This is a genomic window from Rhodococcus sp. PvP016, assembly GCF_017832185.1.
Lineage (GTDB): Bacteria > Actinomycetota > Actinomycetes > Mycobacteriales > Mycobacteriaceae > Rhodococcoides.
Genome location: NZ_JAFIBH010000001.1, coordinates 910,001 through 967,671, shown reverse-complemented (window position 1 = coordinate 967,671; position 57,671 = coordinate 910,001). Strand labels below are relative to the sequence as shown.

At 67.7% G+C, this 57,671-nt stretch carries 36 protein-coding genes and 2 rRNA genes (1 of these 38 cut by a window edge); 18 read left to right on the top strand and 20 right to left on the bottom strand.

What is annotated here, in order from left to right; translation table 11 throughout:
* Positions 1–1,512, bottom strand: the 5' portion of a protein-coding gene (locus tag JOE30_RS04360) for a glycosyltransferase (protein ID WP_204869534.1). Its footprint begins 357 nt before the window's first position; only the first 1,512 of its 1,869 coding nucleotides appear in the window; its start codon is at positions 1,510–1,512; the stop codon falls past the left edge of the window.
* A 153-nt stretch (positions 1,513–1,665) separates the two neighbouring features.
* On the opposite strand from JOE30_RS04360, the gene JOE30_RS04355 reads away from it, so the two are divergent.
* Genes JOE30_RS04355 through JOE30_RS04335 form a run of 5 tightly spaced genes read left to right on the top strand, consistent with a single transcriptional unit; the run spans position 1,666 to position 7,295 of the window.
* On the top strand, positions 1,666–3,909 hold the full coding sequence (locus tag JOE30_RS04355; protein ID WP_204869533.1) for a hypothetical protein: 2,244 nt from the start codon (positions 1,666–1,668) through the stop codon (positions 3,907–3,909).
* Between the two features lie 38 nt (positions 3,910–3,947).
* Positions 3,948–4,973 carry a glycosyltransferase gene (locus JOE30_RS04350; protein WP_204870767.1) on the top strand — a complete coding sequence of 342 codons (1,026 nt, stop codon included), beginning with the start codon at positions 3,948–3,950 and terminating at the stop codon, positions 4,971–4,973.
* Complete coding sequence (locus JOE30_RS04345) at positions 4,970–5,911, top strand: NAD(P)-dependent oxidoreductase (RefSeq protein WP_204869532.1); 942 nt, start codon at positions 4,970–4,972, stop codon at positions 5,909–5,911. The genes JOE30_RS04350 and JOE30_RS04345 overlap by 4 nt, the downstream gene beginning before the upstream one ends.
* A gap of 60 nt (positions 5,912–5,971) precedes the next feature.
* Positions 5,972–6,445, top strand: a complete 474-nt coding sequence (locus JOE30_RS04340; RefSeq protein ID WP_231476428.1) for a GtrA family protein — start codon at positions 5,972–5,974, stop codon at positions 6,443–6,445.
* Between the two features lies 1 nt (position 6,446).
* Complete coding sequence (locus JOE30_RS04335; protein ID WP_027506551.1) at positions 6,447–7,295, top strand: glycosyltransferase; 849 nt, start codon at positions 6,447–6,449, stop codon at positions 7,293–7,295.
* On the opposite strand, the gene rfbB is transcribed toward JOE30_RS04335, so the two are convergent.
* Complete coding sequence (gene rfbB / locus JOE30_RS04330) at positions 7,296–8,300, bottom strand: dTDP-glucose 4,6-dehydratase (protein ID WP_204869531.1); 1,005 nt, start codon at positions 8,298–8,300, stop codon at positions 7,296–7,298.
* Between the two features lie 57 nt (positions 8,301–8,357).
* Here rfbB and rfbA point away from each other — a divergent pair, with 57 nt between their 5' ends.
* Entirely contained in the window at positions 8,358–9,233 is an 876-nt protein-coding gene (gene rfbA / locus JOE30_RS04325; RefSeq protein WP_204869530.1) for a glucose-1-phosphate thymidylyltransferase RfbA, read from the top strand.
* Positions 9,230–9,787, top strand: a complete 558-nt coding sequence (locus JOE30_RS04320; RefSeq protein WP_204869529.1) for a dTDP-4-dehydrorhamnose 3,5-epimerase family protein — start codon at positions 9,230–9,232, stop codon at positions 9,785–9,787. Before rfbA ends, JOE30_RS04320 begins: the two co-directional genes overlap by 4 nt.
* Before the next feature lie 52 nt (positions 9,788–9,839).
* Here JOE30_RS04320 and JOE30_RS04315 read toward each other — a convergent pair whose 3' ends face one another.
* On the bottom strand, positions 9,840–10,319 hold the full coding sequence (locus JOE30_RS04315; protein WP_307806059.1) for a GtrA family protein: 480 nt from the start codon (positions 10,317–10,319) through the stop codon (positions 9,840–9,842).
* A gap of 136 nt (positions 10,320–10,455) precedes the next feature.
* Between JOE30_RS04315 and JOE30_RS04310 the strand changes: the two genes are divergently transcribed.
* From JOE30_RS04310 to JOE30_RS04280, 7 genes are read left to right on the top strand one after another with little or no spacing between them, the layout of a single operon-like run.
* On the top strand, positions 10,456–11,613 hold the full coding sequence (locus tag JOE30_RS04310) for a hypothetical protein (protein WP_204869528.1): 1,158 nt from the start codon (positions 10,456–10,458) through the stop codon (positions 11,611–11,613).
* Positions 11,614–11,660: 47 nt separating this feature from the next.
* Positions 11,661–13,067, top strand: a complete 1,407-nt coding sequence (locus JOE30_RS04305; protein WP_204869527.1) for an FAD-binding oxidoreductase — start codon at positions 11,661–11,663, stop codon at positions 13,065–13,067.
* Entirely contained in the window at positions 13,064–13,828 is a 765-nt protein-coding gene (locus JOE30_RS04300; RefSeq protein WP_204869526.1) for a decaprenylphospho-beta-D-erythro-pentofuranosid-2-ulose 2-reductase, read from the top strand. The genes JOE30_RS04305 and JOE30_RS04300 overlap by 4 nt, the downstream gene beginning before the upstream one ends.
* 8 nt (positions 13,829–13,836) lie before the next feature.
* Positions 13,837–15,726, top strand: coding sequence for a galactan 5-O-arabinofuranosyltransferase (locus JOE30_RS04295; protein WP_239532480.1), 1,890 nt, complete (start codon positions 13,837–13,839; stop codon positions 15,724–15,726).
* The gene (locus JOE30_RS04290; RefSeq protein ID WP_204869525.1) at positions 15,723–17,438 is read left to right on the top strand and encodes a 6-pyruvoyl-tetrahydropterin synthase-related protein; all 1,716 of its coding nucleotides are present in this window, start codon (positions 15,723–15,725) and stop codon (positions 17,436–17,438) included. Before JOE30_RS04295 ends, JOE30_RS04290 begins: the two co-directional genes overlap by 4 nt.
* 47 nt (positions 17,439–17,485) lie before the next feature.
* Entirely contained in the window at positions 17,486–20,725 is a 3,240-nt protein-coding gene (locus tag JOE30_RS04285; protein ID WP_204869524.1) for an arabinosyltransferase domain-containing protein, read from the top strand.
* A 50-nt stretch (positions 20,726–20,775) separates the two neighbouring features.
* Positions 20,776–24,087, top strand: a complete 3,312-nt coding sequence (locus JOE30_RS04280) for an arabinosyltransferase domain-containing protein (RefSeq protein ID WP_204869523.1) — start codon at positions 20,776–20,778, stop codon at positions 24,085–24,087.
* A 10-nt stretch (positions 24,088–24,097) separates the two neighbouring features.
* Here JOE30_RS04280 and JOE30_RS04275 read toward each other — a convergent pair whose 3' ends face one another.
* The 14 genes from JOE30_RS04275 to glf form a co-directional block, all read right to left on the bottom strand.
* Positions 24,098–25,357 (bottom strand): lipase family protein, encoded by a 1,260-nt coding sequence (locus tag JOE30_RS04275; protein WP_204869522.1) that lies wholly within the window; start codon positions 25,355–25,357, stop codon positions 24,098–24,100.
* 24 nt (positions 25,358–25,381) lie between these two features.
* On the bottom strand, positions 25,382–26,923 hold the full coding sequence (locus JOE30_RS04270) for an acyl-CoA carboxylase subunit beta (RefSeq protein ID WP_204869521.1): 1,542 nt from the start codon (positions 26,921–26,923) through the stop codon (positions 25,382–25,384).
* Positions 26,920–32,031 carry a polyketide synthase Pks13 gene (gene pks13, locus JOE30_RS04265; RefSeq protein ID WP_204869520.1) on the bottom strand — a complete coding sequence of 1,704 codons (5,112 nt, stop codon included), beginning with the start codon at positions 32,029–32,031 and terminating at the stop codon, positions 26,920–26,922. The genes JOE30_RS04270 and pks13 overlap by 4 nt, the downstream gene beginning before the upstream one ends.
* Before the next feature lie 101 nt (positions 32,032–32,132).
* The gene (gene fadD32 / locus JOE30_RS04260; protein WP_204869519.1) at positions 32,133–34,028 is read right to left on the bottom strand and encodes a long-chain-fatty-acid--AMP ligase FadD32; all 1,896 of its coding nucleotides are present in this window, start codon (positions 34,026–34,028) and stop codon (positions 32,133–32,135) included.
* 196 nt (positions 34,029–34,224) lie between these two features.
* On the bottom strand, positions 34,225–35,229 hold the full coding sequence (locus tag JOE30_RS04255) for an LLM class F420-dependent oxidoreductase (RefSeq protein WP_027507278.1): 1,005 nt from the start codon (positions 35,227–35,229) through the stop codon (positions 34,225–34,227).
* A gap of 113 nt (positions 35,230–35,342) precedes the next feature.
* Complete coding sequence (locus JOE30_RS04250) at positions 35,343–36,332, bottom strand: cutinase family protein (protein ID WP_204869518.1); 990 nt, start codon at positions 36,330–36,332, stop codon at positions 35,343–35,345.
* A 10-nt stretch (positions 36,333–36,342) separates the two neighbouring features.
* Positions 36,343–36,888, bottom strand: a complete 546-nt coding sequence (locus JOE30_RS04245; RefSeq protein ID WP_371831704.1) for a DUF732 domain-containing protein — start codon at positions 36,886–36,888, stop codon at positions 36,343–36,345.
* A gap of 199 nt (positions 36,889–37,087) precedes the next feature.
* Positions 37,088–38,947, bottom strand: a complete 1,860-nt coding sequence (locus JOE30_RS04240) for an alpha/beta hydrolase-fold protein (RefSeq protein WP_204869517.1) — start codon at positions 38,945–38,947, stop codon at positions 37,088–37,090.
* A gap of 231 nt (positions 38,948–39,178) precedes the next feature.
* Positions 39,179–40,135, bottom strand: a complete 957-nt coding sequence (locus JOE30_RS04235; protein WP_239532479.1) for an alpha/beta hydrolase family protein — start codon at positions 40,133–40,135, stop codon at positions 39,179–39,181.
* Positions 40,136–40,533: 398 nt separating this feature from the next.
* Entirely contained in the window at positions 40,534–42,354 is a 1,821-nt protein-coding gene (gene zomB, locus JOE30_RS04230; protein ID WP_307806282.1) for a flagellar motor control protein ZomB, read from the bottom strand.
* Between the two features lie 49 nt (positions 42,355–42,403).
* On the bottom strand, positions 42,404–43,309 hold the full coding sequence (locus JOE30_RS04225) for a decaprenyl-phosphate phosphoribosyltransferase (RefSeq protein WP_204869515.1): 906 nt from the start codon (positions 43,307–43,309) through the stop codon (positions 42,404–42,406).
* Positions 43,306–43,851: a phosphatase PAP2 family protein gene (locus tag JOE30_RS04220; protein ID WP_307806281.1), complete on the bottom strand. Its 546-nt coding sequence runs from the start codon at positions 43,849–43,851 to the stop codon at positions 43,306–43,308. The genes JOE30_RS04225 and JOE30_RS04220 overlap by 4 nt, the downstream gene beginning before the upstream one ends.
* A 19-nt stretch (positions 43,852–43,870) precedes the next feature.
* Positions 43,871–45,763, bottom strand: coding sequence for a glycosyltransferase (locus JOE30_RS04215; protein ID WP_204869514.1), 1,893 nt, complete (start codon positions 45,761–45,763; stop codon positions 43,871–43,873).
* On the bottom strand, positions 45,760–46,959 hold the full coding sequence (gene glf / locus JOE30_RS04210) for a UDP-galactopyranose mutase (protein ID WP_307806058.1): 1,200 nt from the start codon (positions 46,957–46,959) through the stop codon (positions 45,760–45,762). The genes JOE30_RS04215 and glf overlap by 4 nt, the downstream gene beginning before the upstream one ends.
* Before the next feature lie 224 nt (positions 46,960–47,183).
* Here glf and JOE30_RS04205 point away from each other — a divergent pair, with 224 nt between their 5' ends.
* Entirely contained in the window at positions 47,184–49,268 is a 2,085-nt protein-coding gene (locus tag JOE30_RS04205) for an N-acetylmuramoyl-L-alanine amidase (protein ID WP_239532478.1), read from the top strand.
* Positions 49,269–49,278: 10 nt separating this feature from the next.
* On the opposite strand, the gene JOE30_RS04200 is transcribed toward JOE30_RS04205, so the two are convergent.
* A complete protein-coding gene (locus JOE30_RS04200) occupies positions 49,279–50,130 on the bottom strand; it encodes an HAD family hydrolase (protein ID WP_204869512.1) in 852 nt (283 codons plus the stop codon).
* 94 nt (positions 50,131–50,224) lie between these two features.
* Here JOE30_RS04200 and JOE30_RS04195 point away from each other — a divergent pair, with 94 nt between their 5' ends.
* The 3 genes from JOE30_RS04195 (at position 50,225) to JOE30_RS04185 (ending at position 53,927) form a co-directional block, all read left to right on the top strand.
* Positions 50,225–51,907 (top strand): ABC-F family ATP-binding cassette domain-containing protein, encoded by a 1,683-nt coding sequence (locus JOE30_RS04195; RefSeq protein ID WP_204869511.1) that lies wholly within the window; start codon positions 50,225–50,227, stop codon positions 51,905–51,907.
* Between the two features lie 111 nt (positions 51,908–52,018).
* Entirely contained in the window at positions 52,019–53,401 is a 1,383-nt protein-coding gene (locus JOE30_RS04190) for a GntP family permease (protein WP_204869510.1), read from the top strand.
* A 1-nt stretch (position 53,402) separates the two neighbouring features.
* Positions 53,403–53,927: a gluconokinase gene (locus JOE30_RS04185; RefSeq protein WP_371831703.1), complete on the top strand. Its 525-nt coding sequence runs from the start codon at positions 53,403–53,405 to the stop codon at positions 53,925–53,927.
* A 110-nt stretch (positions 53,928–54,037) separates the two neighbouring features.
* Here JOE30_RS04185 and rrf read toward each other — a convergent pair.
* Positions 54,038–54,154, bottom strand: a 5S ribosomal RNA gene (gene rrf / locus JOE30_RS04180).
* A 144-nt stretch (positions 54,155–54,298) separates the two neighbouring features.
* Positions 54,299–57,435, bottom strand: a 23S ribosomal RNA gene (locus JOE30_RS04175).
* Between the last annotated feature and the right edge of the window lie 236 nt (positions 57,436–57,671).

Below are 57,671 nucleotides of genomic sequence, written 5' to 3'. Positions count from 1 at the left end.
GCCCGCTCGCGAGACCCGCACGTCCGCGGAGGGCACCGGCGCGGTGGCCGCCGGGTGCATGATCGTCTCCGGGTACTCCTTGCGGTCGGCTCGGATACGAGCCATCGCCGCCATGCCGCCGTCGGACAGATGGTCCGGCCCCGACAGCCAGTCCTCGATACCCTTCAAGGTGGTATGGGCGAGGCCGTACTGCATTCCGACGACGTACTCGGCGATGTGGCGCAGGAACATTCGCGACAACACCGTCGTGTTCAGGTCGCTGTGCAGAGACCCGACGATCAGCGAGTTACGCGTGCTGAAGTACCGCGCCCAGTCGTCGAAGTCCTTCCAGTAGAAGTCGGCGTGCCACACCGCCGCGTTGGGCAGCGTGACGGTCGGGAAGCCCGCACGGCCGGCGCGCACGCCGTACTCCACGTCGTCCCACTGGAAGAACATGGGAAGCGGGAGACCGATCTCCTCGACGACTTCGGACGGGATCAGGCACGTCCACCAGGCGTTGTAGCCGGCGTCGACCCGGCGCTCCTGGTTCTTCTTGATCATGCTCTTGTTGGACAACGCCTTTCCGACGGTGCGGCCGTGCTGCAGGTGCAGGAAGTCCACCTCCTCCGCGCCGACGTTGAGGTAGTCGGGATTGAGCAGGAACAGCATCTGCGCGCCGACCAGCGTCGGCTGGGCCGTGACGTTGGCGAAGGCGCTCAGACGCAGCACCGTCTCCGGCTCACACAGGATGTCGTCGTCCATGAGGATGACGTCGACACCGCTCCGAGACGCGGTCACCTCGTACAGTCCGCGCGTGAAACCGCCTGCACCACCGAGATTGGGCTGCCGGAGGTACACCAGGGTGTCGCCCATCCGCGCCTGCGCATCGGCGAACTCCGGCTGGTCCTGCACGAGGTCGGTGCCCTGATCCACGACGTGCACGGTGTCGATCAGCGACAACACCACGTCGTCGGACGCCAGTGCGGCCACCGTGTGCGCACAGTCGATGGCGCGGTTGAACGTGCAGATGGCAATGGCCACCGGACGTCTCGGCACCGTGGTGGCGTGGGTCCACTCGAGGCCGTCGACGACGGCGGACTCGCCGAACGTCTCGAACTCCAGCCAGAGGGCACCGCCGTCGACGAACTTGTCGAGCGGAGCCTCGAATGTCAGCACGGCGTCGCTCCGCGTCTCCTGCACCGACACTATGCGGCGGTGACCGGCGATGTCCGAGGCCAGCAGTCGCACTCGGACACGGCCGCTCGTCGCGATGCGCAGAGACGCCGTGACCGCGCCGACCGTGGTCCACCGCTGCCAGTAGGACGCCGCGAAGCGCCCGAAGTACGTGTTGGTGTGAGCGAAGGAGTTCTTCGCGAGCGTCATGTCGTGGCGCCTGCGATCCCCGCTGCCCTTCTCGATCTGCACGTACAGGTCGGGATTCACTCTGGTGGAGGGGCCGAGGAAGACGCCTCGCTGGAGGACCAACCTGTCGTGGCCGCTGTGCGGAATCGTCGCGGGCGCGGTCGACTGCATCGGTTGTCCAACTCCTGACAGTAGAGACAGGCGTGCTCGTCGCACCCCGTAACAAATGAGACCGGTCTGTGACCTACGATAACAACCGGGAGGGTTCCGTCGCGTCCATGACACTTGCGGGGAACGACGTGTCGGTCAGGAAGCGAGGACGGTGTGACGCACACGCCTGTCGTGACCTCGGTCGAGACGTCCCGTCGAGAGCGCTGGTCCTGGGGTCTCGGCTCCGGTGTGGTGGTGGTGCTGGGGTTCGTCGCGATCCTCGTGAGCGATCATCGCTTCTTCTACCTCGACGACACCGAGTCCGGCGCGGTGGGCAACTGGCTCGCTCTGGGCCGCCTGCTGCGTGAAGGGCAGTTCCTCCCCCTCGTCACCACCCAGTGGATGGCCGGCAACTACCCGGTCGAGGGCCAGGGTGGGCTCTGGAATCCCGTACAGATGATCGTCAACCTGATCTCACCGTCGGTGGACGACCTGGCACTGCTCGCTGCCGTCGTCAAGATCTTCTTCGCCGTGGTGCTGGCGATCGGCGTCTACCGCGTGGCTCTGGAGTACGGATCCAGGCCCTCCTGGGCGGCGGTCGCTGCGACAGCCACGCCGTTCGCGGGATTCACCCTCTTCTTCGAGCAGCCGTCCTGGGTGACGTCGCTGATCGGCATGGCCTGGGTGATCAATGCCTGGGCGAGTGCCGTGCGTTATGCCCGCGGCACCTCCGGTCCGCTACCCGTCTTCGCGTTTCTCTACCTCGCCATCAGCGTGGGATACGTTCACGCGGCCCTCATGGCCGGAGTCGCCGCGGGAGCGGTGATGATCGGCGAGTACCTGCGTGCGCGCGCCCTGATGCCGGTGCTCCGACTCGGCGCCGTGTCGATCGCCGCCGCCCTGTGCGGCGCCGTCACCTTCCTCCCCGGCGTGCTCACCTCGGGCGTCACGTGGCGGTCGGGCGCCGAGGGCACCCTCAACGACAACTTCCTCGTGGTCCCCTGGTCGGAGACCTTCAGCGCGAGTCTGCCGTCGGCGGTGACCAGCATGCAGTCGTGGAGCGGCGAGACGACCACGGCGCCGGTCACCTACGTCGCCTGGTTCCTCGTCCCCGCGATGGCGTTCGTCGACTGGCGCCGTGTGCCGACGGTCGTGCGCGAACTGTCCGGTCCCCTCATCGTTCTCGGCGCCCTTCTGCTCTACACGGCGGGGCCTTCCGACATCGGACCGATTCGCTGGCCCGGACGGCTGTTGCCCTTCGTCGCCGTCGCTCTACTCATCATCGCCGCGGTTCTCCTGAGCCGCTTCGGAACGCTGCGCGGTCTGCGCGGCCGACTGACGGCGGCCGGGGTCATCACCGGCGTACTGCTTGTTCGGGCACTGTCGTCCGGACCGCAACTGGCCGGACGTCACCTGCTGTCGGTCGTCTTCGTCGTGGTTCTCGGCGGTGTCGTCGTCGCCGTGTTCCGCGCGCGCAGAACGACCGCCGCCACCGCACTGCTCATGGTCTCGGTCATCCCCGTCGCGCTGTACCAGGTACACAACTACCGACCCGTTCTGAGCGAGTGGGATTTCCCCTCTTCCCAGCAGCAGGCCCGTGCCGAGTTCCCGGACTGGACCGGGACCACGCTGCAATTGGGCGACCGAGCTCTGTCCGACAGATCACCCGAAGAGGCGACCGATCGCTGGCGGGCGCAGGTCTACGGCAACTACGCCAAGGTGCTCGATCTCGACTACGTCAGCGCCTACACGCCCGTCGGCCATGAAGCGTTCGCCGAACTTCTGTGTGTCGCCTACGAGGGCACGACCTGTACCGATGCCTATCGCAACGTGTTCCGCCCCGACGTCTACACCGGGCGGACCACTGCCGATCTGATGCTGCTCGACCGCGTCGTCGTCCAGAAGGCGCAATACCCGATGTGGCGGCAGATGCCGGTTCCGCGCGGGTGGCGCTGGGTCGATGTTCCGCGACCGCAGTCCGACCAGGTCGCCGTCCTCGAACGTGTCGACGGACCGGTGTCGACGCAGGAGGGCACCGTGTCCGCCACTGTGAACGCCGACGTCGAGCCGGTGCGCTCGAGCGACGTCGACGAGACCCTGCGCGTGAGCTCCGCCGCCGGCGGCAGCGTGATCTTCGCCAGGCTCGCCTGGCCCGGATACACGGCCACGCTGAACGGACAGCCGTTGCAGACCAAGGGGCTGGGCGACACCTTCCTCTACGTCGACCTGCCCCCGGGCACCACCGACGCCGATCTCGAGCTGACCTTCCGCCCGCCCGGCTTCCGGCTCGGACTGGCTGCCATGGGCGCTGGAATCGTCGTTCTGCTCGGCCTGGTCGTGCTCGACGTCCGACGACGGTTCTCTGCGCGACCGCAGTCGGCGGCTCGCTCGTCGGCAACCGGCCCCTCTGCGTTATAGGGTCGGCTCTCGTGACTGACGATCAGCTTCCGCACCGGATCTCGGTCATCGTGCCCGTCTACCAGGGCGAGAGGACCCTCGGCCCGTTGACCGACGAGCTCGAGACCCTCACCCGGCCCTTTCTGACCCCCGGTCGTCGCCTCGCGGTGGTCGAGGAGGTTCTGCTGGTGTTCGACCACGGCCCGGACGGATCCGCGGCCGTCATCCGAGACCTGGCGGACCGTCACTCCTTCGTCCGAGGAATCTGGCTGAGCCGGAACTTCGGGCAGCACCCTGCCACCCTTGCGGGGATGGCTTCGAGCGGCGGCGAGTGGATCGTCACGATGGACGAGGACGGGCAGCACGATCCCGCCGACATCGGCGGACTTCTCGATACCGCACTCGACGAGCAGGCCTCGGTCGTCTACGCCCGCGGCACCAACGCCGCCCCGCACGGACTGTGGCGCAACGCGACGAGCAAGGGCTCGAAGTGGCTCATCGCCAAGGCGTTGGCCGGTGAGAACACCGTGCAGTACAGCAGCTTCCGCATGGTCGTGGGCGAGGTCGGACGGTCGGTGGCCGCGTACGCCGGATCCGAGGCGTACCTCGACGTCGCACTCGGGTGGATCGCCGGCAGTGTGACCACCAGCCCGGTGACGCTGCGCGAGGAACAGGGACGGCGTTCCGGCTACAACCTGCGGACCCTGCTGTCCCACTTCTGGCGCATGGTTCTCTCCAGCGGCACCAAGGGGTTGCGACTGGTCAGCGTGCTGGGGGTGGTGTTCGCCGTTCTCGGTCTGGTCCTGGTCGCCTATCTCCTCGTCGTGTACACGTTCTTCGACCCGGACACCGAGGTCCGCGGCTGGGCATCCACCATGGTCGTCCTGCTGTTCGGGTTCGGGGCCACCCTGTTCTCTCTCGGCGTCGTCGCGGAGTACGTCGGCGTCAACGTGAAGACCGCGATGGGAAAGCCTCCCTATCTGATCGTGGGCGATCCGGCTGCCGGGCCTCTGGGCCGTGCCGGCCGGGTGCCTCCGAAAGTCGGCGCCGAGAACCGGGACGCCGAGAACCCCGACCTCTCGTGACGACGTTGTCCTGGGTCGTCGGGAGTGGTGGACTTCTCGGCTCGGCCGTCTCCGCCGAACTCGTCCGCCGTGGGCACCGGGTGGTGACCGAGACGATCCCGTGGCTCGACGAGGACGCGGCTCGCACCGTGATCACCTCTCGCGCGCGAGCGGTGGCCACCTCCGACGCACGTCGGGTCAATGTCGTGTGGTGTGCGGGCGCAGGCGTCAACGGCACGCCGCGCGAGGCCTTCGACCGGGAGAACGACCTGTTCGCACACGCGCTGGCACAGCTCGAGTCGTATGCGGTCCCGAGGCCGGAGCCTGTCACCGTCTTCCACGCGTCGTCCGCCGGTGGGGTCTACGCGGGCACGCCCGACGCACCGCACGACGAGTCGAGTGCGGTCGCGCCGCTGGGCGAGTACGGCCACGCGAAGCTACGCGCCGAGCAGAGAGCGGTGGACTTCGGTCGACGCACCGACGCGTCGGTGGTCGTCGGCCGTTTCGCCAACCTGTACGGACCAGGACAGAACTTGTCGAAGCCGCAGGGCCTCATCTCGCACCTGTGCCGCGGGTACCTGTTGGCATCACCCATCTCGATCTACGTGCCCATCGACACCCTGCGCGACTACCTCTACATCTCCGATGCGGCAGAGATGGTGGCGGACGCCCTGGACGTCGCCGCGCGGGAGCGCACGGACCCCGTCACCAAGATCTTCGCCTCGGGCAATGCCGTCACCATCGGGGCCATTCTCGGCGCGTGCAGGTCGGTCTTCCGTCGCCGACCGCTCGTCGTCCAGGCCGCCTCCCCGTTGTCCTCGCTCCAGGGCCGTGACCTGCGCCTCCGGTCCACCGTCTGGCCCGAGATCGATCGCAGGACTCACCGCACGCTCCCCGCCGGCATCGCCTCGACGCTGGAGTCCATCCGGTCCTCGCTTCTCGCCGGTCACCGCGGGTGACGAGCCCGGAGCGGCTCCGCGAGTTTGTGCCACGGTGAACGCTGCTGCGACACTGCCGTGGTGACCGCCGATCAACCTGCCGACGACGACCGTGTCGTCGTGGACGCGCAGCCGGTCGGCCCGCTCCTCCGCCTGATGGGCAACCAGGGCCTCGTCTTTCTCCTGGTGGGCGGCTTCAACACGGTGCTCGGCACCGTCTGGTTCATCGTCTGGCAGCTCGCGATCGGTGACACGCTCGGCTATCACGCCGCCATCGTGCTCGGCTACCTGTGCAACGTGCTGACTGCCTTCTGCACGAATCGCTACCTGGTCTTCCGGGTGCGGGGACACGTGCTTCGCGACTTCTGGCGGTTCGTCGTGGTCAACTCCGGGGCCTTCGCGGTGAACCTCGCCGCGATGACCGTCGCCGTCTCGGTACTCGGATTCGCACCCATCCCGTCCCAGCTGGTCATCACCTTGCTCACCGCCTGCATCAGCTTCTTCGGTTACCGCGACTTCTCGTTCAAGCGCTCGTCCTCGGTGAAAGGTTCCTGACATGGCACCCCGCGTGTCGATCGTGGTCCCGGCGTACAACAACGCCGACTTCATCGGCGAGACCATCGAGTCGATCCTGAGTCAGACCTACCGAGACTTCGAGCTGGTGATCGCCGATCACGCGTCGACCGACTCCACCCTCGACGTCATCGCCCGCTACGACGACGATCGCATCCGCGTCGAGCACACGGAGGCCGGCGGTGGAGCGAAACGCAACTGGGACAGAGTGAGTCGACTGGCCACGGGCGAGCTGATCAAACTCGTGTGCGGCGACGACACGATCACCGAGACGTCGATCGCCGACCAGGTCGCCGCGTTCGACGCGCACCCGTCGGCCGTCCTGGTGGCGTCGCAACGCACGCTCGTGGACGCCGCCGGCAAGACCATCATCGCCACGCGTGGCTTGGGAAAGTTGTCCGGCCTCGTCGACGGACGCACAGCCGCACGCACCGCGGTGCTCGCCGGCTCCAACATCTTCGGAGAGCCGGGATGCGTCCTGATGCGACGAGACGCCCTCGCCGACATCGGCTGGTGGGACAACGACCACCCGTTCCTCATCGATCAAGCGACCTTCACGGAGGTCGCACTCAAGGGTGACGTGGTGGCCATCCGGTCGTCGCTCGCGGCGTTCCGCATCAATGCCGGGCAGTGGAGCGTGCGCCTGGCGCGGGAACAGGCGGGGCAGGCCGCGGGATTCCATCGGAAACTGCGCGCGGCCTACCCGGACCTGCTGTCCGAGAACGACGTTCGTATCGGTAATGCTCGTGCGCTCGTGACGTCGTTCCTGCGCCGCGCGGTGTACGTGCTGCTGCGGCGCCGCATCACACACCAGCCGCCGGAACCCGTCTGATCAGAGCGTCCGTTCGCCGGCCGATGCGTAGGCCGCTTCGGTCGCGGCTTTCTGCGGCGCCCACCAGGATTCGTTGTCGCGGTACCAGTCGATGGTGGCGGCGAGTCCGCTGCGGAAGTCGGAGTAGCGGGGTGTCCAGCCGAGTTCGGTGCGTAGGCGGGTGCTGTCGATGGCGTAGCGCAGGTCGTGGCCGGGGCGGTCGGTGACGAAGTCGAAGTCGCTCTTGTCGTGGCCGCAGAGTTCGAGGATGGTCTCGACGACGGTGCGGTTGTCGACCTCGCCGTCGGCGCCGATGAGGTAGGTCTGGCCGAGGGCGCCCTTGTCGATGATGGTCCAGACGGCGGTGTTGTGGTCCTCGACGTGGATCCAGTCGCGGACGTTGAGTCCGGCTCCGTAGAGCTTGGGGCGGACGCCGGTGAGGACGCCGGTGATCTGGCGGGGGATGAACTTCTCGACGTGCTGGTAGGGGCCGTAGTTGTTGGAGCAGTTGGAGATGGTGGCGCGGACGCCGAAGGAGCGGGTCCAGGCGCGCACCAGCAGGTCGCTGGAGGCCTTGGTGGAGGAGTACGGCGAGGAGGGGTTGTAGGGGGTGTTCTCGGTGAACCGGGCGGGGTCGTCGAGTTCGAGATCGCCGTAGACCTCGTCGGTGCTGATGTGGTGGTAGCGGACGTCGTGGGTGCGGACGGCTTGGAGGAGGGTGGTGGTGCCGACGATGTTGGTGTGCACGAACGGCCAGGGGTCGCCGAGGGAGTTGTCGTTGTGGGATTCGGCGGCGAAGTGGACGACGAGGTCGGTGTCGGCGACGAGGCGGTCGACGAGGGCGGTGTCGGTGATGTCGCCGTGCACGAAGGTGATGCGGTCTGCGACAGGCTCGAGGGAGGCGCGGTTGCCAGCGTAGGTGAGGGCGTCGAGGACGGTGATCTCGATGTCGGGGCGGGTGCGGGCGGTCAGGTGCACGAAGTTCGCGCCGATGAACCCGGCGCCGCCGGTCACGAGCATTCTCATGGGCGGCACTTTACGTGGGAGAGCGGCGCGAAGCGCAGTCTGAAAGACTCGACCATCATGCGAGGAATCATTCTGGCCGGTGGCACGGGGTCGCGGCTGCATCCGATCACTCAGGGCGTGAGCAAGCAGTTGGTGCCCGTCTACGACAAGCCGATGATCTACTACCCGCTGACCACGCTGATGCTCGCCGGGATCCGCGACATCCTGATCATCACCACCGTGCAGGACGCCGAGCAGTTCCAGCGGCTTCTCGGCGACGGCTCCCAGTTCGGCATCTCGCTGACCTACAAGGTGCAACACGAACCCAACGGCCTCGCGCAGGCGTTCGTGCTGGGCGCCGACCACATCGGCACCGAGGGCGCCGCACTGGTGCTGGGGGACAACATCTTCTACGGCCCCGGCCTGGGAACGCAGCTGAGCCGGTTCGGGGACATCGACGGCGGCGCGGTGTTCGCCTACGAGGTCTCCGACCCCACCGCCTACGGGGTCATCGAATTCGACGAGAGCGGCACCGCCCTGTCCTTGGAGGAGAAGCCGGCGCACCCGCGGTCGAACTACGCGGTACCGGGGCTGTACTTCTACGACAACGACGTCATCGCCATCGCCCGCGACCTCGCCCCCTCCGCCCGCGGGGAGTACGAGATCACCGACGTCAACCGCCACTACCTCGAGGCGGGCACCCTGCAGGTGCAGGTGCTGCCGCGTGGGACCGCCTGGCTCGACACCGGCACCTTCGAATCACTCCTCGACGCCTCCAACTACGTGCGCACCATCGAACAACGCCAGGGCCTCAAGATCGGCGCCCCCGAGGAGGTGGCGTGGCGCCGCGGGTTCATCACCGACGACGACCTGCGCGCCCGCGCGCAGACACTGCTCAAGTCCGGATACGGGGCGTACCTGCTGGACCTGCTCGAGAGAGGACACCGACCGTGAGCTTCCGCGAACTGCGCGTCCCCGGGGCGTTCGAGTTCACTCCCCGCCAGTTCGGCGACGACCGCGGGGTGTTCTTCGAGTGGCACAAGGACTCCGCCTTCACCGCCGCCGTCGGGCACCCCCTGGAACTGCTGCAGGCCAACTGCTCGGTCTCCGCCGCCGGTGTGCTGCGCGGCATCCACGTCACCGTCGACCCACCCGGGCAGGCGAAGTACGTCACCTGCACCCGCGGCGCGTTCCTCGACGTCGTGGTCGACCTCCGCAAGGACTCACCGACGTACGGCACCTGGGACTCGGTGCTCATCGACGACGTCGACCGCCGCGCGGTGTACCTGCCCGTCGGGCTGGGTCACGCGATCCTCTCCCTCGAGGACCACTCCACGGTGATGTACCTGTGCAGCCTCGAGTACACCCCCGGAGCGGACCGCGACATCCACCCGCTCGACCCCGACCTCGCCATCGACTGGCCCACCCACGGCCGCGACGGCACACCCCTGACCTACCAACTCTCCGACAAGGACGCCGCAGCACCCGCCTTCGAGGACTGGGCATAGCCCCCGTGCGCCTTTTGCGTATCCCTGGGTGCGCAAAAGGCGCACGGGCGCGTCAGCGCAACTTGAAGATCACCGCTCGCTGGACCACGAAGTTGATCACCGTCGCGGTGCCCTGCGCGATGACGAACGCCGCGGCGCTGTAGAGGATCGTCTCCGGCCACAGGTGCCCGAACAGCGTGTACAGCACGTTCTGGACACCGAACGTCGCCGCGTAGAGGACGACGACGGCCACGAACCGCGCCCGCGACGGCGGTGCCGCGAACGTCCAGCGCCGGTTGATCAGGTACGCGACGGTGGTGCCCACGACGAATCCCGCGGCCTTGGCCAGCGAGAGCTGCACGTCCAGGCCGTACTGCAGCGCGATGGTGATGGAGAAGTCGACGACGGCAGACAGCACCCCGGTGACGAGGAACCGGACGATCTGGGTCCTCAGATCCAGCGCGTCGTCGGCGGTGTTCTCCGTGACGGGGATCTCGACGGGCAGAGGAAGGCGCTGGCCCGGATCGGACGGCTCGGCGGGATCAAAGGACACGGTCGATCACTGTAGCCCTGGCCGCGAAAACGGAACGTAGGGTCTTCGCGTGGACACCTCGACGCTCACAGCCTCGCCTCGCCGGACTCGCCCGGCAACCCTCAGGGCCCAGTGGACCATCGCGGGTGCCGTGGCTATGGCCGGTGCTGTCTTGTTCGTCGTGCGTGGGCTCCCTCGATTCCGCAGTCCGGGACTGTTCGCGGAGGACGGCGAGATATTCCTCGCGGGCGCTCACAACGACGGGCTCCGGGCACTGGTCGATCCCTATGCGGGGTATCTGCACGCCATTCCTCGCCTGATCGCGGCGCTGTTCGTTCAGGTTCCGATCACCGCGGTTCCACTGGCGTACCTCGTCGCCACCATGGTGGTGCACCTGGTGATGATGGGTCCCGCGCTGTCTCGACGATTGGAACCGCTGCTCCCGTCGCCCGTTCTGCGAGCGGGTCTCTTCGCCTCGCTGTGCCTCTTGCCGGCGTTGTGGGAGGTCTACGGCAACATCGCAAATCTGATCTTCGCTGCCGGCACGGCGATGACTCTGCTGGTCCTCAGCACGGACCCCGCGACGCGGGTGGGTCGAGGATGCGAGCTGATCGCCCTGGCGCTCATGGGCCTGTCCGGACCACTCGTCGTGATATTTCTGCCGTTCTTCGCGTGGCGGTGGCTACGCGTGAGTCGGACACGCCACTCGCTCGCCGTTCTCGGTGTGGTGGTCACGACGTCCGTGGTCCAACTCGCGGTCTACCTGACGTCGGACCGAGAGACGCTCAGCGCGGCGACTCCACAGTTGCTGGCACGGACCGCAGCGGAGCGGGTCGGCGGTGGATTCCTGTCCGGTGACCGCAACATCTACGCGGGCACGCCGAACCTGACCATGACCGTGCTCGCAACCGTATGGATCACCGGCGTCGTGCTCGTCACCTGCTGGGCGATCCCGCGCGTCGCCGTGGGACTGTGGATTCTGTTCGCAGTGTTGCTGTTCGCTGCGGTGAACGCGTACGGGCCTGCCATGGTCACCTGGAGTTTCTCGCTGCAACGGCACGTCACCACGCCGATGGCCATCGCCGTGATCCTGCTGTGGCTCACCATCGGGTCTGCGAAGCGCGCGTGGCCACGGATTCTGGCCGCGGCACTACTCCTCGCCGGTGCTTCAGGTGTCGTTCACGACTTCTCACCCGCTCCGTATCCGGATCGGCCCGATCTCGGAGCGCTCGAGCGGTGCGTCGACGCGGAGCAAGAAGTGTGCCGTCAGCCGATCTTCGGACCCGGGTGGGAGGTCGTCATCGACCCGCGCTGACTGCGGTCGGCGAGGGGTGCGCCACCGGGCGGGTAACATTCGATCCGATGTCCATCACCGAATTGCCACCCACCAGTGCGCGCACCCTCACCGGGTGGGCACGTACCTCGCCCACCACGGCGCAGGTGCTGACCACGTCCGATCCCGAGATCGTGGCCGCCGCCGTCGTCCGCGTCGCGGAGCAGAACGAGAGCAAGCCGTCCCATCTGAGGCGGGGCGTCATCGCCCGCGGACTCGGCCGTTCGTACGGCGACAATGCGCAGAACGGCGGCGGGCTCGTCGTCGACATGAGCGCACTGAACCGCATCCACTCGATGAACGCGGAGACGCACATCGTCGATGTGGACGGTGGAGTGAGCCTCGACCAGCTGATGCGTGCGGCACTGCCGTTGGGTCTGTGGGTCCCCGTGCTCCCCGGCACTCGTCAGGTGACCATCGGCGGCGCCATCGGATGCGACATCCACGGGAAGAACCATCACAGCGCCGGCAGCTTCGGCAATCACGTGCGCTCGATGGAGCTGCTGCTCGCGGACGGCAGCGTCCGCCACATCACGCCCGACGGCGACGACGCGGCACTGTTCTGGGCCACGGTGGGCGGTAACGGCCTCACCGGCATCATCCTGCGCGCCACCATCGAGATGACGCCGACCGAGACCGCGTACTTCATCGCCGACGGCGACGTGACGGCGAGCCTCGACGAGACCATCGCGATCCACAGCGACGGCAGCGAGAGCCGGTACGACTACTCGAGCGCCTGGTTCGACGCCATCTCGGGACCGCCGAAGCTGGGACGTGCGGCGCTGTCGCGCGGATCGCTCGCGACCCTGGACCAGCTGCCGGCGAAGCTGCAGAAGGATCCGCTGCGCTTCAGCGCGAAGCCGCTGCTGACCTTCCCCGACGTGTTCCCCAACGGCCTCGCGAACAAGTACACGTTCGGACCCATCGGCGAACTCTGGTACCGCAAGTCGGGTACCTACCGCGGCAAGGTGCAGAACCTGACGCAGTTCTATCACCCGCTCGACATGTTCGGGGAGTGGAACAGGGCCTACGGCCCGGCCGGATTCCTGCAGTACCAGTTCGTGGTGCCGCCGCAGGCCGTCGGGGAGTTCAAGAATATCATCCACGACATCCAGCGCTCGGGGCACTACTCGTTCCTCAACGTCTTCAAGCTCTTCGGGCCGGGAAACCAAGCGCCACTGAGCTTCCCGATCGAGGGCTGGAACGTCTGCGTCGACTTCCCGATCAAGGAGGGTCTCGGCGCGTTCGTCGCGGACCTCGACCGGCGGGTGCTCGAGTTCGGCGGACGGCTCTACACCGCCAAGGACTCCCGAACGTCCGCGGACACGTTCCACGCGATGTACCCGCGCATCGACGAGTGGATCGCCGTTCGGCGATCCGTCGACCCCACAGGCGTCTTCGCCTCGGATATGGCCAGAAGGTTGGAACTGCTGTGACGATCGATGCTGTGGGCGACCCGCAGACCATTCTCGTACTGGGTGGCACGAGCGAGATCGGTCTCGCGATCACCGAGGAGTACCTCTCGACGTCGTCGGCTCGCGTGATTCTCGCGGCGCTGCCCAACGATCCTCTGCGTGACGCGGCCGTCGCTCAGCTGACGGCCAAGGGCGCCAAGTCCGTCGAGGTCATCGACTTCGACGCGCTCGACACCGCGTCACACCCCGCGGTCATCGACGAGGCCTGGTCCAAGGGCGACGTCGACGTCGCGATCGTGGCCTTCGCAGTGGACTTCGACCCGGAACTGCTGTGGCAGGACCAGAACAAGGCCGTGCTCACGGCCAACATCAACTACACCGCGTCGGTGTCGGTGGGCGTGCTCCTCGGCGAGAAGATGAAGGCGCAGGCCTTCGGCCGCATCATCGTCATGTCCTCCGTCGCGGGCGAGCGCGTGCGCCGCTCCAACTTCGTCTACGGCTCCACCAAGGCCGGACTCGACGGGTTCTACCTCGGCCTCGGGGAAGCCCTGCGCGAGTTCGGACCTCGCGTCACCGTCATCCGTCCGGGCATGGTGCGCACCAAGTTCAGCGCGCACGTCAAGGAAGCACCGCTGACGGTGGACAAGGAGGACATCGCCAAGCTGGCCGTGTCCGCGTCCCGCAAGGGCAAGGATCTGGTGTGGGCTCCGGGGCCCTTCCGCTTCGTCATGATGGCGCTGCGGCACGTCCCGCGTCCGATCTTCCGCAAACTCCCCATCTGAGCAGGGCCATGCCGAACAGAGTCATGCGGACGGCTCTGAGTACCAGCGCAGAGGCCGTCGTCGCGGCAGTCGTCGCGGCCGCGGTGGCGGCGGTCGGTCTGTACGCCTTCTCACTGGTGCAGTGGCCGGCATTCAACTCCTCCAACGTGACTCGCGCCGTCGCGACGGTCGGGCAGGTAGCTGCTCTCGCCGTGCTGGCCGCGTCGGTGGTGATGCTCCGGCTGCGCCGCTCCCCCCGTGTCGCGACCCTGCTGTCGTGGATCGGCCTCTCCGGATTCGTCACCGTCACGCTCGGTATGCCGCTGGCCGCCACGAAGCTGTACCTGTTCGGCATCTCGGTGGATCAGGAGTTCCGCACCGAGTACCTCACTCGCCTCACCGACTCGCCGGCACTGGCCGACATGACGTACGCCGACCTCCCGCCGTACTACCCCGCAGGGTGGTTCTGGGTCGGCGGCCGGGTCGCGGACGCGCTCGGCATGGCCGGGTGGGAGGCCTACAAGCCCTACGCCATCGCCTCCCTCGCCGTCGCCGCCGTGGTCTCGCTCGTACTGTGGCGCAGTCTCGTTCGAGCGGACCTGGCGGTACTGGCCGCGCTCGGCGTGACGGCACTGATGCTGGCCTACGCCTCCCCCGAGGCGTACGGGGCGACGATCGCGGTCATGATCCCACCTGTCCTCCTCCTCGCCTGGGGCGCGCTCCACCGGCCTTCCCGCAGCAGCGGCGCAGGGTGGGGAGCCGTCATCGGCACCGGCCTGTTCCTCGGCGTCGCCGCGACGGTCTACACCCTCTATCTCGGCATCGCGGCCTTCACCGTCGTGCTCATGGCGGTGGTCGCGGCGGTACTGCGGTATCGGGAGAACCGTTCCCTCGCAGCGCTGCTCGACCCGGCACTTCGCCTCGTCGTCATCGCAGGCATCTCCGGTCTGCTCGCGCTCATCGTCTGGGCGCCGTACCTGCTCGCGTCGCTGACGGGCAGCACCGCGGAGAGCGGAACCGCTCTGCACTACCTGCCGGAGTCCGGCTCCGAACTGCCCTTCCCGATGGCGCAGTTCACCCTCACGGGCGCCCTGTGCCTCGTCGGCACTCTGTGGATCGTGGTGCGCGTCCGTGATTCTCGCCGAGCACAGGCCCTGGGTCTCGGCGTCGTCGCCGTCTACGGGTGGTGCCTGCTGTCGATGCTCGCCACCGTCGCGGGTACCACCCTGCTCGGCTTCCGACTCGAGGCGGTTCTGGTCCTGATCCTCGGCGCCGCGGGCGTGTTCGGCTTCATGGAAGGCGCTCGGGCGCTGTACCTGGTGGCGAGCGAGTCGCCCCGGGTCCGGACCGTGTCCGTCGCGGTCGGGGTCGTCGGCGCCGTCGCCTTCGCCCAGGACATCCCCCACGTCCTGCAGAACGAGATCACGGTGGCGTACACGGACACCGACGGCAACGGAGTCCGTGCCGATCAGCGACCACCGAGCGCCGTGTCGTACTACGGCGAGGTCGACGCGGCGCTCCAGGAGGCGCGGCCCGGTCCGCGGACCGACACGGTGTTGCTCACCTCGGACACGACCTTCCTCGCGTACCACCCGTACTTCGGGTTCCAGGGGCTGACGTCGCACTACGCGAACCCGCTCGCCGAGTTCGCCGCCCGCGCAGACGCCATCGAGTCGTGGAGCGATCTGCGCAGCAGCGACGAGCTGATCGCCGCTCTCGACGCCCTGCCGTGGCGCGCACCCGACGCGTTCCTCTTCCGCCGCGGCGCCGACGGCTACACGTTGCGTCTCGCGGAGGACGTGTACCCCAACGACCCGAACGTGCGCCGCTACACCGTCTCCTACCCCGAGTCGCTGTTCGACGACCCTCGGTTCGAGATCCGCGAGATCGGTCCGTTCGTCCTCGTCGTGCGCACATGACCGCCCGCCGGGCGGACCTGCTCGCTGCCACCGTCTACACGCTGCTGTCCGTGCTGGTGCTCCACAACCAGTGGCAGCACCTGCAGTCGCAGTACCTCCGTTTCAGCGGCCAGGACCAGACCATGTGGGAATGGTTCTTCGCCGTGACCGCCCGCTCGGTCACCCACCTCGACAACCCGTTCTTCTCCGACCTGCAGAACGCGCCCGACGGCGTGAACATGATGGCCAACACCGCGATGCTCGGCCTGTCGGTGCCGCTGACACCGATCACGCTGGCCTTCGGACCGGCGGCCACGTTCACACTCGCCCTCACGCTCGGGCTGGCGACCACCGCCTACGGGTGGTATTTCCTGTTCTCCCGCACCGTGATCCGGTCACGTGCGGCCGCAGGTCTCGGCGGGCTTCTCTGCGGGTTCGCGCCGGGCATGATCTCGCACGCCAACGCCCATCCCAACTTCGTCGTGCTCGGGGTCCTGCCGTTCATCCTGTATCTGCTCCTCCGCATCGCCGACGCGGAGAACACGCGCCGTCGCCGTCACGCCGTCGTACTGGGTCTCCTGGTGGCATGGCAGGTGATGCTCGGCGAGGAGCCGCTCCTCGTCTTCGCTGTCGCGGTCGCCCTGATCACGGTGCTGTACTGGGTGTTCCGGCCGCGCGAGATCGTCCCCATGGTCCGGCGCGCAGCCCTGCCCGTGCTGGGCGCCGCACTGCTGACGGCGGTCCTCGTCGCGGTACCGCTGTGGTGGCAGTTCCGAGGACGGCAGCACTACAGCTATCTCGACCACAACCTGCCCGGAAACGATCTGGTCTCCCTCGTCCGCTTCCCGCCCCAGTCGCTCTGGGGTGCAGCGTTTCCGATGGACGACGTGGCCCTGAACCCCACCGAGCAGAACGCGTACTTCGGCATCCCGCTGCTGCTTCTCGTCGTGGTCTCCGCCGTGGTGCTGCGCCGCCGTCCGATCGCCGTCGCCGCCTTCGTGTCGATCCTGATCCTCGGCCTCGCCTCGCTGGGCGTCGCACTCGTGGTGAACGGGACGGAGACGGGCATCACCCTGCCCGGCGAGTACCTCGACCGGATCCCGCTCCTGCAGTCCGTCCTCGAGACCCGGTTCGTGCTGGCCGCCGTGCCTGCCATGGCGCTGCTGATCGCGATGGTCACCGATCGCGTCCTGACCGCACCCGCGTCGCGCCGCGGCGCCGTGGTGTGGACGGGCGCTCTCGCCGTCGCACTCGTCCCTCTCGCACCGACACCGCTGCCGACGGCCGACCGGGGCGAGACCCCGTCGTTCCTGGCGGACGACACCTGGCGCGAGTACGTCGACACCGACGACCCGGGATCGATCGTCACCGTGCCGGTCCCGAACCCCGGCACCGCCGCGGCCCTGCGCTGGCAGGTGGACACCGGGCTCGAGTACCGCATCGCCGGTGGCTACTTCGTCGGACCGAGCGGACAACCCGACGGCGAAGCGAAGTACGGCGCGATCGACCGACCCACCGCGAAGCTCCTCGGCACCGCGGGCCGCACCGGCATCGTCCCGACGCTGTCCGACGACCAGCGACGTACAGCGCGTGCCGACCTGGAGTTCTGGGACGCCGACGTGGTGATGCTGCCCCCGACCGAGAATCAGGACGCACTGCGCGACACCGTCGACGATCTGCTGGGTCGCACCGCCACGGAGATCGACGGCACGTACGTGTGGGACGTCCGCTGACGGTCGCGGATTCTGGCGGGGCGGGTCTCGTCACCTAGCATCGTGGAGTGCCGACAACCGCCGAGACGACCACCGAACCACCGGCCCCGGCGTCGACACCGAGTCCTTCCTCCTTCGCCACCGCGCGCATCGTCGCGATCGTCACGGGTCTGCTCGGCACTCTTCTGGCGATCCTCACCCCGCTCCTGCCCGTCGAGCAGGACGCCGCGTCCGTCACCTGGCCGCAGGACGGCTCGTTCACCAGCGTCGAGACGCCCCTCGTCTCGTACAACCCGCTCTCGCTGTCGGCCACCGTCCCGTGTTCCGTTCTCGCCGACGCCGCGCCGGGCAGCCTGGTGCTGTCCACCGTCGCGCCGCAGTCACCGGACGCCCGGCGCGTGGGCCTCGTGGTCACGCGGACCGACGCCGGCGACGTCACCGTCGTGTTGCGCGACCAACTGCTGCTCTCCGTGCCCGCGGACACCGTGGCCGGATGCGATGCGCTCACTCTCACCTCGACGCCGGAGAGCACCACCGCGGCGGTCGGCGATCTCACCGGCACGGCCCCGGGTGACGTGCGCCCCCAGACCGTCGGGGTGTTCAGCGACCTGACCGGATCCGCACCCGCCGACATGTCGGTCCGCGTCGACGTGGACTCCCGGTTCTCCTCGTCACCGTCGACGCTGAAACTGCTCGCGATCGCGCTCGGGTCGCTCCTGGTCATCGCGTCGCTGGTCGCGCTGCATCGGCTCGACGACGCCGACGGCCGGCGCGCGCGGCGGTTCTTCCCCCGGCACTGGCTCCGGGTGACAGGCGTGGATGCCGTGGTCGTGGGGACGCTGTTGCTGTGGCACGTCATCGGCGCCAACACCTCCGACGACGGCTATCTGCTGAACATGGCGCGGGTCTCCGAGCACTCGGGCTACATGGCCAACTACTACCGCTGGTTCGGCGTGCCCGAGGCACCCTTCGGCATGCCGTACTACGACATGTTGGCCGCACTGGCCAAGGTGTCGACCGCCAGCCCGTGGATGCGCCTGCCGGCGCTGATCGCGGCCGTCCTGTGCTGGCTCGTCATCTCCCGCGAGGTCATCCCGCGCCTCGGTCGCGCGGTGCGCACCCGTCCGGTGGCCGTGTGGACGGCCGGCCTGGTCTTCCTGGCCTTCTGGCTCCCGTACGACAACGGTCTGCGTCCCGAGCCGATCATCGCGCTCGGCGCTCTGCTCACCTGGTGCTCCATCGAGCGCGCTGTCTCCACCGGGCGTCTGCTGCCTGCGGCCGTCGCGGTGGTGATCGCCGCCTTCTCCCTCGCTGCCGGACCCACCGGCCTCATCGCGATCGCCGCGCTGCTGGCCGGCGCACGCCCGGTCATCCAGATCGTCGTTCGCCGACGCCACACCGTCGGGCTGCCCGCACTGCTGGCCCCGATCCTCGCGGCGGGCACCGTGGTGTTGTTCGCCGTGTTCGCCGACCAGACCGTCGCTTCCGTCCTCGAGGCCACCCGTGTCCGGTCCGCGGTCGGACCCAACGTGAAGTGGTTCGACGAGCGGTACCGCTGGGACGCACTGCTCAACATCTCGCCCGACGGATCGCTCGCTCGCCGCTTCGCCGTCTTCGCGATGCTGCTCTGCCTGGTGACGTGCCTCGTCGTGATGCTGCGCCGCGGCGGCCGAATCCCGGGAACGTCGACGGGTCCGTCCCGCCGCATCCTCGGCATCGTCGCCGGCGCCCTTGCTCTCATGATGTTCACGCCGACCAAGTGGACACACCACTTCGGCGTCTATGCCGGGCTGGCAGGGTCGCTCGCCGCGCTTGCCGCGATCGCCGTGATGTCGGCGACGGAGCGTTCACCGCGTAACCGGACCCTGTTCACGGCCGCCGTCCTGTTCCTCACCGCGCTGGCGTTCACCGGGTCCAACGGGTGGTGGTACGTCTCGAGCTACGGCGTGCCGTGGTTCGACAAGCCCCCGTCGATCGCCGGCAAGGGCTTCGCGACGCTGCTGCTCGGACTCACCGTGCTGACGCTCGCGTACGCCGCATGGCAACACTTCCGCGCGCCCTACGTCGGCGCTCGACCGGCGCGGACCAGGCGCTTCAGCGGGGCCTCGCTCACCGTCGTGGCCGGCCTCGTGGTGCTGTTCGAGGTGCTGTCCCTGCTCAAGGGTGCGGTGTCGCAGTACCCCGCGTACTCGGTGGCCCGATCCAACGTGAACTCGATCCTCGGTCAGTCGTGCGGCCTGGCACGCGACGTCCTGGTGGAGACCGATCCGAACGCCTCGATGCTGCAGCCGCTGAACCCCGAACCGGGCGCCGACCCGCTCGCCGGAACCGACAGCGTCGGCTTCACCCCGAACGGCGTCGCCGGCGACCTGAGCGCCGATCGCGAGAATTCGGGTGCGACCGGCGGAGCCAACTCGGTCGACCCCTCGGACACCGATCAGCAGGCCACCGCGAACAGCGCGGGCACCGGGGGCGGCACCACTGCGGGCACCGGCGTCAACGGTTCGCAGATCGCGCTGCCGTTCGGTCTCGACCCCGCGACCACGCCGGTGCTCGGTAGCTTCGGCTCCGGTGACGCCGCGCCCGCGAGCCTCACGTCCGGCTGGTACGCGCTCCCCGACGCCGCGCAGCGAGACTTCCTGTCCGTCACCGCGGCGGGTCGGATCCGCTCGGTCGACGCCGACGGCATCGTCACGCCGGGGCAGAGCCTCGAGGTGGAGTACGGCACGGTCGGCGCGGACGGTGCCGAGGAGATCCTCGGACGCGTCGCGCCCATCGACATCGGCCCGCAACCGTCGTGGCGCAACCTGCGGGTCCCGCTCGACCAGGTCCCGCCGACCGCGAATGCGGTGCGACTCGTCGCGTCCGACGAGGATCTGGCGGGCGACCAGTGGCTCGCCGTCACCCCGCCGCGCGCCCCGCAGACCACCGTTCTCAACGACGTCGTCGGGTCCACCGATCCGGTGCTGCTGGACTGGTCCGTCGGTCTCGCGTTCCCGTGCCAGCGGCCGTTCGACCACCGCTACGGCGTCGCCGAACTGCCGGAGTGGCGCATCCTGCCCGACCGCAACGGTGCCGAGTCGACCAACGCCTGGCAGGACTCCGTCGGCGGCGGACCACTGGGCTGGACCGGACTGGTTCTGCGCGCGGAGACGGTACCGACCTACCTGGCGGACGACCTCCGCCGCGACTGGGGTTCGCTCGAGCGCTACTTGCCCCTCGACCCGGACGCGGTGGCCGTCGAACCCGACGTGACCACGTCGTCGCGTTCGGGTATCTGGTCGCCCGGACACATCAAGTACCAGTAAGTAACCAGCGAGTGCAGCAGCCGGATCACGGTCGCATAACATCGGGAGCCGTGCCCGACGCCCTCACCTCTTCGCCGACCGCGCCGACACCTGCCGGCCCGGATCGCTCGGTGGACGTCCGACAGCAGTACCGCACCACCCGCCTCGTGGCGATGGTGGCGGGGGTTCTCGGTGTTCTCTTCGCGATTCTGACCCCGTTCCTGCCGGTCACCCAGGACGACGCCGTCGTCCAGTGGCCGCAGAACGGCACCGTCGACAGTGTCGATGCACCCCTGATGTCCCAGGTGCCGGTCTCGGTGTCGGTCTCCATCCCCTGCAGCGCCGTCGCGGACGTGCCGGCCGCGGGCGGCATCCTCCTCTCCACCGCACCGCCGCAGGGCGAGGGCGCCGCGCTGAACGCGATGTTCGTCCGCGTCGGCGAGAACACGGTCGACGTCCTCGACCGCAACGTCGTGATCGTCTCCGCCCCGCGCTCCGAGGTGCAGTCGGCCGCGTGCGGGGCGATCACCTTCACGTCCACCATCGACGCCACGTCCGCGTCGTTCGACGGGCTCGTCGACGCACAGGGCAACCCCCGTGCGGGGGAACTCGGCGGCGACCTGCGGCCCCAGGTGGTCGGCGTCTACTCCGACCTCGCCGGCAGCGCCGCGCAGTACCCGGGCCTCGACGTGTCGATCGCCGTCGACTCCCGTTTCTCGTCGTCGCCCACCGTGCTCAAGCTGCTCGCCATGGCCGCCGCCATCGCCTGCACGGCGCTCGCACTGAGCGCGCTGGCCAGGCTCGACGGTGTCGACGGCCGCACCCACCGCCGCTTCTTCCCCGCGCACTGGTGGAAGGTCACCGGTATCGACGCGGTGGTGGTCGGCGCGCTCGCCGGCTGGCACTTCTTCGGCGCCAACACCGCGGACGACGGGTACCTGCTCACCATGGCCCGCGTCTCCGACAACGCCGGCTACATGGCCAACTACTTCCGCTGGTTCGGCGTCCCCGAGGCACCTTTCGGCTGGTACTACGACGTCCTGGCCGCGTTCGCCAAGATCTCGACGGCGAGCCCCTGGATGCGCTTGCCCGCACTGATCGCCGGCATCCTGTGCTGGCTGGTCATCAGCCGCGAGGTGGTCCCTCGCCTCGGACGCGCGGTGCGCGTCAACTCGGTCGCCGTCTGGACCGGCGGACTGGTCTTCCTCGCCTTCTGGCTGCCGTACAACAACGGGTTGCGTCCCGAGCCCATCGTGGCTCTCGGCGCCCTCCTCACCTGGTGCTCCGTCGAGCGTGCCATCGCGACCGGACGGCTGCTCCCCGCCGCCATGGCAGCGCTGATCGGCGCCTTCACCCTCGCCGCCGCACCCACCGGGCTCATGTGTGTCGCCGCGATCCTGACGGGCATCCGCCCGCTGGTGCGCATCGTCGTCAAACGGCACCGCATGGTCGGGACGCTGCCGTTGCTGGCACCCATCGCCAGTGCCGGCGTGCTGGTCCTCATCGTCGTCTACGGCGACCAGACCTTCGCGGCGGTCCAGGAGTCGACGCGTGTCCGCACGCTCATCGGCCCGAACCTCCCCTGGTACAACGACTTCCTGCGGTACTACTACCTCTTCGTCCAGACGGTCGACGGATCGGTCGCACGCCGCTTCGCCTTCCTCACGATGCTGCTGTGCCTGTTCACCACCGTGTTCGTCCTGCTGCGGCGCAAGCGGATCCCGGGCGTGCCGTCCGGTCCGGCATGGCGTCTCATCGGTGTCGTCTTCGGCACCATCTTCTTCATGATGTTCAACCCGACGAAGTGGACCCACCACTTCGGGGTCTACGCCGGCATCGCCGGATCGCTCGCGGCGCTCACCGCCGTCGCGGTCTCGGCCAGTGCACTGCGGTCGCGTCGCAACCGCACCGTCTTCGTCGTCGGTCTCGCCTTCGTTCTCGCACTGTCGTTCTCGGGCATCAACGGATACTGGTACGTCTCGAGTTACGGCGTGCCGTGGTTCGACAAGGTGGTCTCGGTCAAGGGGATCCAGTCCAACACCGTGTTGCTGATCCTGTTCTTCGTCGCCGTCGGACTCGCGGCATGGCACTATCTCCGCGAGGGATTCGCTGCGCCGCAACCGAAGCCGGGAACCGAACGCGGACGGCGTATCCGTAAGTTCGCGGCCGCGCCGCTCACCGTGGTGGCCGGCCTGCTCGTCCTGTTCGAGATCCTCTCGCTCCTCAAGGGTGCCGTCTCGCAGTACCCCGCCTACTCGCTCGGTCGCTCCAACGTGCAGGCCTTGGCCGGCAACGGCTGCGGACTGGCCGGGGACGTCCTCGTCGAGTCCGATCCGAACGCCGGTGTGTTGTCTCCACTTCCGGGACCGGTCGACTCCGCCACGGGCCCACTGGGCGGCGCCGAGCCCGTCGGCTTCACGCCCAACGGCATCCCCACCGACCTCAGCGCCGACGCCGTGGAGGTCAAGCCCGGACAGGGCAACACCGACCAGCAGTCGGTGGGCGCGTCCTTCGAGGAGGGCCAGTCCTCCGGTACCGCGGGTGGTGTCGGCGCCGCCGGCGTCAACGGCTCCACCGCACGCCTGCCCTTCGGGCTCGACCCCGCCACGACACCCGTCCTCGGCTCGTATCAGACCGGGGTCCAGACACCGGCCTACGCGACCTCGAGCTGGTACGGCCTGCCCGCACGCAGTGACGACGCGCCCCTGGTGGTGGTCAGCGCGGCCGGCCGCATCTGGTCCGAGAACCAGGAGACCGGCGAGAACACGTACGGTCAGTCGCTCCGCGTCGAGTACGGCATCCGGCAGCCGGACGGCTCGGTGCAGGTCCAGGGCGACTACCTCCCCAAGGACATCGGCCCGGCACCGTCGTGGCGCAACCTGCGCATCCCGCTCGACGAGCTCTCCCCCGATGCGGATGCCGTACGTGTGGTCGCCAACGACCCCAACCTCACCGGTGACCAGTGGCTGGCCTTCACGCCGCCCCGCGTACCCGTGGTGGTCCCGCTGCAGGAGGAGATCGGGACGACGCAGCCCGTCCTGCTGGACTGGGCCGTGGGGCTGCAGTTCCCGTGCCAGCGTCCGTTCGACCACCTCGACGGCGTCGCCGAGGTGCCGAATTTCCGCATCCTGCCCGATCGCGGGTTGGCGGTCTCGTCCACCGACACGTGGCAGGCCGCGGAGAACGGTGGTCCGCTGGGCTTCACCGAGATGCTGGCGACACCCACCACCGTGCCGACGTACCTGAACCACGACTGGGGACGCGACTGGGGTTCGCTCGAGCGCTACGACAAGTTCGATCCCAGCGCGTCCGCAGCGACCGTCGAGGTCACCGAGCAGACCCGGAGCGGGCTGTGGTCACCGGGGACGCTGCGGGTCTACTAGACGCCGTTCGTCACCCGGTGGGATCCGCCGGCGCGATCGGCAACGGGTGTGAGCACGAGTTCGCCGCGGGGATGCCGTCGAAGCGGTCCTGCAACCAGTCGATCGCCGGCAGGCCGCCGACCTTCGCCGTGTCCTGATGTGCCACCTGGCCGATCCAGGTGACCTCGGACTCGGGAGCCGTTGCGGCGCAGGCCGTCCGGGCCAGCAGCGCCGTCGTGTTCGGGAGGACGACCGTGTCGGCCAGGCTCTGGACGACGAAGAGGGGTACGTCGACGCGCGAGAGGTCGATGGCCTGATCCGCTGCTGCGGCAGCCCAGTACGGGTTCTGCATGGGGTCGGAGTCGAAGAACTGCTCCCCCTCGGCGCGTTCGAGCAACAGCTCGGGCAGTTCGTCCGTGATGCACCCGTCGGCCAGCGACCGGTAGCGCGACATCGCCGCGTCGCCGAGCACCCCCTCGAGCGGCAGGTCGGGATACACGACCGGCCACGAGACCGCGACGCTGGGCCCGATCCCCCACGCCACGAACGTGTTCCACTGTTCGGAGAACAGCGGACCCAGCAGCGCCGCGGGTGCTGCTGCCGCCGCGCCCACCGACCGGAGCTCGGGCGCGTAGTCGGCGAACATCGCCGTGCCGATCGACGCGTGACCGCCCTGCGAGTGCCCGAAGGTGGCGTACACCGAGCTCGCCTGCGCCGGAGCATGATCGCGGGCCGCACGCACCGAGTTGAGCACGTCCTGCGCCTCGCTGCGGGCGATCAGATAGTAGGTGTCCCCGGCGGTGCCGAGGCCCGTGTAGTCGGTCGCCGCGACGACCCACCCGCGCTCCATCACGGACGGCAACCAGTTCGTGAAGTCCAGGGTGTCCATCGTCGGGCGGTACCGCCGCGACGGGGTGCACTCGTCCCCGAAGCCGAGGGTGCCGTGAGACCACGCCAGAACCGGACGACCACCGGGCGGCGCCGGTGCCGTCGGCACGATGAGCATCCCGGACGAGACGGCGGGCGACCCGTCGGGACGCTGGGTGCCGTAGAGCATCCGGTATGCCGTGCCGCCGGGCACGTCCAGATCGTCGATCGGCTCGATGCGGATCAGCTCACCCGGCGCGGCAGTCGTGTCCGGGGACTCGTAGAACGACGCGATCGACTCCTGGAACCGAGCATCGTCGCGAGATGTCGTGGACGACCGCGTGATCACCACCGCCACCACCGCGGCCACCACCAGCACCACGACCGCTCCGACGCAGGCCAGGACGACCACGGTCCGTCTCATGGCAGCACGATAGCCCCGGCGGAACTAGATCGGGAACAGATGCTGCTTTCTCGGTCGCGGTTCCTTGGCCTTGTCGCGCAGGATGTGCAGGGCCTTGCGGATCTCGAGACGCGTGGTGGACGGCTCGATCACGGCGTCGATGTAACCGCGCTCGGCGGCCACCCACGGCGTCGCCACGTGCTCGTTGTAGAAGTCGATGAATCCCTGACGGATCGCCGGAGCGTTGTCACCCGCCTCGGCCAGCTGCTTGCGCGCCATGATCGACACCGCACCCTCCGCGCCCATCACCGCGATACGTGCGGTGGGCCAGGCGAAGTTGATGTCGGCGCCGAGCTGCTTCGACCCCATCACCGCGTATCCGCCGCCGTACGACTTACGGATAACGACGGTGACCTTGGGGACCGTCGCGCACACGTACGAGAAGATGAACCGGCCACCGCGCTTGATGACGCCGATCTTCTCCTGCTCGAGCCCCGGCAGGAATCCCGGTGTGTCCGTGACCAAGACGAGGGGGATCTCGAAGGCGTTGCAGATGTTGATGAAGTGCGACGCCTTGTCGCTGCTCGCCGCGTCCAATGCGCCACTGAGGTGCATGGGCTGGTTGGCCACCACTCCCACCGGACGACCGTCGACGCGGGCGAACCCGACGATGATGTTGGACGCGGTCTGTGCGGTGAGTTCGTGGAAGTCACCGTCGTCGAAGATGCGCAGCAGGATCTCGTGCATGTCGTACCCGGCGTTGTCCGAGTCCGGCATGAAGGTGTCCAGCGAACGATCGTCGTCCGTGATGGTCGGCTCGAGACCGGGGTTGATGACCGGGGGCTGCTCGTGGCAGTTCGACGGCAGGTACGACAGGTACTTGCGCACCCATTCGAACGCGGCCTTCTCGTCCTGAGCCACGTGGTGCACGTTGCCGTACTCGGCCTGCTTCCGGGCACTCCCGAGATCATGGAGACTGACGTCCTCGCCGGTGACGGACTTGATGACGTCCGGGCCGGTGACGAACATGTAGGCCTCTTCGGTGGCCACGATGATGTCGGTGTTGATCGGCGCGTACACGGCGCCGCCGGCGCACTTGCCGAGGATCACCGAGATCTGCGGGCACATGCCGGACAGCGGTTCCTGCCGACGACCGAGCTCTGCGTACCAGGCCAGCGACGTGACGGCGTCCTGCACTCGCGCGCCGCCCGAGTCGTTGATCCCGACACACGGGCAGCCGACGTCCGCCGCGAATTCCATGATGTGCGCGACCTTCCGGCCGAACATCTCGCCGACGGTGCCGCCGAACACGGTCTGGTCGTGCGAGAACACGGCGATCGGCCGGCCGTCGACGGTGCCGTGGCCGGTGACCACGCCGTCGCCGTACAGCGAGTCCTGATTGCCGGGCGCGCGGACGAGGGCGCCGATCTCGACGAAGGAACCCGGATCGAGCAGCATGTCGATGCGCTCGCGCGCACTCGGAATGCCCTTCTTCGCGCGCTTGGCGATGGCGACGTCCCCTGCGGGTTCCCGCGCCACCTCCAACTTCTCGCGCAGTTCGGCCAGCTTGGCGGCAGTCGTGCTCACGTGTGCGACTCGCTTCCCTTCGGCGTGATCGACGCCGAAATGTCTCGCATCTTGCCCGTCAGATCCGCGGCGATCACCCGGATGTACGGCTCGTCGATCACCGCGAGGTGGTCACCGCCGATGTGCACGATGTCCAGATTCGGTGCGAACGGCGCCCAGCCGCCGTGCGGCTCCCGCTTGCCGAGCCGAGGCTCGAGCGCGATGGCGTCGTCGTGGTACGTGTCCGCCATGTAGAGCGTGACGTCCCCGTCGTAGTGCTGGGGCTGGGCGGTCTGGATCGCGCGGTTGTCCAACCAGGACGTGCGCTGGTGCTCGATGATGCCGCTGGGGATCTTGGCACTGCTCATCTTGACCATGTCCATGATGATCTTGATCTGGCCGTCGTCGTCGGCCTGTGCCAGCTTCTCGTACGGCAGCGGGTAGTCGACCTGGTACAGCTTCTTGCCCACCTGCGCGTAGCGCTTCCAGCGGAGCTCGATCTCCTCCGGGGTGTCCGGGATCGGCTCGTACGGCATGACGGTGTCGATGAGCCCGACGTAGCGCACGTCGGCACCCTCCTTGCGGAGCATGGTCGCGACGGCGTACGAGAGCACACCGCCGAGCGACCAGCCCATCAGCACGTACGGCCCGTCGCCCTGGATCTCTCGGAGCAGGGGCAGGTACGCGCGGGCGCGATCCTCGATCGGTCCCTCCGTGCGCTCGAAGCCGTACATCGGCGTGTCCGCCGGGAGTCGCTTGAGCAGCGGCTCGTACACGACGCACGAGCTGCCCGCGGGATGGAAGACGAACACCGGCACCGCGGTGGAGCCCTCCGGGCGAGCACGCAGCGTGCGCACCAGTCCGGTGACGTCGCCCGACTCGAGGAACGGCCGCACCACGTCGGCGAGCTGCTCGATCGTCTCCGAGTCGAGGATGTCGTCGAACGTGATCTCGCCCTTCGACCGCTCGCTCAGACGCTCCGCGAGCTTCTCGGCCGTCGGATCGTCCAGCACCGGAAGCGGAGTGAAGATGCCCTTGGCGGACTGCCCCGTCACGACGGCCCAGGTCGCGAAGGTGAGACGCTCCGCGGCGTCACGCGGTGCGACGTCCGTTCCGGTCGCCTCCGCGAACGACTGTGCGTCGCCCACGTCGGTGACCGCGTCGGACACGGGCGCCTCGAACGCCGCTGCCGCGGTCGGGCCCGGCCGGCCGCTGTCGGATCCCTGTGCGTTCGCGTCGGCCGCAGTCTCGGGCTCGGCGGTCACCGGATCCGGTTGTGCCACAGGGAGTTCCTGATCGGCGGCCTGCTCGGCCATGCGCTCGCGCTCCTGCTGCTCGGCGAGCGCCGCGACCTCTTCGCGATTGTCCAGCGCGTAACGGAGGTATTTCTCCACCTCACGCAGGCTGGCGTCGCGCACGGCCTGCAACTGCACCTGGGGGATGTCGAATTCGAACTCCACCCGGTTCTTGATGCGCACGGCCATCAGCGAGTCGAGACCCAGTTCGATCAGCGGGATCTCGGCCGGCAGATCCTCCGGCGCGTACCCCATCGACTCGGCGACGATGATCGCGAGACGATCCTCCATCGTCTGGGTCCCGTTCGGGATCCAGCGATCGCCGAAGTCGTCGACGACCTCGGGCTCCTCCTCCACGAACGGATCTGCCGTGGCGGATTCGCCTGCGGGAGCGAGCGATCCGACAATGCCCGCCGCGGTGACCACGGCGTCGGCGACCGGCACGAAGACCGTGCCGTCGTTCCAGTGCACCTGCAGGGACGCACCGCCCGGATGCGGGGTGAGTGTGGTGGTGAGCGAACCGGTGGTGGGCACGGGGCGCTGCGTGACCACCGCGCCGACCGTCACGTCGCCCAGCAGCTCGCCGGCGAGTGTCGACACCAGATCTCCGATGGCGGACACACCGGCCACCGGTGTCTCCCAGACGACGCGGCCGTCGGGCAACGCGACCCGTGCGCCCCCGGCGCTGCCGCTGCCCAGATGCACCGCGGCGTCGATCCAGTGGTGCTTGCGCACGAAGGCCGTGCGCGGCAGGTCCGCGTACTCGCCGGGCCCGAACAGGCTCGACAGCGTCACGGCATGGCCGTGCACGTAGAGATCGGCGAGTGCGGCGAGGAACGTCGCGGGCTCGCTCTCCTTGCGCTTGAGCGTCGCGATCAGCGTCGCGTCCGGAACACCCGTCGCCCAGGCCGTGGCGGCGACGGACATCAGCGCCACCGGATTCGGCGACAACTCCACGAAGGTGGTGTAGCCGGCGTCCACGGCGAGCTTGACCGCCTGGGTGAACCAGACCGGATGGCGCATGCCCTTGGTCCAGTACTCGACACCGTGGATCGGCTCGTGACCTGCGCGGTAGAACGCCTCCCTGTCCACCGACGAGAACACCGACACCGCGAGGGGGGTGGGCTCGATGCCCATCAGCTCGGCCGCGAGCTCGCCCAGCAACGGATCGACGGCCGACGTGTGTCCGGCGCCCTTCACGTCGAGGATCCGGCCCATCTTGCCGAGCGACTCGGCGTACTCGACCAGCTGACGCACCGGCTCGGCCGGTCCGCCCACCGTCGTGTGCGTCGGCGCGGCATACACGCTGGGCTCCACGCCGGGGAAACGGTCGGTGAGGTCGGCGACCTCCTGCGCGGAGAACTCGACCAGCGCCATCGCGCCGGCCTCCGCGTCGCCGAGGCCCTGCTGGCCCTCGCCCAGCAGTCGCGAGCGCGCCACGATGATGCGCACCGCGTCCTCGAGGTTCAGACCACCGGCGGCGTACGCGGCGGCGACCTCACCCATCGAGTGGCCCACCACCGCGGTCGGCGCGGCGCCGTACGCACGCAGGGTCTCGACGAGCGCCACCTGGATCGCGAAGATCCCGACCTGCGAGTTCTCGAAGTCGTACGTCAGCGCGTCGTCCGAGACGATCGCCCGGATCGAGTACCCGGACTCGTCCTCGATGAGGGCGTCGACGCGATCGAGCGCCGCGGCGAACAGCGGCTCGGACGCGTAGAAGTCCTTCGCCATCTTGCGGTGCTGTGCACCGAAGCCGGAGAACACCCACACCGGGCCGTTGGACGCGGGCGCGTCGGAGGAGAACACACCGGGGCCCGGCTTGTTGTTCGCGACGGCGCGCAGACCGGCGACGGCCTCGGCACGCGTCGTGGCGAGCACGACGGCGCGGGAGCGCCCGTGGTTGCGACGAGCGAGGGACCGACCGAGAGCCTCCAGGTCCGTGGTGCTGCCGACCTCGGACTCGAGCCAGTCGGCGAGGTCGGATGCCGCACGACGACGGCGCGACGGCATGCTCGCCGACACGGCGAGAAGAACGGGTCCCGGCTCCTGCGTCGGCGCGTTCTCGACCGGCTCGACGCCCTGCGAGACCGACGCTCCGGCGAGGACACGCTCGATGTCCGCCGGCGTCTCCTCGGGAACGCCCACGGGCTCCCCGATCAGTGCCTCCGGATCGACCGCGGTGGAATCGAACTCCGGGGAATCGAACTCCGGGGAATCGAACTCCAGGGAATCGGCAGCGCCCGTCGCCGACGCGGCGGGTACGTACTCGCGGACCACGACGTGGGCGTTGGTGCCGCCGAAACCGAAGCCGGACACACCGGCGATGGCGGTGCCGGAGTACCGCGGCCAGTCCGTCGCGGTGTCGACGACGCGGAGCCTGGCCGCGTCGAACGGAATGTAGGGGTTGGGCCCGGCGTAGTTCAGGGACGGCGGCACCTGGTTCTCGCGCATCGCGAGGATCACCTTGATGAGTCCCGCGGCGCCCGCGGCACTCTCGAGATGGCCGAAGTTCGTCTTCGCGGAGCCGAGCAGCGCGGGCTTGTCCGCGTCGCGTCCGCGGCCGACGACGCGACCCAGCGCATCGGCCTCGATGGGATCACCGAGGATGGTGCCGGTGCCGTGCGCCTCGATGTAGTCGACAGTGGTGGGCACGATGCGTGCGTCGCGGTAGGCGGTTCGCAGGACGTCGGCCTGGGCGTCCGGGTTCGGCGCGGCCAGACCGTTCGAGCGACCGTCCTGGTTGACTGCGCTGCCTGCGATGACCGCGAGCACGGTGTCCCCGTCGCGCTCGGCGTCCTCGAGACGCTTGAGCACCACCAGGCCGCCGCCCTCCGAGCGGATCATGCCGTCGGCGTCCGACGAGAACGCCTTGATGCGGCCATCGGGTGCGAGCACGCCGGTCTGCCCGAATCCGAGCGTCGCTGCGGGCGAGAGCAGCATGTTCACGCCGCCGGCCAGAGCCAGGCTCGACTCGCCGGTGCGGAGGCTGCGCACGGCCTGGTGCACGGCGACGAGGGACGACGAGCACGCGGTGTCCAGCGCTACGGACGGGCCGCGGAAGTCGTAGAAGTAGGACACACGCCCCGCGACGACGGCGGTCGACGTGCCGGTCAGGGCGTAGGGGTGCGGGTCGGGATCGCTGACGGCGATCATCTGGTAGTCGTTGGTCGAGGTGCCGATGAAGACGCCGACCTGCGTGCCCTTGAGCTCGTTGGCCGGAATCCGCGCGTCCTCCAGCGCCTCCCAGGTGAGTTCCAGAGCGAGGCGCTGCTGCGGGTCGACGTTGGCCGCCTCGCGCGGCGACATGGCGAAGAACTCCGCGTCGAACGTCTTGACGTCGTCGAGGTACCCGCCGCGGGTCACCGTCTTCTCCACCGCCTCGGCGATGGCACGGTCACCGAGGAACTCGGACCACCGGCCGTCGGGCAGGTCGGTGATGCCGTCGCGTCCGCCGGACAGCATGTCCCACATCTCGTCCGGCGTGTGGCCGGCACCGGGGAAGCGGGTGGACACGCCGACGACGGCGATGTCGTGGCTGTCGTCGGTGGTTCCGGACAGGTAGAACGCGTCGTCGGTGGTGCCGCTCTCCGACTCGGGCTCACCGTCGATGATGCGCGTCGCGAGCGAGGCGATCGTGGGGTGCTGGTACGCGACCGTGGCTGTCAGCGTGACGCCGACCAGGTCCTCGATGTCGCCGCTCAGCGCGACGGCGTCGCGGGACGCGAGACCGAACTCCTCCATCGGACGGTCGTCGGAGATCTCCGAGACGTCCTTCCCGGTGGCCTCGGCGACCCAGGCGCGGAGCCAGTCCCTCAGCTGCGCGACGGTCATGTCACCCGCCTGCGGGGTCTGGGCGTCACCTGTCGGCTCCGGTGCGGACGTCGTTGTCTCTTCTTCAGCCATCAGCTCGCCAAACTACCCGCGTCGGGTGATCAGTCTTCGGGATTGTCGGGGAACGCCGTCTGCTGGTAGCCACCACGCAGCGTGCCCTCGATGTACGCCGCCTTGCAGGCCCGACGCGCGATCTTGCCGCTGGAGGTACGCGGGATCGAGCCGGCGGGAACCAGAAGGATGTCGCGTGCCGTCACGCCGTGGCGCGTCGAGATCGCTGCACGCACGGTGTCCGCGATGGGCTGCGGATCCGCCTTGCCCGCGCCCGGGGCCCGCTCGGCCACGATGACCAACTGCTCGGACGAGTCACCCGGGTCCCGGGTGAGTCCGGCGCCGCCGTGCTCGAAGACGAAGTCGGGGAGCTGGTTGGCGGGCACGGCGAAGGCCGCCACGAAACCGGGGCGCAGGGCCGTGCTCGCGTCCTGGGCGGATGCCTCGAGGTCCTGCGGGTAGTGGTTGCGGCCGTCGACGATGACGAGGTCCTTCACGCGACCGGTGATGTAGAGCTCGCCGTCCACGTAGACACCGAAGTCGCCGGTGCGCATCCAGTTCGCGCCCTCGGCCGCACCGTCGGCGTGGCTGTTCTCCGTCTGCCGCGAGACCAGCTTGTTGTGGAAGGTCTCCGAGGTCTCCTTCTCCCGACCCCAGTAGCCCTTGCCGATGTTCTCGCCGTGCAGCCAGATCTCACCGACGTGCCCGTCGGGGACCTCGGACGCGGAGTCGGCATCGACGATGGCGGCCCACTGACTGCGCGCGACGTAGCCGCACGACACCTGCGGAATGGAGTTCGGCGTTCCCTCGGCGACCTGGACGACACGTCCGGAGTTGAGCTCCGTGCGGTCGACGTGGATGACCTTCGCCTCGTCCGAATGCTTGGTGGAGGAGACGAACAGCGTCGCCTCCGCCATGCCGTACGACGGCTTGATGGCCGTCTTCGGCAGTCCGTACGGCATGAACGCGTCGTTGAACTTCTTCATCGACGTGGTGGTCACCGGCTCGCTGCCGTTGATCAGCCCGATGACGTTGGACAGGTCGAGAGACTCGCCGTTCTTCGGCAGGCCGCGCTGTGCCGCGTGCTCGAACGCGAAGTTCGGTGCGGCCGCGAATGTGCCGGCACCGTCGGACACGGCAGCGAGTTCCTTGATCCATCGCCACGGCCGCTGCACGAAGGCACGCGGACTCATGATGGTGATGTACTTGCCGCCCAGCGCCGGCAGGATCACCGTCAGCAGGCCCATGTCGTGGAACAGCGGCAGCCACGTGACGCCGCGCGAATCGTGGGTCAGCTCGATCGCGTCGACCATCTGCAAGGCGTTGACGCCGACGGCACGGTGCGTGATCTCCACACCGGCCGGCACGCGAGTCGATCCGGACGTGTACTGCAGGTACGCGATCGCGTCGATGTCGGTCGGCGGCTCGGTCCAGGTGGCGCCGACGCTGTCCGGGATGGCGTCGACCGCGATGATGCGGGGGCGCTGCGCTGCGGGAAGTGCGCGGAAGAACTGGCGTACACCGGCGGCCGAGTTGGTCGCGGTGAGAATCGCCGACGGCGAGCAGTCGTTCAGCACGGCGTGCAGGCGGTCGCTGTGTCCGGGCTCGTCCGGATCGAAGAGCGGTACCGCGATGGTGCCCGCGTAAACGGCACCGAAGAATGCCACGACGTAGTCGAGACCCTGCGGAGCGAGGATCGCCACGCGGTCGCCGGGCGACGTCACCTGCTGCAGGCGCGCGGCCACGGCGCGCAGACGGGCACCGAACTGCGACCAGGTGAGCTCGTGCACCTCACCGTCGCGCTCCCGCGAATAGTCCACGTAGCGGTAGGCCAGGTCGTCACCGTTGTCCGCGACGTTCTGCTCGACGTGGCGGACCAGCGTCAGATCCTCGCGGATCACGATGTTGCCGGTGTCGTCGACGAAATCGTCGAACGAGTTACTCATCATTCTCTCCTCCGAAGCAGTGCGACACCGCCGGCTACACGACACCGCCCAGTTCTGATGTGGGCGCGGTCTGCTGGATGCACGCGCTCGTACTCGAGCGTCGTCATCTTACTCACCGGTAAGTCTCACCGGTCCCGCTCACCGATCGTGACAGCGAGAACCATAGGCATGGTACAGACCCGCCGAGCGACGACCGTCATTCTCCCGCCAGCAGCGGAATGACCGGAGCGAAGGCGTCCATCTGTGTCGGGAAGACACCGACGTACGACATCGTCGTCCGGGCCCGCACGTTCCGGATCTGGTCCGCGATCTCCTCGAAGCTCCCGATCGCGATGTACGGCGACTCGAGGATCTGCTCGACGGTCAGACGGGTGTCGACCTCCATGTTGGGCGGAAAGCCGTTGTCGAGCGCACCGATGACCATCTCCGCCGTCTGCTCCCGATCGTCCGAGATCAGGATGGTCGTGATGGTCCAGTTCAGCTCGATGTCGGCGAACCGGTCGCCCGCCGCGGCGCGGATGAGCTCGACGCGCTCGATGCTCTTCTCCATGGTGATCTCGGACAGTTTGAGCTTGCCCTCGCGCGTGGTGCTGGGGACCAGGGAGATGATGTCGGCGTGCTTCGCTGCCATCGCCAGCATCTTCGGGCCGCCGCCGCCCACGGCGATGGGAGGCCGTGGACCCTGGCGCGGACGCGGGCTGCCCTGCAACCCGTTCACCTGGTAGTGCTTGCCCTGGAAGTGGCACTCCTGCCCACGCATCAGGGTGTCGAGAATGGTGAGCGACTCGTCGAGCTTCTCGATGCGTACACCGGGACTCTCGTAGGCGATACCCGCCTTGTCGTACTCCTCCTTGAGCCACCCCGCGCCGATTCCCAGTTCGAGCCGACCGCCGGAGATCTGGTCGATGGTCGTCGCGTCCTTCGCCAGCACCGCCGGGTGGCGGAAACCGTTCGCGAGGACCGCGGTCCCGAGTCGGATCTTGTCGGTGGCGACGGCCAGCGCGCCGAGCGCGGCGATGGGCCCGACCTGGTTGCCCAGGTGGTCGGGAATCATGAAGCTGTCGAACCCCAGCTCCTCCGCCTTCTGCGCCAGCTTCACGAAACGCCGTGCGCCGCCCTCGTCCGGATTGCCCTCACCGCCTGCCGCGAAGCGGAACGTGCGCAGTGGCGCAGTGGTGGCCGCAGCGTCGGCAGAACTCATGAATTTTCTCTCCTGCAGCGTCGAGGGAAGGTGCGGTGGCCGGAGTCGAAGCCGACTCGCCACTCTAACCGTTACCGGCTCGAGACCAAAGTTGCCCCGCGCAGTGCCTTCCGTCAGCTGTGAGCAGGCGTGGGAGCCGACGCGACGAGCCCTGCGGCCCAGTTCGCCGTCCACTGGGTGGCGGTGGTGCCGGCGTCGTCGATGACGTAGCGAGCGTAGTTGCCGTGCACCGGATTCCCCGCTGCACCGGCCAGTGCCGTCAGCGACGACGGGATGTTGCGGAGCGACATCGCCTCGGGCGGCGCCGCGCAGATGAGGTCGCCGGGAGCGCAGATCGAGAAGGTCCGATCGGCGAGCGCACCGAATCCACCCTGGCGGGCACCGGTCATGGTGATTCCGGGTACGTCGAGTCCGCCCAGCGCCACCTCGGCGCCCACGCCGTCCACCGGCGGGCCGATCTGCTGCGCGCTGGTGCCGTCGCGTCGGCCGTCGGCGATGACGGTGACACCGAGAACTCGGTCCGCCGGAACCGGACCCGACCCTGCACCGATCGACGCGGCGAGATCGCCGACGATGACGGCTCCCTGCGAGAACCCTGCGAGTACGTAGGACGTGAGCGGGCACTCCGAGGACCGCTGCGCCAGGATCTCGTTCGCCTTCGCGGCGCCCTCCGACCGGCTGACGTTGTAGGACGCTTGGCCGTCGGGCGGGAACGCGACGGGATTCGAGAACTGCGCGACGTACGGAACCGTGTAGACCTCGGCACGCTCGGGGCCGAACTGCTGCTGCAGCGGCTGAGTCACGTTCAGCATCAACGAGATCGGGTTCGCGGTGGGAGCGTAGGGGTCGTCCGCCGCGTTCGACTCCCACGTGCCCGGCACCGAGAGCACGAACACGTCGGGGCACGACGCCGGCTGCGAGGTGGGCGGCTCGGCACCGGGAACCTGCGGCTCGCCCGGACCGGGCGTCGTCAGTCGACCCGCGAGCAGGTACCAGAGCAACAACAGGACGAGGACGACGACGAGCGCGACCGCGAGCAGAACGAGCAGTGTCCGCGCCACGGAGCGCCGACGCGGCGGCCCGGGCCGACCGGATCGTGTCACGAGGCGCCGCCTATCCGCAGTACGTCGAGCGCGCGACGTCCACGTACGTCTGCGCGGTCCGCGACGCGTCCTCGGCGCTGATGGTCGCACCGGACGCCGACGCCTCGGCACCGACGTTCGCAGTCACGAAGGTGAGGACCTGGTCGTCGGCCACACCCTCGGACTGTGCGGCGCAGATGTAGCTCGCCGTGCCGATGGCGATGTCGCCGTTACCGGCCACCGTGACGCCGCGGGACTTCAGGGCGTCGAGAAACGCCGTTCCGCGAGCGTCGATCGGCACCTCGGTCGGGCCGGGGAAGCCACTGGGCACCGGCTCCGCCTCGTCGGGAGCGGTCGCCGCGGCGCCCGGACTCGTGGTCGCTCCGGGCGAGGTCGACGTGGCGGACGTGGATGTGGAGGTCGGCGCCTGCGTCGTGGTCGCAGCGGCGGTGGCGCTCGACGTGAGGGACGGCGTGCTGCTGGCCGAGGAGTCGTCGCCGCCGCACGCGGTGAGCACAGCGCCGGCTGCGACGGCCAGCATCACGGGAGCGACGGTGGTGGCGAACCTCGAGGTCACGGAAACGTCCTTATCTGTCATCGGGGCACGGCAACTGACAGCGGACGGTACCGGCACGGTCTGAGAGGACTCTGTGTGCGGGAAGGCCGGAGGCCCGCCGCGGGGCGCGGGAAGGCCGGAGGCCGGCCGCGGGGCGCGGGAAGGCCGGAGGCCGGCCGCGGGGCGAAGTCCCACCGTGTCGGCACCGCCCGGTGTCGGGTCAGGGAACGATCTGGACGACGCCGTCCCGCACCGTCACGAAACCGTTCTGGAAGTTCTGCTGGACACCGCCGGGGATGTCGAACTGATCACTGGTGACGTAACCCAGGCGACCGTTCTCGTACCCGACGCTCTTCCACGCGTCGAAGATCTGGCCGTTGAGGATCGACCACGCGCCGGTCGCGGGCGACCAGTAGATGTTGCCGCCCTGGAACTCGGTGAAGCGACCGCCGTCACGGACCGGGACCTCGTTGGTCTTCGCGAAGCCGAGGGCCCCGTTCTCCCACCCGAGCTGGCCGTACTTCTCCATGATCTTGCCCATCACGGCGTGCGTGCCCGTGTCGGGCGAGAAGTACATCGCACCGATCTCGAAGCCCTGGACCGCACCCGGCTTGTTCGGGGTCTGCACCTCGTCGCGCAGCGGGTAGCCCAGCGGCCCACCCTCGTAGCCCTGGCGAGCCCACTCGTCGAGGATCGCGCCGCGCACTGCGTGCGCACCGGTCTGCGGGGTCCAGTAGACCATTCCGCTGCGGAACGAGTTGTAACGTCCGCGACCGTCCGGGGTACCGAGCTCACCCGACAGCGGCATGCCCAGTGCGCCGGCCGGACCACCGTTGGCCGCGTACGCGCCGCCGATCGCACCGGCGACGACGTGCGTGCCTCCGTCGGAGGAGAAGATGCGACCGAACCTGAAGTCCTGTGCCCGTCCTCCAGCGACGTCGTACTCGGAGGTGAGGCAGTCGCCGAGCCATCCGTTGGCGCTCGCGGTGCCGCCGATGTTCCCGCCGACGCTGCACGCGGGCTTGTCCACCTCGACGCCGAGCGCGGTGGCGATCTGCGGCCACGCCTGGCGCAGCTCGAACTGCCAGTACTGCCACGAGTGGGTTCCGGACGGCCGGTAGTTGATCGAGGCCGGGATGCCGAGCTTGTTGAGCTTGGTCGCGAACGTCTGCGACGTCAGCCTGGACAGGATCTCGAGACCCATGCCGGCGTAGTTCGTGCTGATGCCGGGGATGTCGGACTGCTGGTCGTACGGTCCGGCGGTACCGCTGCCGCTCGAGACGTACAGGCTCATGCCCTTCAGCTTCTCGGCGAGCACGTACGGATCGTGCTGAGCCCACAGCTCGCTCGACGGCACGCCCCACATGGCACCCGCGTCGAAGCCGCCCGCGTCCTGCATGGCGTACCCGATGGCCTGCGGCATGCCGAGCGTGGTGGTGCTGAGGATGCCGGAGAACGATCCGGCGAATCGGAAGAAGCCGGGGTTCCGCGCCGAGAGCGTCATCGCGGCGGTGCCACCCATGGACAGGCCGGCGACCGCACGGGTCTGGTTGGAGCGCCAGTCACGCTCGAGAATGGGCGGGAGCTCCTTGGTAAGGAACGTCTCCCACTTGTAGTTCCGGCCGTTGTTCTGCTCGGCCCAGTCGGTGTAGAAGCTCGACTGACCGCCGACGGGCAGCACGACGTTCACGTTCTTGTCGGCGAACCAGGACTCGGCGTCGGTCTCGGCGGTCCAGCCGTTCTCGGTGTCGGTCGCGCGCATGCCGTCGAGCATCCACACCGACGGGAACGTGGCCTGCGGGTTCTTGTTCCAGTCGCGCGCGAGCAGCAGCTGCACCTGGATCGGGACTCCCATGGACGGCGAGTTCACCCACACCGCGACACGGCGGTCGGTGATCCAGTCGACCGCAGACACGGTGGCGCCGGCGTCCGCCTGCGCGCGCAGCGGCGCTGCCTGGACCGGTGCCGCGTGGACCGGAGACGCGACCGCCGTGGCGGCCTGGCCCCCTGCGAGCGGAAGAACCAGCGTGACCGCCAGAGCGGACAGGATCCGCGCTCTCCGGCCGTTCGGAACTCGCATGTGTGGGACTCGCTTCCTCGAAACGTGAGACTGTGCAGGGCCGTCGGCGTGCCGGAGAGGTCCGACCCGTCGAGAGTGCCGCCGATCTTGTTCTACACGGTCACGGCGACCGTCTCGGGGAGACTCGCTGTGACTGGTGGTGCAAATGTTACTGGAGTCGCCTCAGAACATGCGACAGCCCCGGACACCGTCGCCGAAGCGAGGGCCGGGGCTGCCGACTACCGAACTGACTCAGCCGATGTTGGCACGCAGGTCGGGCATCATCTGCACGATCTGATCGAACCAGTAACCCCACCGGTGCGTTCCCTGTGCGGGGAAGCTGTAGGTGACGTTGTTGGCGCCGATCGACGCCATGCGGGCCTGGAACGCGCGGCTGTTGGCGAGCGCCAGAGCCTCGAGGCCCATGCCGTTGGCGGTGTTGTAGTAGTCGAGAAGCGAGCCCGGACGGTCGTAGTTGCCCGGGAGGCCGCTGGCCGCCGAGACCCAGACACGCGTTCCGTTGTCACGCAGACGCGGCGCGAAGACGAACGGGTCGTTGCGCAGCCACGCCGGGTTCCAGGGCGGTCCCCACATGCTGTCGACGTTGTAGCGACCGGCATCGAGCATCGCGACGCGAATGGCCTCACGCATGCCGGGTGCCGAGATGTTCAGGTAGCCCGACAGCGATCCGGCGTAGCTGAACTGGTTCGGGTGGTATGCGGCGAGCGTCAGCGCAGCGCTGCCGCCCATCGACAGACCGACGATGCCGTTGTTCGTACGCGAGAAGCCGAGGTCACCCGCTGCGAGACGGTTGGGGAGGTCCTGCGTCAGGAACGTCTCCCACTTGTACGTGATCTGCTGGCCGTTGAAGTTCGACGGTGCGTACCAGTCGGTGTAGAAGCTGGACTCACCGCCCACCGGCTGGACCACGTTGATGTTGTTGTCCGAGAGGAACGAGCCCGCGTTGGTCTCGTGCTCCCAGCCGCTGATGTCCGGCGTCGCGCGGAGGCCGTCGAGGAGGTACACGACCTTCGACGTGTTGCCGTCGGCGGCGCGCCAGACGCGGCTCTTGATCGGACCCATGGACGAGTCGGACCACACGTCGAATCCGGCACGGATCTCGGCGTTGGCAGTGGCTCCGGTGCCCACGACCGCGAGGCCGAGGGGGATGGCGGCGGCCATCACCACGGAGACGAGGGCCTGACGCATACGTCGGCCCACTCGGGGGGTGCGCAGGCGTGAAGCCTTACGCGGCAGAGCGCTGTCGTCACCAGCGACATCGGTAACGGACCCGTCACGCATACATTCGGCCTCTCACAGTTCCGTGCAGCCGGACGGCCGCACCGCTTCGTCGATCGATATCCGGTCACGCTCCGAGGACGACCTCGGAACCTGAACCATCGGTCTCGTCTTCCGCGCACGATAGCCCCGCGGGCGATCCTGCACGTCGACGCACATCATCTACACATATCTCCGCCGACGGACACAGCGTTACACAAACGAGATGCCGGAATCCAGCCGGGGCGTCGAAATCGGAATACTCACGACACCGAAACGCCATGACCCGGTGATCTCACTGTGACGCGGATCTCACTCGCCACACATCGTCACGATGCGGGCCGTTCCGGGGGCATCTCCAAATTACACCGTTGTATTTCGTACTTCGGCACCCGGTCGAATCGGTACCCCGCGAGATCCAACGAATGCTTGAAGTTCTGCACGAATCGCGCCCGCGTGAGCTCCGAACGGTAGGACGTCAGCAGTTCCTGCGTCTCCGGACAGGTCAACGCGACCTGCGCCTGCTCCACCCATTCCTCGTCCAGATAGAACGGCAGGAAGGGATGCACGTCCACCATTCCGGTGTCCGCGACCACCCAGTCGGAGTACAGGTTCTTGTCGTGTCCGATGCGGCCGTTGTCGAGCCGTTCCGTGTGCGCCGCCAACGGATATGCCAGGCCCATCTGATCCAGCACCCGGACATCGAGCCCCACGTTCATGCTGGTCATTCCGAGGTTCAGGAAGTAGACGACGTGCTCGTCGCCGCCCTCCGGGATCGGCAGGGGCGGCGGCACCACGTCCCAGTAGGTGAACTGTGCGGACGGCAGCAGCAGACCGCCGTCCGGCGTGTTCTCGATGGTCTGCACCATGGCCCGCATGCGCGGGTAGTCCAGGTAGTCGCTCGCCAGGATCGGATGACGGTGGCCGGTGTTCTCGGAGTAGAAGGCCCGCTCGTCGACGATGCCGCTACGCCCGACCGTCGTGCCCTGCGGCATGCCGGTGGTGGTGGCCGCGAAGATCGCCCAGACGACCACGCCGAGCCACAACGCGGTGCACGACACCAGCGCCACGATCCCGCGCCGCAGCGGGATCGGCACGACGGCGACCGGGAGCAGGAGCAGGAACAGCGCGGGCAGCAGCGTGCGGCCGTGCATGAAATCTCCGCCCACGCGCACGGCGTACACCGTGGAGATCAGACCCGACACGAGCGCGAAGACCACCACGGCGCTCGGCGTCCGGATCCGTGAGACGAGTCCGGCGAGACCGCGCGGCGCGTCGGAACGGCGAGCCGCACCGGGTCCCGTCCGAACGGCGGCCAGCGCCGCGGCCACGACGACCAGCACCGCGGGCACCCACAGGGCGTAGGGCCCCACGAGGTTCCACAGATACGTCGAACCCTGCGCCCACTTGGCGCCGCCGGCGTCCTTCGACACCGCGGTGTTCGGGTACGGCAGCGCGTAGTAGCCCATGCGCCAGATCTGGTAGCCCACCGGGAGCAGACCGGCGACCACGACGACGGCGACGCGGCGGATCCATCCCGACGTCGCGACGACGAGCATGAGAAGTGCGAGGCCGCCGACGATGACGAGTTCCGGGCGGACCAGGGGCGACAGTCCGCCCCAGAACGCGATGACCAGCACGAGTGCCGTCGACGGATTCTCCACCCGTCGGTCGGACCACCGGAGCATCAGCCACCACAGGACCGCGATCCAGAAGATGACCAGGCACGACTCGAGGCCGGACGTCGCGAAGTCGCGTGCCGGCGGTACGGCGATGTAGACGAGTGCTCCTGCGGGAAGCACGAGCACCGCGCGCCCGGCGTACAGGCGTGCCGTGCCGATCATCGCGACCGTGACGGCCGCCGTCGTCAGCACGAGGGCGATGGTCAGCACCACGTACTCGAGGCGGACACCGCTGAGCCAGGAGAAGGCGTACACGACGTAGGTCCAGGCGGCGCTCGTGTTGGTCTCGACGCGCTCGCCCGCGTTGAACACCGGGCCGTTGCCGGCCAGGAGGTTGCGGACGGTGCGCAGCACGATCAGTCCGTCGTCCGCGATCCAGCGGCGGTCCCAGGCGCCCCAGAAGGTGAGGACCGCGACCACGGCGATACCGGCGACGCCGATCGCTCGGGCCCACCCGGGCGTTCCCACCCGGTTCTCGGCCCGCGACTGCTCGTCGCCGGTTCGTTCTGTCAGTTCCTCATGCGAGGTAGACAGCGACACCCACCACTCCGATCCACACGATGGCGAGCATCTGGAGCACCCGGTCCCCGAGTGCGATCTCCTCGGGCTCGCCCGCTTCGCCGCCGTCCACGTCCACTGCGTACCGCAGGATAGCGACAGTGAAGGGAACCATCGAGATCGCGAAGAGGGAACTCTCGTTCTTCGCGTCCTGGTCGAAGGCCCACAACCCGTAGCAGATGACGACGGCCGTGGCGCTGAGCGTCCACACGAACCGCAGGTAGGTGGTGGTGTAGTTCTCCAGCGACTTGCGGATCTTGGCGCCGGTGCGTTCGGCCAGCTGCAGCTCGGCGTACCGCTTGCCGGCTGCCATGAACAGCGATCCGAAAGCCATGATCAGCAGGAACCACTGCGACAGCGGGATGTCGGCCGCCACGCCGCCCGCGATCGCGCGCAGCAGGAAGCCGGACGAGACGATGCAGATGTCGAGCACCGCCTGGTGCTTGAGACCGAAGCAGTAGGCGAGCTGCACCGCGATGTAGACGCCCATGACCACGGCGAGGTTCCAGTTGGCCAGGAACGAGAGCCCGATCGCGCCGCCGAGCAGCACCACCGCCATCGCGAAGGCCAGGTTGACCGGGAGGACACCCGCCGCAATGGGACGGAATCGCTTGGTGGGATGCGCCCGGTCCGCCTCGACGTCCATGGCGTCGTTGACCAGATAGATGCCCGACGCGGCCATGCAGAAGACGAGGAACGCGAGCGCGACCGGCAGCAGCACCGAGCTCTCGGTGACCGAGCCGGCAGCCAGGGGCGCCGCCAGGACCAGCACGTTCTTGACCCACTGGCGTGGGCGCACCGCCTTGACGATGCCCGTTGCCAGGTTCTTCGGGGGCGCGCCGACGACGGCGGGTTCCTCACTCATGCTGCTCCTGCTGTCGTGGCCGCTGCGTCTGCGCCGGTCAGGCCGAATCGGACCGACGCGTTCTTCTCGGCTCGCACCGTCGCCGCCGCGGACAGCGCGCCGAGCGCGGAGCCCACGAGTACGTCGGAAGGGTAGTGAACACCGAGCACCAGGCGCGACACGAGCATCGCGGGCACCAGCACCGGCGCCACGGGCAGACCGCTCGCGCGGCCGATCAGCAGCGCCGCGGCCGTGGTGGACGTCGCGTGCGACGACGGGAAGCTGAACCGGCTGGGCGTGGAGACCCCGACGCGCACGGACGGGTGGGTCGGGCGCCGACGCCGCGAGATGCGCTTGAGGACGATCGACACCGCGTGCGCACCGACCGCACCGACCGCGACCGACGCCCACTGCTCGCGCCGCGCCGAGTCGACCACGGCACCGACGCCGCCGATGGCGATCCACCCGAGGGCGTGCTCACCGAAGTGCGACATTCCCCGGGCGACGCGCACGGCACCCGGCAGCGAACCGACGCTGCCCTGCACCGCGGTGAGAACACGCAGGTCGGTTCGAACCAGGTTGTCAGTTCGGATAGGAGAAGACACGTTCCCAACGCTCCTTGCTGGTGAGTTCGGGCACGGCGCGACGGTACCGGTCGGACAGCTCGGGGAAGCGCGACGCCAACTCGCGGCGCAGCGAGAGCGCCTCACCGAGCAGAGCGGAGGCGATCTTCGGATCCCGCTTGCGGTACACGACGCCGCGTCCGTCGGCGGTGGTGACGGTGACACCGTCGACCTGCGAGAGCAGGTACCAGCGCGCGTCGAGCGTCGGCACGTTGAGCTGGGGACGGTCGTGGTGCTGCCGCCTCGCACCTCGGGCGTTGTGGATCAGGCCCTTCGCCAGCCGGGACACCTTGGCCACGGCGCCGACCGGCTCGGCGACGGCGGGGACGTCCGCGCCGCTGGCCGGTGGGAGCAGCGTCGACGACGGGACGACCACGGCATCGGGGTACTGCCTTCGTACCCGGTGTACCTCGGCGAGCGCCGTCGGCAGGATGTCCATGATGTGCTCGGGGCCGGCGAGGAAGTCGCGGATCGCCATGTTCTGGATCGCGACCGTGGAGTACTCGAGGCACAGCAGATGCTTCATCGTGGCCTTGACGGTGTTCACCACGAGGCCGCGGGCGGAACCCGGGGAGTGCAACGCCGCCACCACGAGGCGGTTGCGCAGGTGGAAGTACGCCTGCCAGTCGATGGCGTCGTCCTTGTCGCTCCACGCCATGTGCCAGATCGCGGCCCCCGGGAGAGTGACCGTGGGGAACCCGGCCTCGCGGGCCCGCAGTCCGTACTCGGCGTCGTCCCACTTGATGAACAGCGGCAGCGGCTGACCGATGGTCTCGGCGACCACCCGCGGGATGAGGCACATCCACCAGCCGTTGTAGTCGACGTCGATCCGGCGGTGCAGGAGCTTCGACTCGCGCAGCGGCTTCTCGGCGAAGTCGTGGTCGTACTCGACGTTCTGGGCGCCACCCCACATGAAGATGCCGGTGTCGATCTTCTCGCCCATCACGTGCAGGTGGCTTCGTGCCTGCAGGTTGAGCATCTGGCCACCGACGAGCGTCGGCACCTTCGCGAAGCGGGCCATGGCGAGCGCCCGCAGGATCGAGTCGGGCTCGATCTCGATGTCGTCGTCCATGAACAGGATGTGCTCGGCGTCGGTGTTCTCGAGCGCCTCGTACATGATCCGGCTGTATCCACCGGATCCACCGAGGTTGGCCTGGTCGTGGATGCTCAGCAGATCGCCGAACGCGGCCGCGGCGTCGTCGAATCCGGGCTCGTCGCGGACCTTGCGGGTGCCCTGGTCGGGCACGATGACGGCGTCGACGACCGCCATGACCAGGGGATCGGACGCGATCGCCGTCAGCGCCTTCACGCAGTCCGTCGGCCTGTTGAACGTGGGGATGCCGATGGCCACGGACGCGCGACCGGGCGCGTCGACGGGCGCGAACCACCCGGCGGACCGCACCTCGACGTCGGTGTCCGTGGTGACGTCGAACCAGATCCATCCGCCGTCCTCGAAGGGACCGAGCTCGACGACGAACTCGAGAGTCGTGACGTCGCCGTCGACCGTCGTCGCGTCGTCGGTGTCGCCGCCCTGGACGTGGATCCGGGACCCGTCCGCCTTCGATCGGTAGACGTCGACGCGGCAGTGGCCGACCATCTCGACCCGCAGGACGACGGACTCCAGCGTGCTCCACCGCCGCCAGTAGCTCGCCGGGAACGCGTTGAAGTACGTGCCGAACGAGACCTCCGACTCGGATCCGATGGACACCGAGGTGCGTGAGAGCGAATGCGCGCGGCGCGGGTTGGTGCGGGCCTCGTCCGTGTAGAGAGTGCGGACGTCGAGCGGCTCACCGGCGCGTGGGAGCAGGATGCGCTGGAGCAGCGACCGCCCCAGCAAGTGGTCCTCGCTCACGCCGAATCACCCAGCGGGGCAGCGGATTCGAGGTGGGGACGCAGCGTGTTCTCGAATGTGGTGAGCGCACTGGCGATGGCCATGTGCATGTCGAGGTACTGGTAGGTGCCCAGTCGGCCACCGAACAGAACGGAGTTCTCCGCCGTCTCCTGCTTGGCGCGGGCCCGGTAGGCCGCCAGCTTCGCGCGGTCGTCGGGAGTGTTGATGGGGTAGTAGGGCTCGTCTCCCGACTCCGCGAACCGGGAGTACTCGCGCATGATGACCGTCTTGTCCGCGGGGTAGTCACGCTCGGGATGGAAGTGCCGGAACTCGTGGATGCGCGTGTAGGGCACGTCCGCATCGTTGTAGTTCATCACCGGGGTGCCCTGGAAGTCGCCGGTGTCGAGCACCTCGGTCTCGAAGTCGAGTGTGCGCCATCCCAGTTCGCCCTCGGAGTAGTCGAAGTAGCGGTCCAGAGGTCCCGTGTAGACGATGGGCGCGTCCGGGCTCTCGGCCCGGAGTTCGTCACGGACGTCGAACCAGTCCGTGTCCAGTCGGACCTCGATGAGATCGCTCTTCGCCATGTTCTCGAGCCACGCGGTGTAGCCGTCGACGGGCAGACCCTCGTGCGTGTCGTTGAAGTAGCGGTTGTCGAACGTGTAGCGGACCGGGAGCCGCGCGATGTTGCCTGCGGGCAGGTCCTTGGGATCGGTCTGCCACTGCTTGGCCGTGTAGTCGCGGACGAATGCCTCGTACAGCGGGCGGCCGATCAACGCGATGGCCTTCTCCTCGAGATTCGCGGCGTCCTCGACCGAGATCTCACTGGACTGCTCCTCGATGAGCGCGCGCGCCTCGGCGGGAGTGAAGTAGCGGCCGAAGAACTGCGACACCAGGCCGAGGCCCATCGGAAACTGGTACGCCTGACCCTTGTGCAGGGCGAACACGCGGTGCTGGTAGCCCGTGAACTCGGTGAAGCGAGTGACGTACTCCCACACCTTCTCGTTCGACGTGTGAAAGAGGTGGGCGCCGTACTTGTGGATCTCGATGCCGGTCCCGGGCTCGGGCTCGGAGTAGGCATTGCCTCCGATGTGGGAGCGCCGGTCGAGCACGAGCACTCGTTTTCCCAGTTCCGCGGCACTCCGCTCGGCGATCGTGAGGCCGTAGAAACCGGACCCCACGACGATCAGGTCGTACCGTCCTCGCGAAGTATCAGTCACGGGTGACCAGGGTATCCGACGCTGTGTAGTCGTCCCGCAACCCGCACGTCGACCTTCCCGACGGGCGAATCGTTCGAACACCTGGCCGAACCCTCTACTTGAGGTTGATGGTTGATACTTCTGTGGTTAGTGTGGCGCTTGTTGCGCATCATCTATCACATGAGTCACATCCGTCACATGTAACGGTGATCGCGGGGGCAACGTCTACCAGGGGAGAAATCGTCTTGCATCGTCGACCGAAGCCGTCACTGATTCTGGGTGTCGTCGCCGCACTCGCGGTCACGAGTCCTGTCGTGGTCTACGCCGTCGGGGACAGCACGACCGAAGTGCGCGCGGCCAACGACACGACCACCGTCGTTCCCACGCAGATCGCCAAGCTGGCGCTCGCGAACGCACCCGACATCGTCATCCCCGTGAAGGAACTCACCGGGCTGGATCTGCCGGACATCGACCTGGGGTCGCTGCGCGATCTGTCGCTGCCCGACTCCTTCGAGATCCCGTCCATCCCCGGACTCACGGTTCCCGAGGTACCCGCCGCGTCGCCCACCGATCCGGCAGCCCCCGCGCCGTCCGAGGTGGACGGCTCGCAGGACGGCGCCGTGGTCAAGGAGGTGTCTCAGGACACCCCCTTCAGCATGGTCGCGCTGACGGCCGACCAGCTCGGCTCCGCGGTGGCCCGTGTGCGTGCCCAGCTCGACGACGGATCCTGGGGTCCGTGGAACGAGACGCAGTCCATCGACACCGGTCGCACCGATTCGGACGTTCCCGCCGTCGCCAACGGCACGGAACCCATCTACGTCGGCCTCACCAAGCGCGTCCAGTTCCTGCTGAGCCCCACCGTCCCGGCCGGCGCGGTGCTGAACCCCGCCGACCCGGCCTTCCCGGTCGAGCCGCCGGCACCCGCCCCGGCACCGGCACCCGAGGCGGCTCCCGCTCCCGACGCGGCCGACCCCGTCGCGCCGGCACCCGAGCTCGGTTACGTCCCGGCGTCGTCGTCCCGCCCGCTGCGGGCCCAGCCGATCGCGAACGCCCTCGCGGACGCGACCGCCGTGCTCATCACACCCGGCACCTCGGCGGCCGACAGCACGCTGAGCGACATCGCGACCCCCGTCGACGGCTCCGGCCCCGCCGTGATCACCCGCGCCCAGTGGGGAGCTGACGAGTCGAAGCGCTGCGGTTCGCCCACGTACGACGACTCTCTCGGCGGCGCCACGGTGCACCACACCGCGGGTAGCAACAACTACAGCAAGGACGAGTCCGCAGGCATCGTCCGCGCGATCTACGCGTACCACGCACAGACCCTGGGCTGGTGCGACATCGGCTACAACGTGCTGGTGGACAAGTACGGGCAGGTGTTCGAGGGGCGCGCAGGTGGTCTCGATCGCAACGTCGAGGGCGCCCACGCGGGCGGCTTCAACGAGAACACCATGGGCATCGCGCTGATGGGCGACTACAGCTCGGAGCAGCCGACGCAGGAGTCGCTCGACGCGGCCGGCAAGTTCCTCGGGTGGCGTCTCGGCAAGGCCGGTCTGGACCCGAAGGGGACCACCACGATGACGTCCGAGGGCACGCAGTACACGTTCGTCCAGCAGGGCCGCTCGATCGATCTCCCGGTGATCTTCGCGCACCGCGACGTCGGCAACACCGAGTGCCCCGGCGACGCCGCCTACGCACGGATGGACGACATCCGTTCCATCGCGGCAGCCAACCTGAACGGGACCGGCACCCCGGCTCCGGCGGAGCCCGGTACCGGCACCTCGACCGACGAGGGCCTCGTGGCACCGCCTGTCGCCGCTCCCCCGAGTGTCGACGCGTCGTCGCCGGCACCCGGCAACACGCTGACCGGGCTCGTGTCCGAGCTCCTCGCGATGGGCGTCCAGAACCCGATCGTGCAGAAGTGGGTCGCCGAGGGCGGTGAGTCGGGTCGACTCGGCGCCGCCCTGACCGGACTGCTCCCCGCACCCGAGGGACAGACCCGCGCGGACTTCGCCAACGGATCCATCTACACGACGCCCACCGGCCAGGTGGTCTCGGTGCTCGGTCAGATCTTCAAGCAGTTCGTCGCCATGGGCTCGGAGTCCGGATCCCTCGGACTGCCGACGTCCGACGAGTACCGCATCCCCAACGGATGGCAGTCGGACTTCGAGAACGGGTCGCTCTCGTTCGACGAGATCACGGGCATCGTGACGACGGTCGTGAAGACCTTCACCGACACGTACACCGCGGAGATGAACGCCGGCGCACCTCTCGACGCTCCCGCACCGGCCCCCGAGGCTGCCCCGGCTCCCGAGGCAGCGCCCGTCGGCTGATCGTTCTCCTCTAGCTCCACCACCGTTCGAGCACGCGGGCGACGCCGTCGTCCGCGTTGCTCGTGGTGACCTCGTCGGCCGCGGCGATCGCAGCAGGGTGCGCGTTGCCCATCGCGACGCCGTGGCCGACCATCGTCAGCATCGGCACGTCGTTCGGCATGTCTCCGAACGCGATCATCTCGGACGCGTCGATGCCGAGGGTGCGCGCGATCTCCAGCAGCCCCGACGCCTTCGACACCCCGGGCGGACTGAGTTCGATCAGCCCGTTGTCGGTCGAGAACGTCACGTCGGCGAGGTGCTCCACGTGCGACGTCAATGCGGCCGCCATGTCCCCGCTCGTCATCGACGACTGCCGGATCAGCAACTTCACGGCAGGGGCGGACAGCACCTCCTCCGAGGACGTCTCGGTGTTGTCCGGGTTGAGCCACGCGTGCTCGTAGCCGGGCGAGCTCACGAACTGCGGCGTCGCCGCGTCGTGCGCGCTGCGGCCGACCCGCTCCACCGCGAGACCGCATCCGACGATGAGAGACTCCGCGAGCGCGGCCAGCTCGGCCAGATCGGTCACGCTCAACGTCCGCGCCGACACGACGACGTCGTTCTCGCTGTCGTAGATCACCGCGCCGTTGGCGCACACGGCCATCGGCGTGTGGCCCAGCTGCTCGACGATGGGCCCGATCCACCGCGGCGGCCGACCCGTCGACAGCACGAAGGTGTCCCCGGCCGCCACGACGGCATGCACCGCGGCCTTCGTTCGAGCCGTCACGCGCTCGTGGTGGTCGATGAGCGTTCCGTCGACATCCGATGCGACGAGCCTCGGCCGTCCGGTCTCGCCCGGAGTGACGGGTCGCTGTGTGGGCTGCATCGGTCAAGTTTGCCCGACGGGGTTCCGCGCCGTCTCCGGCGACGCACGAAAACCGCGTGGAGGACGCGGTCGACCGGCCGTAGTCTGACGTCCTGTGTCCCATCTCGAACTGTCCGACGTCGACTACTTCCTTCCCGACGGCCGCCAACTGTTGGACGGCGTGTCGTTCCGGGTGGGTGACGGCGCCAAGACCGCACTGATCGGACCCAACGGAACCGGCAAGACGACCATCACCCGCATCGTCGCCGGCGACGTGCCGCCGGACGAGGGGAGCGTGACGCGCTCCGGGACGCTCGGGGTGATGCGGCAGTTCGTCGGCCAGGTGCGCGACGAGTCGACGGTGCGTGACCTACTGCTGTCCGTGTGTGCCGAGCCCGTCCGTACCGCCGCCCGGCGACTGGACGACTCCGAGAACGCGATGATCGAGCACGACGACGAAGCGACCCAGATGGCCTACGCACAGGCGTTGTCCGACTGGGGCGACATCGGTGGGTACGACCTCGAGCCGTTCTGGGACGAGGTCACCACGGCCGCGATGGGCATCTCGTTCGAACGCGCGAAGTGGCGAGCCGCGTCCACGCTCAGCGGCGGCGAGCAGAAGCGGCTCGTGCTCGAGGCACTGTTCGCGGGCAACGACCAACTGCTGCTGCTGGACGAGCCCGACAACTACCTCGACGTGCCGGGCAAGCGCTGGCTCGAGCGCACCATCGCCGCGTCGGACAAGTCGGTGCTGTTCATCAGCCACGACCGAGAGTTGTTGTCCACGGCCGCAACTCGCATCGTGACACTGGAGCCGGGGGTCAACGGAGCCTCGGCATGGGTGCACGGCGGCGGCTTCTCCACCTACACCGAGGCACGCGAGAAGCGGAACGCGCGGCTCGACGAGCTGAAAGCGCGGTGGGACGAGGAGCGGGTGAAACTGCAGGCGCTGGTACTGCGGCTGCGCGAGAAGGCGAAGTTCAACGACGGTGTGGCCTCGCGCTACCAGGCGGCCAGGACGAGGCTCGCGAAGTTCGAGGAGGCGGGCCCACCCGAGGCGGTGCCGCTCCGCCAGAACGTCGCGGTGCGGCTCACAGGAGGACGCACCGCGAAGCGCGCACTTGTGTGCACGTCACTCGAGTTGACCGGTCTCATGCAGCCCTTCGACACGGAGATCTGGTACGGCGACCGCGTCGCCGTGCTGGGCTCCAACGGGTCCGGCAAGTCGCACTTCCTGCGGCTGCTCGCGGCCGGCGGCACCGATCCCGACATCGAGCACCTCCCCGTCGGCGAACTCGACCTGGCACCCGTACCGCACACGGGCACAGCCACTCTCGGCGCGCGGGTCCGCCCGGGCCTGTTCGCTCAGACCCACACCCGTCCGGACCTCGAGGGCAACACGCTGCTGGACATCCTGCACCGCGGAACCGCACACCGTGACGGGATGGGACGGGAGGCCGCGTCCCGCGCACTGGACCGCTACGGGCTCTCCCGCCAGGCGGAGCAGAGGTACGACGACCTCTCCGGTGGCCAGCAGGCACGACTGCAGATCCTGCTGTTGGAGCTGTCCGGCGCCACGATGCTCCTCCTCGACGAACCCACCGACAACCTCGACCTCGAGTCGGCCGACTCCCTGCAGGACGCGATCGTCGCGTTCGACGGAACCGTCGTCACGGTGACGCACGACCGGTGGTTCGCCCGGAGTTTCGACCGGTTCCTCGTCTTCGGGGCGGACGGTCGGGTGTACGAGTCGGGTGAACCGGTGTGGGACGAGGGCCGCGTGACACGCGCTCGATGACACCACGCCGGACGTGACGATTCGGACACGGTGAGGCGCGTGCCAGGCCGTGGGCGCGAGTCGCGCCGTTAGTGTCGGGACACATCTCGGCGCGCGAAAGGGTGACTCGGCGTGGACATCATGGAACCGGTACACGGAACGGCCTACCTGCTGTCGGTCGCGGCCATCGCCGTGGCCGTCCTGCTCTTCCTCATCATGAAGGTGAAGCTCCACGCCTTCCTGTCCCTCGTTCTGGTGAGCATGGTGACGGCGGTCGCCGCAGGCATCCCGCTCGCGGACGTACCCGACACGCTGCTCTCCGGCTTCGGAGGGACGCTCGGCAACGTCGCGCTGCTCGTCGCGCTGGGCGTCATGCTGGGCCGACTGCTCGAGAAGACCGGTGGTGCGCAGGTTCTCGCGGACACCCTCATCGCTCGCTTCGGTGAGAAACGTGCTCCCTTCGCGCTCGGCGTCGCCGCCTTGATCTTCGGGTTCCCGATCTTCTTCGACGCGGGTCTCGTCATCTTCCTGCCGATCATCTTCTCGGTGGCGCGGCGCTTCGGCGGATCCGTCCTGCTCTACGCACTGCCCACCGCCGGCGCCTTCGCGGCGATGCATGCGATCGTGCCGCCGCATCCCGGCCCGGTGGCAGCTGCGGACCTCATGGGCGGAGACATCGGCGTCACTCTCGTCGTCGGGCTCCCGGTCGCGATCATCGCGTGGTTCGTCGGTTCCTACTTGGTCGGCACACGCCTGGGTCGCCGGTTCGTCACCAGCCCGGCAGCGCTGTTCGCGGATGCCGCCGACGACTCCGACGCTCCCGCCATCGCGCCACCGCGCTTCCTGGCCGTCCTCGGACTGCTCCTGTTCCCGCTGATACTCATCTGCCTGAACACGGGTGTCTCGACGCTGCAGACTGCCGGCGTCGTCTCGGAGGACGCCGGATGGGCGGACGCACTCATTCTCCTGGGGCAGACACCCGTCGCGCTGCTGCTGACGGTGCTGCTGTCACTCGTGGTCCTGGCACCCGGACGGTTCTCCGTCTCGAAGGCCACGTCGCTCATGGACGACGCGCTGGGCCCGGTGTGCGCGATCATCCTCATCACGGGTGCCGGCGGAATGTTCGGCGGCGTTCTCCGCGCCAGCGGCATCGGTGCGTCTCTGACGGAGTCGCTGTCGGATCTCGGGTTCTCGTTGATCGTGCAGGCGTTCCTGATCGCGGCGGCTCTCCGTGTCGCGCAGGGCAGCGCCACGGTCGCGCTGACGACCACTGCCGGACTGGTCTCGGCTCAGGTGGTCGAGCTCGGGTTGGGTAACTTCGACATCGCACTGCTCGTGTTCGCGATCGCTGCGGGAGCCACCGTGCTCTCCCACGTGAACGACTCGGGTTTCTGGCTCGTCAGCCGATTCTTCGGCATGGACGAGAAGACGACTCTCAAGACTTGGACGGTCATGGAAACGACACTCGGACTCGCGGTCTTCGCGCTCGCCTCACTGCTCTGGGTGGTGTTCTGACGTGACGGACCACGTCGACGGCATTCCGAGACACATCGTCGTGATGGGTGTGTCCGGAACGGGCAAGACCACCGTCGGCAGCGCACTCGCCACGACACTGGGAAGCACCTTCATCGAGGGCGACACCTTTCATCCGAAGGCCAACATCGACAAGATGTCCGCCGGCCACCCGCTGAACGACGACGACCGCCGACCGTGGCTCGCCGCGGTGGCGGGTGAGGTCGAGCGGGTGGCAGGGGAGGGCGGAACGTCGGTGACGGCCTGTTCCGCCCTGACGCGGCTGTACCGGGACTGGCTGCGTGGGGGTTACCCGGATCTGTTCTTCGTCCATCTGCAAGCGGATTACGACACGCTTCTCGACCGGATGTCGCGCAGGAAGCACTTCATGCCGCCGTCACTGCTGCAGTCGCAGTTCGACACCCTCGAGGACCTCCAGGCGGACGAGCACGGCGCAGGAGTGCCGGACGTCGACGGCGTCGAGAAGGTGGTGGCAGCTGCTCTGAAGGCAGTGGGGGCCTCTCAGTGAGACCATGGCGGCCGGCGGGGGGTCACTCGGCCAAAGTCCCTCTGCCGGTGCAGGACCCGTGAATGCAGAAAGCCCCCCGACCGTGGTCGGGGGGCTTTCTGGGAAGGGTTGTTCGGCGGTGTCCTACTCTCCCACACCCTGTCGGGTGCAGTACCATCGGCGCTGGAGGGCTTAGCTTCCGGGTTCGGAATGGGTCCGGGCGTTTCCCCTCCGCTATGGCCACCGAAACTCTGTGAAACAACAGAGCACGAGGCACACACGTTCCCCTGTCACCGGTGCTGCTGGTGATGGATCGGTGGTGCGGGTTTCAGTTATCTGCTGACCAACTCGTGTGTTGTCTCAGATACTGCACAGTGGACGCGTAGCTTCTTTGTGGTAAGTCCTCGGCCTATTAGTACCAGTCACCTGCACCCATTGCTGGGCTTCCAGTTCTGGCCTATCAACCCGGTGGTCTGCCGGGGGCCTTACCCCCTCGAGGGGGTGAGAAACCTCATCTTGGAACAGGCTTCCCGCTTAGATGCTTTCAGCGGTTATCCCTTCCGAACGTAGCTAACCAGCGGTGCTCCTGGTGGAACAACTGGCACACCAGAGGTTCGTCCGTCCCGGTCCTCTCGTACTAGGGACAGCCTTCCTCAAGTTTCTGACGCGCGCGGCGGATAGAGACCGAACTGTCTCACGACGTTCTAAACCCAGCTCGCGTGCCGCTTTAATGGGCGAACAGCCCAACCCTTGGGACCTACTCCAGCCCCAGGATGCGACGAGCCGACATCGAGGTGCCAAACCATCCCGTCGATATGGACTCTTGGGGAAGATCAGCCTGTTATCCCCGGGGTACCTTTTATCCGTTGAGCGACACCGCTTCCACTTGCCGGTGCCGGATCACTAGTCCCGACTTTCGTCCCTGCTCGACTTGTCAGTCTCACAGTCAAGCTCCCTTGTGCACTTGCACTCGACACCTGATTGCCAACCAGGCTGAGGGAACCTTTGGGCGCCTCCGTTACATTTTGGGAGGCAACCGCCCCAGTTAAACTACCCACCAGGCACTGTCCCTGAACCAGATCATGGTCCGAGGTTGAGGTATCCAATACGATCAGAGTGGTATTTCAACAACGACTCCACACACACTGGCGTGCATGCTTCACAGTCTCCCACCTATCCTACACAAACCGAACCGAACACCAATACCAAGCTGTAGTGAAGGTCCCGGGGTCTTTTCGTCCTGCCGCGCGTAACGAGCATCTTTACTCGTAATGCAATTTCGCCGAGTCTATGGTTGAGACAGCTGAGAAGTCGTTACGCCATTCGTGCAGGTCGGAACTTACCCGACAAGGAATTTCGCTACCTTAGGATGGTTATAGTTACCACCGCCGTTTACTGGGGCTTAAATTCTCAGCTTCGCTCCCGAAGGAACTAACCGGTCCTCTTAACCTTCCAGCACCGGGCAGGCGTCAGTCCGTATACATCGTCTTACGACTTCGCACGGACCTGTGTTTTTAGTAAACAGTCGCTTCTCACTGGTCTCTGCGACCCACACCAGCTCACACTGCAAGAGTGATCACCAGCAGGGGTCCCCCTTCTCCCGAAGTTACGGGGGCATTTTGCCGAGTTCCTTAACCATAGTTATCTCGATCGCCTTGGTATTCTCTACCTGATCACCTGTGTCGGTTTGGGGTACGGGCCGTGTACCAGCTCGCTAGAGGCTTTTCTCGGCAGCATAGGATCACTGAATTCGCCTCATTCGGCTATGCATCACCTCTCAGGCTGTGTGAGACCCGGATTTGCCTAGGTCTCGCCCTACAGGCTTACACCAGTGTTACCACTGACTGGCTCAGCTACCTTCCTGCGTCACCCCATCGCTTGACTACTACCAGGAAAGGTCCCGTGCATCACCACACCCGGCACCCGAAGGTGCTCCTGGTGGCTCTGGACGGTTAGTACTCCTGATTCATCATGGGCGCGGATACACGGGTACGGGAATATCAACCCGTTGTCCATCGACTACGCCTGTCGGCCTCGCCTTAGGTCCCGACTCACCCTGGGCGGATTAACCTGGCCCAGGAACCCTTGATCATTCGGCGGACGAGTTTCTCACTCGTCTTTCGCTACTCATGCCTGCATTCTCACTCGCGTGGCCTCCACACCTGGATCACTCCGGCGCTTCCCTGGCCACACGACGCTCCCCTACCCATCCACACACCTGGCACACACCCCGTGGGATGTGCGCGGGCTATCGTGCGAATGCCGCGGCTTCGGCGGTGTACTTGAGCCCCGCTACATTGTCGGCGCAAAATCACTTGACCAGTGAGCTATTACGCACTCTTTCAAGGGTGGCTGCTTCTAAGCCAACCTCCTGGTTGTCTTCGCGACTTCACATCCTTTTCCACTTAGTACACGCTTAGGGGCCTTAGCCGGCGATCTGGGCTGTTTCCCTCTCGACTACGAACCTTATCGCCCGCAGTCTCACTGCCGCGCTCTCACATCCTGGCATTCGGAGTTTGGCTGATTTCGATAAGCTTGTGGGCCCTCTAGACCATCCAGTAGCTCTACCTCCAGGATGAAACACGCGACGCTGCACCTAAATGCATTTCGGGGAGAACCAGCTATCACGGAGTTTGATTGGCCTTTCACCCCTACCCACAACTCATCCCCTCAGTTTTCAACCTAAGTGGGTTCGGGCCTCCACGACGTCTTACCGTCGCTTCACCCTGGCCATGGGTAGATCACTCCGCTTCGGGTCTAGAGCATGCGACTGATGTTCGCCCTATTCGGACTCGCTTTCGCTACGGCTACCCCACACGGGTTAACCTCGCCACATACCACTAACTCGCAGGCTCATTCTTCAAAAGGCACGCCATCACCCACCACACCGAAGTGTGCACAGGCTCTGACGGATTGTAAGCGCACGGTTTCAGGTACTATTTCACTCCCCTCCCGGGGTACTTTTCACCTTTCCCTCACGGTACTAGTCCGCTATCGGTCACCAGGGAGTATTCAGGCTTATCGGGTGGTCCCGACAGATTCACAGCAGATTTCACGGGCCCGCTGCTACTTGGGCATTCATCACGACAGTCACACAGTTTTCGTCTACGGGACTCTCACCCTCTACGACAGGCCATCCCAGACCACTTCGACTAACCGCATGATTTCTTACTGTCGGCCGATCCGGCAGAATCGACAAGACAAACCCCACAACCCCACACGCACAACCCCTGCCGGGTATCACATGCACATGGTTTGGCCTCTTCCGCGTTCGCTCGCCACTACTGACGGAATCACTGTTGTTTTCTCTTCCTGTGGGTACTGAGATGTTTCACTTCCCCACGTTCCCTCCACACACCCTATATATTCAGGTGCAGGTAACACGACATCACTCGTGCTGGGTTTCCCCATTCGGACACCCTCGGATCTCAGCTCGGTTGACAGCTCCCCGAGGCTTATCGCAGCCTCCTACGTCCTTCATCGGCTCCTGGTGCCAAGGCATCCACCGTACGCTCTTCATTACTTACAACAAAGATGCTCGCGTCCACTGTGCAGTTCTCAAACAACACACACACAACCCTGTTCACGCTGCTCTCAGACACCCCCGAACCTTCCAAGGGGCCGATAGACACAACCAACATTGCGTGTATTCGTTCTTGCCTAGAAAAAACACTCGCGTGTTCTCTCAGGACCCAACAGTGCATCGATATAGAACCAGCGGAACAACACTGAGGAAGTTCGCTACTGCCGGCTCTGGTTGTCAGT

Coding starts and splice junctions, on each gene's coding strand:
- JOE30_RS04275 (WP_204869522.1), bottom strand. CDS start 25,357: ATGAGACGGACCGTGGTCGTCCTGGCCTGCGTCGGAGCGGTCGTGGTG.
- JOE30_RS04335 (WP_027506551.1), top strand. CDS start 6,447: ATGGCACCCCGCGTGTCGATCGTGGTCCCGGCGTACAACAACGCCGAC.
- JOE30_RS04255 (WP_027507278.1), bottom strand. CDS start 35,229: ATGAGTTCTGCCGACGCTGCGGCCACCACTGCGCCACTGCGCACGTTC.
- JOE30_RS04225 (WP_204869515.1), bottom strand. CDS start 43,309: ATGAGTGAGGAACCCGCCGTCGTCGGCGCGCCCCCGAAGAACCTGGCA.
- JOE30_RS04200 (WP_204869512.1), bottom strand. CDS start 50,130: ATGCAGCCCACACAGCGACCCGTCACTCCGGGCGAGACCGGACGGCCG.
- JOE30_RS04295 (WP_239532480.1), top strand. CDS start 13,837: ATGCCGAACAGAGTCATGCGGACGGCTCTGAGTACCAGCGCAGAGGCC.
- JOE30_RS04235 (WP_239532479.1), bottom strand. CDS start 40,135: ATGCGTCAGGCCCTCGTCTCCGTGGTGATGGCCGCCGCCATCCCCCTC.
- rfbA (WP_204869530.1), top strand. CDS start 8,358: ATGCGAGGAATCATTCTGGCCGGTGGCACGGGGTCGCGGCTGCATCCG.
- pks13 (WP_204869520.1), bottom strand. CDS start 32,031: ATGACCGTCGCGCAGCTGAGGGACTGGCTCCGCGCCTGGGTCGCCGAG.
- JOE30_RS04290 (WP_204869525.1), top strand. CDS start 15,723: ATGACCGCCCGCCGGGCGGACCTGCTCGCTGCCACCGTCTACACGCTG.
- fadD32 (WP_204869519.1), bottom strand. CDS start 34,028: ATGAGTAACTCGTTCGACGATTTCGTCGACGACACCGGCAACATCGTG.
- rfbB (WP_204869531.1), bottom strand. CDS start 8,300: ATGAGAATGCTCGTGACCGGCGGCGCCGGGTTCATCGGCGCGAACTTC.
- JOE30_RS04240 (WP_204869517.1), bottom strand. CDS start 38,947: ATGCGAGTTCCGAACGGCCGGAGAGCGCGGATCCTGTCCGCTCTGGCG.
- JOE30_RS04310 (WP_204869528.1), top strand. CDS start 10,456: ATGGCCGGTGCTGTCTTGTTCGTCGTGCGTGGGCTCCCTCGATTCCGC.
- JOE30_RS04305 (WP_204869527.1), top strand. CDS start 11,661: ATGTCCATCACCGAATTGCCACCCACCAGTGCGCGCACCCTCACCGGG.